Origin of the sequence: Lysinibacillus sp. NPDC092081, assembly GCF_044755845.1 — a bacterium.
In the GTDB taxonomy this organism is placed as follows: Bacteria; Bacillota; Bacilli; order Bacillales_A; family Planococcaceae; genus Lysinibacillus.
The window spans coordinates 1-57,671 of sequence record NZ_JBIVRU010000013.1; the positions used below are offsets into that span (position 1 = coordinate 1).

At 37.0% G+C, this 57,671-nt stretch carries 49 protein-coding genes, 16 tRNA genes, 3 riboswitches and 1 other annotated feature (1 of these 69 running past the window's edge); of the genes, 45 read left to right on the plus strand and 20 right to left on the minus strand.

Annotation, left to right across the window (positions count from 1 at the left end; translation table 11 throughout):
* Window positions 1–14: 14 nt before the first annotated feature.
* The 17 genes from ACIQLB_RS17210 (at window position 15) to ACIQLB_RS17290 (ending at window position 2,893) form a co-directional block, all read left to right on the plus strand.
* Window positions 15–90, plus strand: a tRNA-Asp gene (locus ACIQLB_RS17210).
* A 7-nt stretch (window positions 91–97) separates the two neighbouring features.
* A tRNA-Thr gene (locus tag ACIQLB_RS17215) sits at window positions 98–173 on the plus strand.
* Window positions 174–178: 5 nt separating this feature from the next.
* Window positions 179–262, plus strand: a tRNA-Tyr gene (locus ACIQLB_RS17220).
* 12 nt (window positions 263–274) lie between these two features.
* Window positions 275–348, plus strand: a tRNA-Trp gene (locus ACIQLB_RS17225).
* A 47-nt stretch (window positions 349–395) separates the two neighbouring features.
* Window positions 396–471, plus strand: a tRNA-His gene (locus ACIQLB_RS17230).
* A 9-nt stretch (window positions 472–480) separates the two neighbouring features.
* Window positions 481–555: transfer RNA gene (locus ACIQLB_RS17235), tRNA-Gln, on the plus strand.
* A 21-nt stretch (window positions 556–576) separates the two neighbouring features.
* A tRNA-Lys gene (locus tag ACIQLB_RS17240) sits at window positions 577–649 on the plus strand.
* Window positions 650–670: 21 nt separating this feature from the next.
* Window positions 671–747 (plus strand) — tRNA-Arg (locus ACIQLB_RS17245).
* Between the two features lie 17 nt (window positions 748–764).
* Window positions 765–841, plus strand: a tRNA-Pro gene (locus ACIQLB_RS17250).
* Window positions 842–856: 15 nt separating this feature from the next.
* Window positions 857–932 (plus strand) — tRNA-Ala (locus tag ACIQLB_RS17255).
* A 14-nt stretch (window positions 933–946) separates the two neighbouring features.
* Window positions 947–1,039, plus strand: a tRNA-Ser gene (locus ACIQLB_RS17260).
* A gap of 7 nt (window positions 1,040–1,046) precedes the next feature.
* Window positions 1,047–1,122, plus strand: a tRNA-Phe gene (locus tag ACIQLB_RS17265).
* A gap of 3 nt (window positions 1,123–1,125) precedes the next feature.
* Window positions 1,126–1,199 (plus strand) — tRNA-Gly (locus tag ACIQLB_RS17270).
* Between the two features lie 9 nt (window positions 1,200–1,208).
* Window positions 1,209–1,285: transfer RNA gene (locus ACIQLB_RS17275), tRNA-Ile, on the plus strand.
* A gap of 4 nt (window positions 1,286–1,289) precedes the next feature.
* A tRNA-Asn gene (locus ACIQLB_RS17280) sits at window positions 1,290–1,366 on the plus strand.
* A gap of 1 nt (window position 1,367) precedes the next feature.
* Window positions 1,368–1,439 (plus strand) — tRNA-Glu (locus ACIQLB_RS17285).
* A 407-nt stretch (window positions 1,440–1,846) separates the two neighbouring features.
* Window positions 1,847–2,893, plus strand: a complete 1,047-nt coding sequence (locus ACIQLB_RS17290; protein WP_400728336.1) for a nitric oxide synthase oxygenase — start codon at window positions 1,847–1,849, stop codon at window positions 2,891–2,893.
* Window positions 2,894–3,103: 210 nt separating this feature from the next.
* Here ACIQLB_RS17290 and ACIQLB_RS17295 read toward each other — a convergent pair whose 3' ends face one another.
* On the minus strand, window positions 3,104–4,336 hold the full coding sequence (locus tag ACIQLB_RS17295; RefSeq protein ID WP_400728593.1) for a CynX/NimT family MFS transporter: 1,233 nt from the start codon (window positions 4,334–4,336) through the stop codon (window positions 3,104–3,106).
* Between the two features lie 151 nt (window positions 4,337–4,487).
* Window positions 4,488–4,664, plus strand: a riboswitch (Lysine riboswitch).
* Between the two features lie 87 nt (window positions 4,665–4,751).
* Here ACIQLB_RS17295 and ACIQLB_RS17300 point away from each other — a divergent pair.
* The 5 genes from ACIQLB_RS17300 to ACIQLB_RS17320 all read left to right on the plus strand — a co-directional run bounded on the left by ACIQLB_RS17300 (window position 4,752) and on the right by ACIQLB_RS17320 (window position 9,768).
* On the plus strand, window positions 4,752–6,215 hold the full coding sequence (locus ACIQLB_RS17300) for an amino acid permease (RefSeq protein WP_400728339.1): 1,464 nt from the start codon (window positions 4,752–4,754) through the stop codon (window positions 6,213–6,215).
* A gap of 177 nt (window positions 6,216–6,392) precedes the next feature.
* Entirely contained in the window at window positions 6,393–7,085 is a 693-nt protein-coding gene (locus ACIQLB_RS17305) for a response regulator transcription factor (protein WP_400728341.1), read from the plus strand.
* Window positions 7,086–7,089: 4 nt separating this feature from the next.
* On the plus strand, window positions 7,090–8,025 hold the full coding sequence (locus tag ACIQLB_RS17310) for a sensor histidine kinase (RefSeq protein ID WP_400728344.1): 936 nt from the start codon (window positions 7,090–7,092) through the stop codon (window positions 8,023–8,025).
* A 137-nt stretch (window positions 8,026–8,162) separates the two neighbouring features.
* Complete coding sequence (locus ACIQLB_RS17315; RefSeq protein ID WP_400728347.1) at window positions 8,163–9,086, plus strand: ABC transporter ATP-binding protein; 924 nt, start codon at window positions 8,163–8,165, stop codon at window positions 9,084–9,086.
* Window positions 9,079–9,768, plus strand: coding sequence for an ABC transporter permease (locus tag ACIQLB_RS17320; protein WP_400728350.1), 690 nt, complete (start codon window positions 9,079–9,081; stop codon window positions 9,766–9,768). The genes ACIQLB_RS17315 and ACIQLB_RS17320 overlap by 8 nt, the downstream gene beginning before the upstream one ends.
* A gap of 370 nt (window positions 9,769–10,138) precedes the next feature.
* Here ACIQLB_RS17320 and ACIQLB_RS17325 read toward each other — a convergent pair whose 3' ends face one another.
* On the minus strand, window positions 10,139–11,404 hold the full coding sequence (locus tag ACIQLB_RS17325; protein WP_400728352.1) for an Nramp family divalent metal transporter: 1,266 nt from the start codon (window positions 11,402–11,404) through the stop codon (window positions 10,139–10,141).
* A 499-nt stretch (window positions 11,405–11,903) separates the two neighbouring features.
* Window positions 11,904–12,053: riboswitch (cyclic di-AMP (ydaO/yuaA leader) on the plus strand.
* A gap of 177 nt (window positions 12,054–12,230) precedes the next feature.
* On the opposite strand from ACIQLB_RS17325, the gene ACIQLB_RS17330 reads away from it, so the two are divergent.
* The 5 genes from ACIQLB_RS17330 (at window position 12,231) to ACIQLB_RS17350 (ending at window position 18,167) form a co-directional block, all read left to right on the plus strand.
* A complete protein-coding gene (locus ACIQLB_RS17330; protein ID WP_400728355.1) occupies window positions 12,231–14,054 on the plus strand; it encodes an APC family permease in 1,824 nt (607 codons plus the stop codon).
* A gap of 197 nt (window positions 14,055–14,251) precedes the next feature.
* Window positions 14,252–14,353, plus strand: a riboswitch (purine riboswitch).
* A 188-nt stretch (window positions 14,354–14,541) separates the two neighbouring features.
* The gene (locus tag ACIQLB_RS17335) at window positions 14,542–15,126 is read left to right on the plus strand and encodes a xanthine phosphoribosyltransferase (RefSeq protein ID WP_400728358.1); all 585 of its coding nucleotides are present in this window, start codon (window positions 14,542–14,544) and stop codon (window positions 15,124–15,126) included.
* On the plus strand, window positions 15,126–16,424 hold the full coding sequence (locus ACIQLB_RS17340; RefSeq protein ID WP_400728361.1) for a nucleobase:cation symporter-2 family protein: 1,299 nt from the start codon (window positions 15,126–15,128) through the stop codon (window positions 16,422–16,424). The genes ACIQLB_RS17335 and ACIQLB_RS17340 overlap by 1 nt, the downstream gene beginning before the upstream one ends.
* A 186-nt stretch (window positions 16,425–16,610) precedes the next feature.
* The gene (locus ACIQLB_RS17345) at window positions 16,611–17,132 is read left to right on the plus strand and encodes a DUF2179 domain-containing protein (RefSeq protein WP_400728364.1); all 522 of its coding nucleotides are present in this window, start codon (window positions 16,611–16,613) and stop codon (window positions 17,130–17,132) included.
* 465 nt (window positions 17,133–17,597) lie between these two features.
* Window positions 17,598–18,167 (plus strand): YitT family protein, encoded by a 570-nt coding sequence (locus ACIQLB_RS17350; RefSeq protein WP_400728367.1) that lies wholly within the window; start codon window positions 17,598–17,600, stop codon window positions 18,165–18,167.
* Window positions 18,168–18,211: 44 nt separating this feature from the next.
* Here the strand turns inward: ACIQLB_RS17350 and ACIQLB_RS17355 are convergent, their stop codons facing one another.
* The 4 genes from ACIQLB_RS17355 to ACIQLB_RS17370 all read right to left on the minus strand — a co-directional run bounded on the left by ACIQLB_RS17355 (window position 18,212) and on the right by ACIQLB_RS17370 (window position 22,203).
* Window positions 18,212–19,093: a DMT family transporter gene (locus ACIQLB_RS17355; protein ID WP_400728369.1), complete on the minus strand. Its 882-nt coding sequence runs from the start codon at window positions 19,091–19,093 to the stop codon at window positions 18,212–18,214.
* Between the two features lie 102 nt (window positions 19,094–19,195).
* The gene (locus ACIQLB_RS17360; protein ID WP_400728372.1) at window positions 19,196–20,356 is read right to left on the minus strand and encodes a PucR family transcriptional regulator ligand-binding domain-containing protein; all 1,161 of its coding nucleotides are present in this window, start codon (window positions 20,354–20,356) and stop codon (window positions 19,196–19,198) included.
* 253 nt (window positions 20,357–20,609) lie between these two features.
* Window positions 20,610–22,028 carry an amidase gene (locus ACIQLB_RS17365; protein WP_400728376.1) on the minus strand — a complete coding sequence of 473 codons (1,419 nt, stop codon included), beginning with the start codon at window positions 22,026–22,028 and terminating at the stop codon, window positions 20,610–20,612.
* Window positions 22,018–22,203, minus strand: a complete 186-nt coding sequence (locus tag ACIQLB_RS17370; RefSeq protein ID WP_400728379.1) for a hypothetical protein — start codon at window positions 22,201–22,203, stop codon at window positions 22,018–22,020. The genes ACIQLB_RS17365 and ACIQLB_RS17370 overlap by 11 nt, the downstream gene beginning before the upstream one ends.
* 496 nt (window positions 22,204–22,699) lie before the next feature.
* Here ACIQLB_RS17370 and ACIQLB_RS17375 point away from each other — a divergent pair, with 496 nt between their 5' ends.
* The 3 genes from ACIQLB_RS17375 to ACIQLB_RS17385 all read left to right on the plus strand — a co-directional run bounded on the left by ACIQLB_RS17375 (window position 22,700) and on the right by ACIQLB_RS17385 (window position 26,220).
* Window positions 22,700–23,599, plus strand: coding sequence for an EAL domain-containing protein (locus ACIQLB_RS17375; protein WP_400728382.1), 900 nt, complete (start codon window positions 22,700–22,702; stop codon window positions 23,597–23,599).
* Window positions 23,559–24,515: a GGDEF domain-containing protein gene (locus ACIQLB_RS17380; RefSeq protein ID WP_400728385.1), complete on the plus strand. Its 957-nt coding sequence runs from the start codon at window positions 23,559–23,561 to the stop codon at window positions 24,513–24,515. Before ACIQLB_RS17375 ends, ACIQLB_RS17380 begins: the two co-directional genes overlap by 41 nt.
* Window positions 24,516–24,891: 376 nt before the next feature.
* Complete coding sequence (locus ACIQLB_RS17385; RefSeq protein ID WP_400728596.1) at window positions 24,892–26,220, plus strand: L-cystine transporter; 1,329 nt, start codon at window positions 24,892–24,894, stop codon at window positions 26,218–26,220.
* Between the two features lie 101 nt (window positions 26,221–26,321).
* Here the strand turns inward: ACIQLB_RS17385 and ACIQLB_RS17390 are convergent, their stop codons facing one another.
* The 3 genes from ACIQLB_RS17390 to ACIQLB_RS17400 all read right to left on the minus strand — a co-directional run bounded on the left by ACIQLB_RS17390 (window position 26,322) and on the right by ACIQLB_RS17400 (window position 28,903).
* Window positions 26,322–26,636 (minus strand): hypothetical protein, encoded by a 315-nt coding sequence (locus tag ACIQLB_RS17390; RefSeq protein WP_400728388.1) that lies wholly within the window; start codon window positions 26,634–26,636, stop codon window positions 26,322–26,324.
* 341 nt (window positions 26,637–26,977) lie between these two features.
* Entirely contained in the window at window positions 26,978–27,532 is a 555-nt protein-coding gene (locus ACIQLB_RS17395) for an SLOG family protein (RefSeq protein WP_400728391.1), read from the minus strand.
* A gap of 204 nt (window positions 27,533–27,736) precedes the next feature.
* Entirely contained in the window at window positions 27,737–28,903 is a 1,167-nt protein-coding gene (locus tag ACIQLB_RS17400) for a DUF418 domain-containing protein (protein WP_400728394.1), read from the minus strand.
* 103 nt (window positions 28,904–29,006) lie between these two features.
* Between ACIQLB_RS17400 and ACIQLB_RS17405 the strand changes: the two genes are divergently transcribed.
* Both ACIQLB_RS17405 and ACIQLB_RS17410 read left to right on the plus strand, forming a co-directional pair.
* Entirely contained in the window at window positions 29,007–29,708 is a 702-nt protein-coding gene (locus ACIQLB_RS17405) for a response regulator transcription factor (RefSeq protein WP_400728397.1), read from the plus strand.
* A complete protein-coding gene (locus ACIQLB_RS17410) occupies window positions 29,705–31,348 on the plus strand; it encodes a sensor histidine kinase (RefSeq protein ID WP_400728400.1) in 1,644 nt (547 codons plus the stop codon). Before ACIQLB_RS17405 ends, ACIQLB_RS17410 begins: the two co-directional genes overlap by 4 nt.
* Before the next feature lie 76 nt (window positions 31,349–31,424).
* On the opposite strand, the gene ACIQLB_RS17415 is transcribed toward ACIQLB_RS17410, so the two are convergent.
* Window positions 31,425–32,330 carry a TetR/AcrR family transcriptional regulator gene (locus tag ACIQLB_RS17415; RefSeq protein WP_400728403.1) on the minus strand — a complete coding sequence of 302 codons (906 nt, stop codon included), beginning with the start codon at window positions 32,328–32,330 and terminating at the stop codon, window positions 31,425–31,427.
* A gap of 157 nt (window positions 32,331–32,487) precedes the next feature.
* On the opposite strand from ACIQLB_RS17415, the gene ACIQLB_RS17420 reads away from it, so the two are divergent.
* From ACIQLB_RS17420 to ACIQLB_RS17430, 3 genes are all read left to right on the plus strand, one after another.
* Window positions 32,488–34,002, plus strand: coding sequence for a DHA2 family efflux MFS transporter permease subunit (locus tag ACIQLB_RS17420; RefSeq protein WP_400728405.1), 1,515 nt, complete (start codon window positions 32,488–32,490; stop codon window positions 34,000–34,002).
* A gap of 594 nt (window positions 34,003–34,596) precedes the next feature.
* On the plus strand, window positions 34,597–35,025 hold the full coding sequence (locus ACIQLB_RS17425) for a helical membrane plugin domain-containing protein (protein ID WP_400728407.1): 429 nt from the start codon (window positions 34,597–34,599) through the stop codon (window positions 35,023–35,025).
* Window positions 35,026–35,075: 50 nt separating this feature from the next.
* The gene (locus ACIQLB_RS17430; RefSeq protein WP_400728410.1) at window positions 35,076–36,260 is read left to right on the plus strand and encodes an NAD(P)/FAD-dependent oxidoreductase; all 1,185 of its coding nucleotides are present in this window, start codon (window positions 35,076–35,078) and stop codon (window positions 36,258–36,260) included.
* A 505-nt stretch (window positions 36,261–36,765) separates the two neighbouring features.
* Here the strand turns inward: ACIQLB_RS17430 and ACIQLB_RS17435 are convergent.
* Together ACIQLB_RS17435 and ACIQLB_RS17440 are read right to left on the minus strand one after the other, a co-directional pair.
* A complete protein-coding gene (locus tag ACIQLB_RS17435; RefSeq protein WP_400728413.1) occupies window positions 36,766–38,013 on the minus strand; it encodes an MFS transporter in 1,248 nt (415 codons plus the stop codon).
* 67 nt (window positions 38,014–38,080) lie between these two features.
* Window positions 38,081–38,344 (minus strand) — a binding site (T-box leader).
* 110 nt (window positions 38,345–38,454) lie between these two features.
* Window positions 38,455–39,072 (minus strand): hypothetical protein, encoded by a 618-nt coding sequence (locus tag ACIQLB_RS17440; RefSeq protein ID WP_400728416.1) that lies wholly within the window; start codon window positions 39,070–39,072, stop codon window positions 38,455–38,457.
* Window positions 39,073–39,138: 66 nt separating this feature from the next.
* Here ACIQLB_RS17440 and ACIQLB_RS17445 point away from each other — a divergent pair, with 66 nt between their 5' ends.
* The 3 genes from ACIQLB_RS17445 to ACIQLB_RS17455 all read left to right on the plus strand — a co-directional run bounded on the left by ACIQLB_RS17445 (window position 39,139) and on the right by ACIQLB_RS17455 (window position 43,376).
* Window positions 39,139–40,107, plus strand: a complete 969-nt coding sequence (locus ACIQLB_RS17445) for a quinone oxidoreductase family protein (RefSeq protein ID WP_400728419.1) — start codon at window positions 39,139–39,141, stop codon at window positions 40,105–40,107.
* Window positions 40,108–40,862: 755 nt separating this feature from the next.
* A complete protein-coding gene (locus tag ACIQLB_RS17450; protein ID WP_400728422.1) occupies window positions 40,863–42,320 on the plus strand; it encodes an MBOAT family O-acyltransferase in 1,458 nt (485 codons plus the stop codon).
* A gap of 18 nt (window positions 42,321–42,338) precedes the next feature.
* Entirely contained in the window at window positions 42,339–43,376 is a 1,038-nt protein-coding gene (locus ACIQLB_RS17455) for a hypothetical protein (protein ID WP_400728425.1), read from the plus strand.
* Window positions 43,377–43,603: 227 nt separating this feature from the next.
* Here the strand turns inward: ACIQLB_RS17455 and pdxR are convergent, their stop codons facing one another.
* The gene (gene pdxR / locus ACIQLB_RS17460; protein WP_400728428.1) at window positions 43,604–44,992 is read right to left on the minus strand and encodes a MocR-like pyridoxine biosynthesis transcription factor PdxR; all 1,389 of its coding nucleotides are present in this window, start codon (window positions 44,990–44,992) and stop codon (window positions 43,604–43,606) included.
* Window positions 44,993–45,087: 95 nt separating this feature from the next.
* On the opposite strand from pdxR, the gene ACIQLB_RS17465 reads away from it, so the two are divergent.
* From ACIQLB_RS17465 to ACIQLB_RS17475, 3 genes are all read left to right on the plus strand, one after another.
* Entirely contained in the window at window positions 45,088–45,684 is a 597-nt protein-coding gene (locus tag ACIQLB_RS17465) for a GNAT family N-acetyltransferase (protein ID WP_400728431.1), read from the plus strand.
* Between the two features lie 557 nt (window positions 45,685–46,241).
* Entirely contained in the window at window positions 46,242–46,829 is a 588-nt protein-coding gene (locus ACIQLB_RS17470; protein ID WP_400728434.1) for a UDP-N-acetylmuramyl pentapeptide phosphotransferase, read from the plus strand.
* Between the two features lie 251 nt (window positions 46,830–47,080).
* Window positions 47,081–47,446, plus strand: a complete 366-nt coding sequence (locus ACIQLB_RS17475) for a hypothetical protein (RefSeq protein ID WP_400728436.1) — start codon at window positions 47,081–47,083, stop codon at window positions 47,444–47,446.
* 267 nt (window positions 47,447–47,713) lie between these two features.
* Here the strand turns inward: ACIQLB_RS17475 and ACIQLB_RS17480 are convergent, their stop codons facing one another.
* From ACIQLB_RS17480 to ACIQLB_RS17500, 5 genes are all read right to left on the minus strand, one after another.
* The gene (locus ACIQLB_RS17480) at window positions 47,714–48,421 is read right to left on the minus strand and encodes an ABC transporter permease (protein ID WP_400728438.1); all 708 of its coding nucleotides are present in this window, start codon (window positions 48,419–48,421) and stop codon (window positions 47,714–47,716) included.
* Window positions 48,418–49,266 (minus strand): ABC transporter ATP-binding protein, encoded by an 849-nt coding sequence (locus tag ACIQLB_RS17485; RefSeq protein ID WP_400728440.1) that lies wholly within the window; start codon window positions 49,264–49,266, stop codon window positions 48,418–48,420. Before ACIQLB_RS17485 ends, ACIQLB_RS17480 begins: the two co-directional genes overlap by 4 nt.
* A 148-nt stretch (window positions 49,267–49,414) precedes the next feature.
* Window positions 49,415–50,371 carry a LytTR family transcriptional regulator DNA-binding domain-containing protein gene (locus ACIQLB_RS17490; protein WP_400728443.1) on the minus strand — a complete coding sequence of 319 codons (957 nt, stop codon included), beginning with the start codon at window positions 50,369–50,371 and terminating at the stop codon, window positions 49,415–49,417.
* Complete coding sequence (locus tag ACIQLB_RS17495) at window positions 50,358–50,963, minus strand: dienelactone hydrolase family protein (RefSeq protein WP_400728446.1); 606 nt, start codon at window positions 50,961–50,963, stop codon at window positions 50,358–50,360. The genes ACIQLB_RS17490 and ACIQLB_RS17495 overlap by 14 nt, the downstream gene beginning before the upstream one ends.
* 423 nt (window positions 50,964–51,386) lie before the next feature.
* A complete protein-coding gene (locus tag ACIQLB_RS17500) occupies window positions 51,387–52,223 on the minus strand; it encodes a methyl-accepting chemotaxis protein (RefSeq protein ID WP_400728449.1) in 837 nt (278 codons plus the stop codon).
* A 544-nt stretch (window positions 52,224–52,767) separates the two neighbouring features.
* On the opposite strand from ACIQLB_RS17500, the gene ACIQLB_RS17505 reads away from it, so the two are divergent.
* Complete coding sequence (locus tag ACIQLB_RS17505; RefSeq protein WP_400728451.1) at window positions 52,768–54,282, plus strand: DEAD/DEAH box helicase; 1,515 nt, start codon at window positions 52,768–52,770, stop codon at window positions 54,280–54,282.
* Between the two features lie 17 nt (window positions 54,283–54,299).
* On the plus strand, window positions 54,300–55,079 hold the full coding sequence (locus tag ACIQLB_RS17510; protein WP_400728453.1) for a YqhG family protein: 780 nt from the start codon (window positions 54,300–54,302) through the stop codon (window positions 55,077–55,079).
* 167 nt (window positions 55,080–55,246) lie between these two features.
* Here the strand turns inward: ACIQLB_RS17510 and ACIQLB_RS17515 are convergent, their stop codons facing one another.
* Together ACIQLB_RS17515 and ACIQLB_RS17520 are read right to left on the minus strand one after the other, a co-directional pair.
* The gene (locus ACIQLB_RS17515) at window positions 55,247–55,564 is read right to left on the minus strand and encodes an ArsR/SmtB family transcription factor (protein ID WP_370048989.1); all 318 of its coding nucleotides are present in this window, start codon (window positions 55,562–55,564) and stop codon (window positions 55,247–55,249) included.
* Window positions 55,561–55,986: an SRPBCC family protein gene (locus tag ACIQLB_RS17520; protein WP_400728457.1), complete on the minus strand. Its 426-nt coding sequence runs from the start codon at window positions 55,984–55,986 to the stop codon at window positions 55,561–55,563. Before ACIQLB_RS17520 ends, ACIQLB_RS17515 begins: the two co-directional genes overlap by 4 nt.
* 178 nt (window positions 55,987–56,164) lie before the next feature.
* Here ACIQLB_RS17520 and ACIQLB_RS17525 point away from each other — a divergent pair, with 178 nt between their 5' ends.
* Together ACIQLB_RS17525 and ACIQLB_RS17530 are read left to right on the plus strand one after the other, a co-directional pair.
* Entirely contained in the window at window positions 56,165–56,803 is a 639-nt protein-coding gene (locus ACIQLB_RS17525; protein WP_400728460.1) for a LysE family translocator, read from the plus strand.
* Window positions 56,804–57,186: 383 nt separating this feature from the next.
* Window positions 57,187–57,671, plus strand: the 5' portion of a protein-coding gene (locus ACIQLB_RS17530; protein WP_400728463.1) for an SMI1/KNR4 family protein. Its footprint extends 106 nt past the window's final position; 485 of the gene's 591 nt are visible here — the first part of the coding sequence; it begins with the start codon at window positions 57,187–57,189; the stop codon falls past the right edge of the window.

The window sequence follows — 57,671 nt, forward strand, 5'->3', positions numbered from 1 at the left end:
CCCGCAACCAAAATGGTCCCGTGGTGTAGCGGTTAACATGCCTGCCTGTCACGCAGGAGATCGCCGGTTCGATCCCGGTCGGGACCGCCATTTTTATGCCGGTGTAGCTCAGTTGGTAGAGCAACTGACTTGTAATCAGTAGGTCGTGGGTTCGACTCCTATCGCCGGCACCATTCATGGAGGGGTAGCGAAGTGGCTAAACGCGGCGGACTGTAAATCCGCTCCTTAGGGTTCGGCGGTTCGAATCCGTCCCCCTCCACCAGTTTTATTTAATAGGGGCATAGTTCAACGGTAGAATAGAGGTCTCCAAAACCTTTGGTGTGGGTTCGATTCCTACTGCCCCTGCCAGGTTTCGAGGTACTCGTTATCAAACACTGCTGTGATTACATATAGTGGCGATTGTGGCGAAGTGGTTAACGCACCGGATTGTGGTTCCGGCATTCGTGGGTTCGATTCCCATCAGTCGCCCCATTTAATAATTGGGGTATAGCCAAGCGGTAAGGCAACGGATTTTGATTCCGTCATGCCTAGGTTCGAATCCTAGTACCCCAGCCATTTATTTCTTAATATTAATATGAGCCATTAGCTCAGTTGGTAGAGCATCTGACTTTTAATCAGAGGGTCGAAGGTTCGAGTCCTTCATGGCTCATCATGTTTTTATAAAAATTATGCGCCCGTAGCTCAATTGGATAGAGCGTCTGACTACGGATCAGAAGGTTATGGGTTCGACTCCTGTCGGGCGCGCCAAAAAAGCCTAATAGTATCGGAATGTAGCTCAGCTTGGTAGAGCACTTGGTTTGGGACCAAGGGGTCGTAGGTTCGAATCCTGTCATTCCGACCATCTTTCCTGATTGTTGGGGCCTTAGCTCAGCTGGGAGAGCGCCTGCCTTGCACGCAGGAGGTCAGCGGTTCGATCCCGCTAGGCTCCACCATTTATATATTTTCCGGAGGTATACCCAAGTCTGGCTGAAGGGATCGGTCTTGAAAACCGACAGGCGGGTAACACCGCGCGGGGGTTCGAATCCCTCTACCTCCTCCATTTTTCCGGGTCAGTAGCTCAGTTGGTAGAGCATTAGATTGAAGCTCTAAGTGTCGGCGGTTCGATTCCGTCCTGACCCACCATCTGCGGGTGTAGTTTAATGGTAAAACCTCAGCCTTCCAAGCTGATGTCGTGAGTTCGATTCTCATCACCCGCTCCAAAAAATAATGGGCCTATAGCTCAGCTGGTTAGAGCGCACGCCTGATAAGCGTGAGGTCGATGGTTCGAGTCCATTTAGGCCCACCATTATTCCGAAGTAGCTCAGTTGGTAGTAGCACCTGACTGTTAATCAGGTTGTCGCAGGTTCGAGTCCTGCCTTCGGAGCCAAGGCCCGTTGGTCAAGTGGTTAAGACACCGCCCTTTCACGGCGGTAACACGGGTTCGAATCCCGTACGGGTCATCAAGCATGTTGCACATTCGTGCAACATGCTTTTTTTTATGCCAACTATACTGACAAACAAAGATCACCATTCGTTAAATACTGCGAAGGTAGTGACAATGATAAACAAAATTGTAAATGTGACTGATAACGTCTCGTGTATTACCTACTTTGGAATAAAAAAACGTTATAATAGCAAATCTATACTCTATAGTTTTTTCCTCTATAATTTCCCCTGATTTTTATAATGTCTACTCAAAATAGGAACACTAATCCATAAATAATTTTAGTTTTAGAAACATGGAAGAAAGGATATAAAATATTGAACAAAGTATTTCATATATAAAATATGTATGTTTTCTAGCAGATTTTTTCGTGGTGATTATAGTTTCATTCCTCTAATATGAGGGTAGATGGAGGAATTCGATATGAATTTACATGAAGTACAGCGTTTTTTAGAACTTTATCAAGTAGAGCAAAATGAGTCTAAAACATGGCTAGAAAATAAATTACAGCAAATTAAAACAGCAGGCGAATATATACCGACAACGGAAGAATTAATCTTTGGTGCACGAGTAGCATGGCGCAATAGTAATAAGTGTATTGGTCGATTGTTTTGGCAATCGCTGCATGTTGTTGATGCCCGAGATATTTCAAAAGAAGAGGATATTTTCAACGCATTGCTTGAGCATATTCAATATGCAACGAATGATGGGAAAATTCGTCCAACAATAACGATTTTTGCACCGGGGCGAGTTCGTGTTTGGAATCATCAGCTAATCCGTTATGCTGGTTATGAAACGGAATCTGGAATCGTTGGTGATCCACATTCTGTTGAGTTTACAAAAGTATGTGAGTCATTTGGCTGGCAAGGTAAGGGAACAGCATTTGACGTGCTGCCGCTCGTTGTACAGGTGGATGGAAGGGAACCACAAGTGTTTACTATCCCTGGCGAATATGTACTAGAGGTACCGATTCGTCATCCTGAATCTCCTCAAGTAGAGAAGCTAGGATTAAAATGGTATGCAGTGCCGATTATTTCGAGCATGCGCTTCCAAATGGCAGGTATCGATTTTGAGACAGCCCCATTCAATGGTTGGTATATGGGTACAGAAATTGGGGCACGTAATTTAGCAGATCATGAGCGTTATAATATGCTGCCTGCTATAGCAGAAATTTTCAACCTTGATACAACCAAACAGGCTTCTCTATGGCGTGATCGAGCATTAGTTGAGCTGAATATTGCAGTTCTACATTCCTTTAAAGACGATGGTGTGAGCATTGTAGATCATCATACAGCTGCACAGCAATTTAAATTGTTTGAAGAAACAGAAGCAGCAGTGGATCGTGAGGTTACAGGCAATTGGACGTGGCTGATTCCACCTCTTTCACCAGCTACAACTCATATTTACCATAAACCTTATGTTAATGTTTACAATACACCGAACTATTTTTATCAGAAACCACCTTATTAGTAGAGAAAGGCAGCTCACTTTAACTTCTTACAGCGGGTGTCCAAACATCCGCTGTAAGAAGTTAAAGCCTCCGGCGGATGTCACGGAATCGGAAAGGAGTTCTTTGTGCAAGCACAAAGCCGATTCCAGACGCAATTATGCCGAGGCATAATTGATCTATTTCAGCGGGTGTCCAAACATCCGCTGGAAGAAGATCATGAGCTGCCTTTTTTAATTTACATATTCATTTTTAGAAGCCCTGAATGAACATAAGAAAAGTATCAATACTACGATAATAAATAACCAACCAGTGATATTCCAGCCACCGAGTAAATCATGCAAATAACCAAATAAAATTGGACCGATTGCGGCTAATAAATATCCTAATGATTGTGCAAAACCTGATAAATCAGCTGCCTCAAAAGCTGTACGGGTACGTAGTGTAAAGAACATCATCGCTAATGAGAATGAAGCTCCTCCTGCTAAGCCTAGTAGCACCATCCACAGTACAGCGAGGCTTGTCCATTCCATCACTACTCCGATAAAGCCAACTAAGTAAAATACCGTAAACATTAATACGAGAGGCCGTTGAGATGTCATTTTACTTGCAATAATAGGCACAGCTAAAGCCATTGGGACTTGTGAAAATTGCATGATGGAAAACATCCAACCCGCACGATCTGCTGCTAAGCCTTGTGCTATGTATATTTCAGGAATCCAAGCGGCAGTTGTGTAGAATAATAATGACTGAAATCCCATAGCTCCCGCCACTGCCCAAGAAACAGGTGATTTCCATAATGCTGTACGTTCTTTCGTAGTCTCAACAGTCGGTTCAGGCTTATTAAATTTCAACTGTGGAATCCAAATTAAAATGGTTAATACCACAAGAACAAATGCGATTGCTAAAGCTCCTTGCCAGCCAAATGATGAATTGGCAATAGGATAACTAATACCAGCACCGAGTCCAGCTGTCAAATTCATCGACATTGTGAAAAATGCCATAAGTAAACCTACGTGATAGGGAAATTTCAATTTAAGTAATCCCGGAATTAGTACGTTACCGAATGAAATGGCTATACCAATTAGCATAGTACCAAATACGAGTAAACTAGTTGTACCAAGGGAGCGTAGGACAATTCCTACCGCTAAAAGAATAGTTGATAAAAATAATGTTAATTCTAGTCCAAATTTACGTGCGACAATTGGTGCGAATGGTGAAATGATTGCAAATGCTAGCAAAGGGATCGTTGTTAGAAAGCCCGCTAGTACATTGGATATGCCGAGGTCTTCACGGATAAAGGAAATAATAGGTCCAACAACTGTTAGCGGCATCCGTAATGTCGAGGCAATACAAATTACTCCGATAACTAGTAATAAGGTTGTACCTTTCCAGCTAATTTTCCTGCTAGGATAAGTATCGGTTTGTTCATGAGTAGTCAAATAAATCCCCCTTGTTAGAACAATTATAATTGAATCACTATACCACTTTATCACAACGATAAAAATAATGGAAAATTCGAAAAAAACAGAACATTAATTAGGTTATTGAAATGTCATAGGTCGTATGTTACACTAATATCCATCATAAATTTAATAATTATATGCCTCATGTTTATATTGAGGTAGAGGTCGCGGTATTTAAGAGTATGCTAATGGAAATGACAAGCATTAGAGATATTAGTTGAAAGGAAATACTGCCGAAGTGTGAGGGGACTTGAAAACCTCATGCTGGGGCTGTCTCCGAAAGGAACAGAACTGTCACGTTTGAACAACGTGTTGAGCTATCATTTTGAAGGAACAGAGGATTTACTTAGCCATCACAGCAACGTTCATGTGATGGCATTTTTTTCGCCTCTTAAAAAAGGAAGGAAGCTATATCGTGAGTGAAATAAAAGTCAATCAGCTCGGCCATAAAGCACCGAAGCTGAAAAAAGAATTAAAAAGCCGTCATATTACAATGATTTCATTAGGCGGTACAATCGGTACAGGATTGTTTTTAGCTAGTGGTGGTGCCATTGCACAAGCAGGTCCTGGCGGTGCACTACTCGCCTATGCATTAATCGGTATCATGGTGTATTTTTTAATGACGAGCTTAGGTGAAATGGCAGCTTATATGCCATCATCGGGATCATTTAGTACGTATGCTACAAAATTTGTAGACCCAGCTTTAGGCTTTGCACTTGGTTGGAACTACTGGTACAACTGGGCAATTACAATTGCAGCGGAAATTTCTGCTGTCTCATTAATTATGAAATATTGGTTCCCAGATAGCTCATCAGCACTTTGGACTGTTTTATTTATTGCTGTAGTTTTAACGTTCAATCTATTATCGGTAAAAAGCTATGGTGAAAGTGAATATTGGTTTGCAATGATAAAGGTTGTAACTGTAATCATTTTTATTATCATCAGTTTTTTAATGATTTTTGGTATTTTAGGAGGACACGCTCCGGTAGGCTTTACGAATTTCTTTATCGGTGATGGACCATTCCATGGTGGGCTCCTTGCTACATTTGGTATTTTCTTAGCTGCGGGATTCTCATTCCAAGGGACAGAGCTACTTGGAATAACAGCAGGTGAAACGGATGACCCTGGTAAAAACATTCCGAAAGCCGTTAAGTCTGTTTTCTGGCGAATTCTTTTATTTTATATTTTAGCGATTGCTGCAATTGGGATGTTGATTCCATTTACAGACGCACGATTGCTATCTGAAGATATCGCTGTTTCACCATTTACGCTAGTATTCGACCGTTTAGGAATTGCCTTTGCTGCATCATTGATGAATGCTATCATTCTAACGGCAATGCTATCAGCAGGGAATTCAGGGCTTTACGCATCGTCACGTATGCTTTGGCAATTAGCGATAGATGGACATGCACCGAAAATTTTCACTAAACTAAGCCGTCGAGGTATTCCGATTTACGCATTAATGGCAACTTTAGCAGTAGGCTGTCTAGCATTTTTAGCTTCATTCTTTGGTGATGGTGTGGTCTATATGTGGCTGCTAAATGCCTCTGGGATGTCTGGCTTCATTGCATGGTTAGGAATTGCATTTAGCCATTACCGTTTCCGTCGAGCGTTCGAGGTACAGGGACTAGATCCGAAATTGTTGCCGTATAAAGCAAGGCTATTCCCATTCGGCCCGCTATTTGCCTTTACGGTTTGTATGATTGTTGTTATTGGACAAAACTACAGTGCCTTTATGGGTGATACAATAGATTGGTACGGTGTCCTTGTCTCATATATCGGTATTCCACTGTTCTTATTCTTATGGCTTGGCTATAAAATCAAGCATAAAACAAAAATGCTTCCATTAGAGCAATGTGATTTAAAAGTCGAACAATAATAAATAAAACTGTCCTGTGAGTCATAGAAAATGACTTGCAGGGCAGTTTTTTTAGTTAAAAAATATTAATAAATTTCCCGAATTTATCACCTACTTTTGGCGTGCAGCCTTAATATGGTAGACTGTTATATAAATGGCAAATCAAAAAGGTTTTATGTTGGGGAGAGGTGCGTGTAAGTGCAAAAGCATATTTTACTTGTAGAAGATGACGAAGCCATTCGTGAAATGGTAGAAAACTATTTAACGATGGAGGGGTTCATTGTCGCTACTGCAGTAAATGGAGAAGAAGCATTACAAAATTGTTTAAACAATCCCTTTGATTTAGTGATCTTGGATATTATGATACCGAAGCTTAATGGATTAGAGGTTTTAAAGATCATACGAGAGCAAGCATCACTTCCGATTATCATCATGTCAGCCAAGGATAGTGATGTTGATAAAGCGTTAGGATTAGGATTAGGGGCAGATGATTATATCGCCAAGCCGTTTTCGATGCTGGAATTTTCGGCACGTGTTAAAGCAGCCATTAGAAGAGCTACAAAATACTCCACTCAAATAGAGGATAAGAAAGATATAGTAGAGATAGATAACTTATCGATTGACCTTGTTAATTTTTCAGTTGAGAAGAATGGACAACAAGTAAAGCTCACTTCAAAGGAATTTGGTATCTTAAAATTATTCGTGACAAATCGTAATCGAGTTTTTACAAAGCAGCAAATTTATCAATTGATTTGGAATGATGCTTACTATGGAGATGAAAATATTATTAATGTACATATAAGAAGATTACGTGAAAAAGTGGAAGACGATCCATCCAATCCTAGGTATATTAAAACGCTTTGGGGAATTGGCTATAAATTTGAAGGATAAACAGATGATTATATTTCTATTACTGATGATTGTGTTACTCGTAGGTATTATTATTTTTCAGGTGAGAGCAAAAAAACAACAGAACGCTACTATTCAATACATGCATCAAAAACTGCAAGCAATCATTAACGAACAATCAAGCGAAAAGATTTTAGCATCGACAACAAATCAAGAATTACAGCAGTTACTGATTGCGATGAATGCGTTGCTAGACCACAATCAAAAAGTACTGGCGACACATCGAAAAATGGAAGGCTCCATGAAAAAGATGTTAGCCAATATTTCACATGATCTTAAAACGCCTTTAACAGTTGTACTAGGTTATACGGAAATGCTGAAGCTTCATCACTCACTTAGTGAAGAGGAGCAGAAACGATTGCTCACTGGCGTTCACTCGAAAACATTGGAAGTATTAAAAATAATCCATACATTTTTTGACCTGGCAAAATTGGAGGCTGGAGATACAGATTATCCAATGACGAAAATTAATGTAAGTGAAATTTGCCGGAAAAACATTTTATCATTTTACGATATGATCACTTCGATGGGGCTAGAGATTGATATAGCAATACCAGAGATATCCTTGTATGCACTTGGCAATGAAGAAGCATTAGATAGGGTTCTGAATAATTTATTGTCAAATGCTATTGCCTATGGGGCGGCAGGAAACATTATTGGGCTTACAGTAAGAAATGATGATACGAATATTTTTATTGATGTATGGGATTGTGGTAAGGGGATTGACGAATATCATATTGATAATGTTTTTGAAAGAATGTATACACTTGAGGATTCAAGAAATAAATCCTTCCAGGGGAGTGGCCTTGGCTTAACGATTACAAAACGTCTTGTAGAATTAATGGATGGCTCCATCCAGCTTTCTAGTATCCCATATGAGAAGACTATTTTTACGGTTTCTTTAAAACGAATGATGTACTGAACAGTCATGCTTGTAGAGCATTTTAATTGCTTTACAAGCTTTTCTTCTGCGCTTAAGAAATTTGTAAGAATCAAGTAATAAATTAGAGAGTTTCATTTTTTATAATAAGGATAGCTAAATTTAAAGGAGAGATCTACATGACCTATATTGTGAAAACAAATCAGCTTACGAAGGTATTTGAGGGAAAAGAAGTCGTTTCTGCTGTGTCTATGCATGTGAAAAAGGGAGAGATCTACGGTTTTTTAGGTCCTAATGGTGCCGGGAAAACGACAGTCATGAAAATGCTAACAAACCTTACGAAGCCAACGAGTGGAGATATTGAAATCTTTGGTGAAAAATTAATGGACCGCTCATACGACGTGCTGAAAAGGATGGGAACGATTATTGAATACCCGATTTTTTATGAAGATTTAACAGCAAAGGAAACGTTAGAATTACATTGCGAATATATGGGCTATTATGACAAGAAAGAGATTGCGCATGTTCTAGGTTTAGTAAAACTAACAAATACGGAGAATAAGCGTGTGAAAGACTTTTCCCTTGGGATGAAACAACGATTGGGTATTGCACGTGCAATTATTACGAAGCCAGAATTGCTTATTTTAGACGAGCCGATTAATGGACTAGATCCAGTTGGCATTAAAGAGCTTCGAGAGCTATTCAAGATGCTTTGTAAAGAGTATGGCATTACGATTATTATCTCTAGTCATATTTTGGGTGAAATTGAACAATTGGCAGATACAGTTGGAGTTATTAAAGATGGAAGATTAATTAAGGAAGTATCAATGGACGCTGTCAATCGTAGTCAAACAGATTATATTGAAGTAACTGTCAATGATGGGGAAAAGGCTGTCTTTATTATAGAAAGTAAATTAAATATTACTAATTTCAAACTAATGGATGACAATTGTATTCGAATTTATGATTCGACAGTTTCACAAAAGGTGCTATCTAAAACATTGATTGAGCATGATATTGAAATTGAGGGCATTAGCAAAAAAACAAGTTCATTAGAGGATTATTTCTTGAAGCTAATCAATGGAGGTGTCGCTAGTGCTTAATTTAATGCGGCTAGAAATGAAAAAATATCATATTGGTTCATATATAAAAAGAGCTATTTTTGCAAATTTTATAATACTAGGTGTTATATTTATGCTTATATTTATTACTAAAATAGAAGGGGATCAAGATTTTAGAACTTATCAGAGGGCATTTGGCATTATAGATTCAGGTGTAAGAGCAGTATTTATTATTTTTGCTAGTGTGTTAATCGCCAAGTTTATTATTGGAGAATTTAAATTTAAAACTATTACCGTAGCATTTATGTACCCGATCAATAGAAAAAAACTAATTGCTTCAAAGCTAGCCATTGTTGTTCTTTTTACCTTTAGTGCAATTATTTTATCGACTATTTTTGTCACAGCGATTTTTTGTACTGTTAGTGAGGGTTTTCAATTGCTCCCGGATACATTAACGTTCTCTTTCATAATACAACGAATTCCTGCTATGATCATGAATGCAGTTTCAGCATCATGCATCGCATTAATACCATTGTATTTTGGTATGAGAAAATACTCCGTTCCGGCAACGATTATATCATCTATAATAATTGTATCGGCCGTATCATCAAATTCAGGCAACTTCACCTTGTATGATATTATTTTCATACCAATTACTTTAGCTATTATCGGTATAAGCGTGGCCTATTTATCGTTCCGAAACATTGAGAAGATAGATATTTAAGGATAAAAAAATAGCGCATTGTAGTAGGGGATGACAATTGTTAAAACGTATGACATATATATAAGTTGATTGGAGTGGAGACTGGGTGACTCCTTGGGGATTAGCAATAGAGGAACGAAGGCTAAAACCATCACATCCTGTGATAACGCCTTCGTGACCAACATCGTGTTGGCCCGAGACCCTGGAGCGAGCAACGCGAGTGAAGCGGCTCATCGGACGCCCCCAGGAAGCTCTGCTCTGTGCGAAAGCGAAGCGACAGCAACAAAGCGCCCAGTCGGAGCGGAAATCAACCCGCGTTATGAAAAAAGCCCCTTATATGTAGAAATGCCAGACACAAAACCAAATGATGGTCTTTGTGCCTGGCATTTCTTTAACCAAATACCGTTTGCCATAATAAATAAAGATTTAAAGCAACTACAATCGCCACGACAATCCATCCTAATATCGTTGTAATACGATGGTTGACAAGGCTTCCCATGATGTCGCGCTTACTTGTAAACATAACAAGCGGTACAAGAGCAAATGCAATACCAAACGATAAAACAACTTGACTTAGGACAAGTGCATAAGTTGCATTAACACCGGATGCAATGATAATCAAAGGAGGTAGCATTGTAATAGCACGGCGTAAATAGAGTGGAATTTTCATTCTTATAAAGCCTTGCATTACAACGTCACCTGCAAGTGTACCAACTGAAGAGCTAGCAAGACCTGCAATGAGAAGGCCAAGGCCAAAGGACACCGCCGCCATCGGGCCAAGCGCCTCTTTTAATCCGGTATAAGCGATATCTAAATCTTCAACTACTACACCTTGTGTATGGAATACGGCTGCAGCAATAACAAGCATACTCATATTGATAGCGCCAGCGATAATCATTGCGATAATAATATCAATAAACTCAAAACGGAATATACGTTTTTTTTCAGCATCATTTCGACCAACGACCCGATTTTGGGTTAATGAAGAATGCAAGTAAATAGCGTGTGGCATAACAGTTGCCCCTAAAATACCCGTTGCGAGTAAAATAGAATCTACTCCATCGAAGCGTGGTGTGAACATGCCTATTGTTACTTCGCCCCAATTCGGCTGTGCTAAAAATGTCTGGAATGCAAATGCTAATACGACAATAAGCACCATGCCAGAAATACCCGCTTCAAACGCTCTAAAGCCTCTGCGTTGTAATTCTAAAATAGCAAATGAGCCGACTGCTGTAATAAGCGCTGCAGGTAACATTGGAATATTGAATAACAAGTACAGCCCTAGTGCAGCTCCAATAAATTCTGCTAGGTCTGTTGCAATAATGACCAATTCAGCCTGTATCCATAAAAAAATAGAAGTTTTTTTAGAAAAATGTTCACGTGCTACTTCGGGTAAATTTTTACCTGTCGCAATACCAAGCTTTGCCGACAAAGATTGAATTAACACCGCCATTAAATTAGAAAAGGCGATTACCCAAAGCAGTAAATATCCATATTGTGAACCTGCTGTAATATTTGTTGCAAAGTTACCTGGATCAATATAGGCAACTGCTGCGATGAATGCTGGGCCGAGAAACGGTAAGATTCGTCGCCAGCCTTTTATATCTCCATCTAAAACCGCCTCAGCAGGCGATTTATTCATTTGTTTGTAAACCATGTTGTTCCCTCATTTCAAAGAGTATCGCAAGCGAAATAAAGTTTCCTAGAGGAAAATGTATAGTACTATTTTATAGCTAGAACCTAAAAATGTGAAGAAGTTTGTTTAATTTTTTACTTAATTCGAAATGTTTTTGATATAGTAAACCAATTGTAATTGAAGAATGCAGCTTTTGTATCAATGTATGGAAGCATCCTAGCGGAATATTCGATTCATTTGAAAATGATCAAGGATTAATGTACTTATCCATTTTAAAAGAGGGAATATACTTATAAAGTATCTTTTTAATTGATTTCCAATTCAGGTATTCACATATTTTCTACCAATATTAAAATGTTATTCTTTAAAGAATAATCCATTTCCAAAATTCGGGGTGTTGTTTTGGGGCCATAATAAAACTGTTCGAAATATCAAGTGAAAAAAATTTTTTGTAACCGTTCTTTTCATCTTTACTTTTTTTAAATACAGGCGTAATATGACATCATTATAAAAGTTTCAAATTTCTAAATCGCTGAAGCAATGACGCGGGGGACCCGATTTTTACGGATTACATAGGTAATCCTTGGGGTGAATCTCTTCATTTATTGAGGGGTAGGGCTACTCAGGCCCGAATCCGACAGCTAACCTCGTAAGCGTTAAGAGCAGAAAAGTGGAGCTTGGCAGACGAATGAGCGTCTACAAGTCTTATTTAGTGATGGCTTGTAGATTTTTTTTATCTTCATTTAATGAAACAAGGCCCCGGTGAATGGACAGAAAACCGATTATGCAAAAGTGTAATCGATTTAGAAATGTGAAACACATTCTATGAAACTAGAAGGTGTAGAAAATGAAATCCTCATTAAAACGTTTTATTATCGGTAAACCATTGAGATCTGATGTGTTAGGGGAACAAAAGCTTAGTAAAACAAAAGCACTTGCCATACTATCGTCTGATGCTTTGTCATCAGTAGCGTATGGACCTGAGCAAATTTTAATTGTACTCATGACAGTAAGTACGGTTGCCTTTTGGTATTCTCTACCGATTGCTGCTGGGGTAGTTGTGTTACTGACAGCACTTATTTTCTCGTACCGTCAGGTTATTTATGCGTATCCACATGGTGGTGGAGCATATGTAGTTTCTCGGGAAAATTTAGGTGTCAATGCAGGTCTAGTCGCAGGTGGATCATTGCTTGTCGATTATATTTTAACAGTTGCTGTAAGTGTATCGGCTGGAACAGATGCCATTACATCGGCATTTCCAAGTCTGCATTCATATAACGTTGTAATCGCTGTGTTTTTTGTTATATGTTTAACGATTTTAAACCTACGTGGTGTCACAGAATCTGCATCCATTTTAGCGTATCCCGTTTATTTGTTTGTGATCGTGATTCTGATGTTAATCGGGGTAGGGGCTTATAACGTAGTAACAGGGCAAGTTCCAGCAGATTTGCATCCAAAGGTTGGTACACCAGTTGCGGGTATTAGTCTATTTATCTTATTAAAAGCATTTGCATCGGGAAGCTCAGCTTTGACTGGTGTTGAAGCCATTTCAAATGCTATTCCTAATTTTAGAGATCCAGCGCCGAAAAATGCGTCTAAAACATTACTGGCTATGGGCGGTATTTTAGCAGTGCTATTTATCGGTATTGTGAGTTTAGCATATTTTTATGGTGTTGCTCCAAATGCGAAAGAAACGGTTGTCTCACAAATTGCGGAGGCAAGTGTAGGTCGTAATATTTTTTATTATATAGTACAAGGAACAACAGCGATGATATTAGTACTTGCTGCAAATACAGGTTATTCGGCCTTTCCTTTACTGGCTGTCAATTTATCGAAGGACGGTTTTATCCCAAGAATATTCCAAATTCGTGGGGATCGACTTGGTTATTCAAATGGCATTATGATGCTTGGTTTAGCTGCCATTGTTTTAATCTTTTTATTTGGTGGAACAACAGAGCATTTGATTCCACTTTATGCAGTTGGTGTGTTTATTCCGTTTACTTTAGCGCAGGCTGGCATGATGCGAAAATGGTGGCGTGAAAAGCCAAAAGGTTGGGTGGCTAAATTTGCAATTAATACGATTGGAGCGGTCATTTCCTTTATTGTAGCCATGATGTTTTTTGTGACAAAATTACCTCAGGTATGGCCAGTGTTTATCTTTTTACCAATTATTATTTGGACGTTCCACCGTATTAAACAGCATTACAAAACAGTTGGTGAACAGCTAAGATTAGATAATGTGGAATTACCGAATGTTGAGGGTAATATTTTCATTGTCCCTGTTGCTGGTATTACGAAAGTAGTCGAAAACACATTGCATTACGCGCAGACATTAAACGTTGATAAAATTATTGCCTTTTATGTGGCATTCGATCAAGAGGATGCAAAAGTGTTTGAGGAGAAATGGAAAGCTTGGCAGCCAGATATACGGCTTGTAACATACTATTCTCCATATCGAAGTATTACACAGCCGCTGATGAAGTTTATTGATAAGGTTGAACATCAATGTACGAAATCAGGCTATCAAGTAACAGTTATCATCCCACAGTTTTTACCGAAAAAAGGTTGGCATCATATGTTACACAATCAATCGAGTCTATTAATTCGCGCTTCGCTGTTATTTCACAGAAATATCGTCATTATGACAGTGCCCTTCCATTTATCAAAATAATGACTAGCAAGCTCGAAAATAGTCTGATATAATCATTACGTTGACTGTGAAACACGAACGTTTACAATTGAAATTCACTAGAATGATAGTAAATTCCGAAAATACAGACTTTATTCAGTGTGAGATATATGCACATACCGAATAAAGTGCCATTTTTGGAAATGACGCTAAGGCGTAATGAAGATAAGGAAGTTCTTACAACTTAATACTATTTCACTCATATAATAGCGAGAATATGGCTCGCAAGTTTCTACCGATTTACCGTAAATAAATCGACTATGGGTAGCAATGCTTTAGAAGACGTCATATAAGATGTTTTCTATTCGTTTCGACGTTTTTACGCTGAATGCTTTGCTCCACTCGTAGATGATTGGAATCAAAGTATTCAGCGTTTTTTATTACTTGCATTGCTTCCGGCGCTCGCCTGTAACGGAATGTAAGCCGCTCATAAAGAGTTATTACTATAAGAAAGAAGGCTATCAAGGAAATGAAGTTATTACACGACAAGATTACACAAGAGGGTAAAGTTTTATCTTCATCTGTATTAAAAGTAGATTCATTTTTAAATCATCAAATTGACCCAATGCTTATGAAGGAAATTGGTCATGAGTTTGCAAATCGATTCTCTGATCAAGTCATTACAAAAATATTAACGATCGAATCTTCAGGTATCGCACCATCTGTTATGCTAGGGCTTGAAATCGGTGCTCCTGTAGTGTTTGCACGTAAACGTAAATCATTAACACTTTCAGATAATCTTTATTCTTCAAAAGTACATTCTTTCACAAAAAATGAAACAAATGATATTTCAGTATCACGTAATTTCTTAAATGAAGATGATAACATTCTAATTGTAGACGATTTCTTAGCTAATGGGGAAGCTGTCAAAGGTTTGCTTGATATCGCAGCACAAGCTGGTGCAAATGTTGTGGGTGTTGGCATTGTTATTGAAAAAGGCTTCCAAGACGGTGGGAAATTATTACGCCAGCAAGGGGTTCGCGTGGAATCATTAGCAATTGTAGATTCTCTTGAGGATGGTAAAGTAACATTTGTTGCGGAGGCTAATGCGTAATGAATACCGTTAAATCGACGACGCTAGCTATTCAACATTTACTTGCGATGTATGCAGGAGCCATTTTAGTGCCACTGATTATCGGTGGGGCAATTGGCTTTGATTCAGCACAAATGACGTATTTAGTAGCGATTGACATTATGATGTGTGGGATCGCAACGCTTTTACAAGTGTATTCAGGTAAATTTATCGGTATTGGTTTGCCAGTAGTACTAGGCTGTACATTTACAGCAGTTAGTCCAATTATTGCAATCGGTACAAATCCCGAACAAGGTATTACTGATATTTATGGATCTATTATTGCATCAGGTATAATCATTATGATTATTGCAGGCTTTTTCGGTAAGTTAGTAAAATTCTTCCCGCCGGTTGTTACAGGCTCGGTCGTGTCGATTATCGGTATTTCTTTATTACCAGTAGCTTTAAATAATATGGCAGGTGGACAAGGCGCAGAAGACTTTGCATCCGGTTCGAATGTAGCTTTAGCGTTTATTACATTGGTCATTATTTTAGTCGTTTATCGTTTTTCTACAGGCTTCATTCGTGCAATTTCCATTTTAACTGGATTAGTTGCTGGGACAATCCTAGGAGTATTTATGGGGAAGGTTGATTTTAGCCCAGTTTCAGATGCTGCCGTATTACACATGGTTCAGCCATTTTACTTCGGGATGCCAACATTTAATGCATCTGCGATTATTACAATGACGCTTGTAGGAATGGTTTCTTTAGTAGAATCAACAGGGGTTTATTTTGCGCTAAGTGATATTTGTAAGAAAAAATTAGATTCAAAAGATTTATCACGTGGGTACCGTTCTGAAGGTCTTGCCTCTGTTATCGGCGGTATTTTCAACGCTTTCCCATATACAACATTCTCACAAAACGTGGGACTTACGCGTATGTCGGGCGTAAAAGACCGTAAAGTCATTTACATTACAGGTGGTTTCCTAGTAGCACTTGGCTTCCTACCAAAAATCGCAGCATTAACAACGATTATTCCAACATCAGTACTTGGTGCGGCAATGCTTGCGATGTTCGGTATGGTTATTACACAAGGTATGGGCATGCTAGTACCTGTTATGAATGAATCAGCAGAAAACGCCATGATAGCTGCGATTGCAGTCAGCCTTGGTGTCGGTGTATCAGTTGTACCAGGGGTTTTCGATGCCCTGCCGGAGAAGGTATCTCTTCTAACATCTAACGGTATCGTCTGTGGTTCTGTCACAGCGATTATTCTTAATATTTTATTCAACATGATTGGGCCTAAGCATAAGGAAGACCCTATGCATGGGGAAGTTTAAAGGATTTCTATAATCAACAAAATGCCATCTACTTTTATAGTAGGTGGCATTTTTTTTATGGGATCAAAGGTTTAAATTTTAATTGGTAGGGAATCTAGGGAATAAATACATTTTAATAGAATGTAAGTCAATGTCTCTACATACATTTATAGTATATAAAACTACTTTTTGAAAGGTCTCTTACAAATGCAAAGTATATTTCTGATTTTAATACTTCAATTAATTTATGTTCCTTTTTTAACGCTACGTACAATACTTTTAGTGAAGAACGTTACTTTCCTTGCCGCCATATTCGGTATGCTGGAGATGTTAGTGTATGTATTTGGCCTTTCACTTGTTTTTAGTGGGAAACAAAGTATGTTAGCTATGGTCTTTTATGCAGTTGGCTTTGGGTTAGGAATATTTTTAGGGGCAACAATTGAACGTAAACTAGCGATAGGCTATGTTTATACGACCATTAATACGCAAAATAAGAATGAGGAACTTGTGAAATTTCTTCGTAATGAAGGGTTTGCAGTTACGATTTACATTGGTGAGGGGCGAGATAGTAATCGCTACAAATATGAAATATTAACAAAGAGAAATCGCGAGACAGAATTGTTCCAAATTGTTGAGCATTATGAACCGAATGCCTTTATTATTTCTTACGAGCCCAAATCATTTAAAGGTGGATTTTTGTTGGATCGCATGAAGGTAAAACGCAAATAGTTTTTTCTAACATTGCCCTTTTGTTTATATGCAGAAGGGCATTTTTTGGTTCATCGCCAAAAGTTGTGGATGACTTTGTTAAAACGTCTACTATGTAAATAAGTTGATTGGAGTGGAGGCTGGGCGACTCCTTGGGGATTAGCGATAGAGGAACGAAGGCTAAAACCATCACGTCCTGTGATAACGCCTTCGTGACCAACATCATGTTGGCCCGAGACCCTGGAGCGAGCATCACAAGTGAATCGGCTCATCGGACGCCCCCAGGAAAGCGCCCAGTCGGAACGGAAATCAACCACACGTTTTGGTGATGATCCATTTTTTTGTATTCACACAATTTATAGAGAAATTTAGCGACCGAGCTCGATAAAAAATATTAATACTATTACACCGACAGACGTGAACAATAACATGTTCAAATCGATTTTTTCATACTATAAAAACATGCAAGTCTCGGAGGGGTGTTGTATGTATTTTTTTACGAAAGGCTTGGTCATTCTCATAGGAAGTGCCGCGGTATCATTAGGAATTAATTTATTCTTAACACCCTATCAAATTTTAGATGGGGGCGTTGTAGGAATAGCGCTTATTTTACACTATATATATAAGCTTAAAATAGGTTTAATGATCATTGTTATCAGCATTCCAATTTTTGTTATTTCTTGGTATAAATACAGAGCGTATTTTTACAATAGTATACATGGATTATTCGCATATTCTCTTAGTATCGATTTACTAAAGCCCGTCCGGAATCTTATTCATGTAGATGCCATCTATAGCGCCATATTTGGAGGGGTACTTATGGGTTTTGGTGTTGGTTTGATGCTTAGATTTCAGACAAGCACTGGTGGTACAGATTTGATTGCACAATTTTTTAGTGATAAAACCGGAATTAATGTCGGGATACTTATTTTTATGATAGATTCAGTCGTCATCGTCATAGGGGGACTGCTTTTATCTTCTAGTACTTTATTGCTTTCTATTATTACAATTTTGGTAGCAGGGATTACAACAAGTATCATGACTAGCCGCTTTTAATAAAAAATAGCTTCAGTATAGGACTGAAACTATTTTGACATTCGTTATCGAGAGCTTTTCATCATTCTTTTTTTAGGGTGTGCAGGCTTTACTTCTGCAATTAATATGGCGAGTAAAATCAGTACGGCCCCTACAACCATCCGACTTGTTAATACTTCATGTAAGAATATAACGGATAGTACCATGCCGAAGAAGGATTCCATAGATAGGATAATAGCTGCCTTTGTAGCAGACGTATATTGATTCGCAATATTTTGAAAAAGATAGGCGAGAGTAGTTGAAAAAATGGCTAAATAAATGATTGAATAGATGGCTTCTTTTTCAAGACTAGTTGGGATATCGCCTTGACTGATTACGACCAAGACACTTAAAAAAGATGCTGTCATAAATTGAACAATCGTAAGAGCAATGGCATCTTCCTTTTGGACAAATAGGTTCGTACAAAAAATATCAAAAGCAAAGGCGACAGCACAAGCTAGGGAAAGCGCATCTCCGATATTCATCGTCAGTGAGCCCTGTAATGATAAAAAACCGATGCCGACAATAGCTATAATCGAACCGATCATCTCATAGCCATCTATCCGACGCTTGTAAACCGCAAACGCAATTAATGGAACAATAATGACATTTACAGCAGTTAAAAAAGCATTTTTAGATGGTGTTGTATATTGTAACCCAACTGTTTGAAGGGCAAAGGCAATATACAAAATGCTTCCTAACAAAATACCTTTCCAGATAACTGATTTTGAAGCTTTTTTTAATTTATATCCAAATAAGACTGTCAATATAATTGAAGCTAATAAGAATCTACCTGCCATTACTTGATAAGCTGTTAAATATTCCAATGCAATAGCCGTTATTACAAATCCGCTACCCCAAACGATTGCAGTGACTAATAGCATACCATCAGCTATGTATTGTTTCATCATTCGTCCTCCTAACTTCAATAGAATAGCATGAGATGGGAGAAAATAGTTTGATTGTAATTCTAAAAATTCAGGCGTTTTTTTGTACTTATTCCAAAGCTGTCATTCACCATTCATTTTGCTATGTAATAAGTATAATTTAACGGCTGCAGCTATACGCTCATAAAAAACATAATCATTTTCTAAAGGTGCTACTAGCTGACGTATTTTTGACATACGATAACGGATGGTGTTTGGATGGCAGAAATGAGCCACTGCTACTTCCTTAATGTTGCCTTGTTTTACGACATAGGTGATTGCTGTGCTCATTAAATCCGGATCAACCTTTTCCTCAAGTAGGGGACCAAGATAGCTATTTACATAGTCCATAGCAAATGTAGCGTCCTTACGATGCAATTCTATTAACAACCAATCAGAAGCGAGGTTCTCATAACGACATATAGGAGCCGTTTCTATTTCAGCCATGATACGTGCATAAAAGGCTTCACGAACTGCAATAGGGAATTCTGTTTGTGTTACGTGACAACGACTATAGCCAAAGGTCATTGATTCTGTTGAGATTGCATACATCGTCAACCATTCATTAAGAAATTTTTCAAATTGAAATTGTTGTGATGAATGGGTCATTAAAATAAAGAGACTCTTTTTATAGGTACATATCATACCGGATTTCAATAGAGGCTCTAATTGAAAGAGAGATTGCATCCATTTACTATTTGCATGATCTTGCGTTTGAATATTAGCGACAAATACATATTTTTCAAAGGGCTTATTGATTTGCTGTAATATCGACTTTATTTGTTCATCAGTTACTTCTTCCTCCATAAGTCGTCGCATAATCGTTTCTAAAAAGAATGAATAATCCTGTGTTTTTGCATAGGCCATCGTTTCTAAAATAATCTTTTCAAAAAATTCGTCTCCGCCAAATCGCAATATCGGGAAATTTTGTTCATCTGCATAGACTAGCACTTCCTCTGGTAAATCCTCATAGATGACAGGCTTATAAGCTAAAGCACTTGCCCCTAGCTCAAAAAGGCTTTTCACGGCATTCCATAAATATTCTGGCTTTTGCTTTGCGAATAATAAACTGCTTAAAACAACACTATTCGGTGTGAAAATCGTTTCTCTCACAGTTTGAATATCAGGCGAAAATTCAAAGTCTAGAATTTCCACATTTTGAACGGGTTTATGTAAACCATTGCGACCAGCAACGACTGTAAAATCTTTTGTAATTGGCAGTTGTAAAAAGTTCTCTACGTTCATTGAGATATCAAGCGCCCTTTCTTGTGTTTGAGCTTCTATTTCTTATTATAAAAGTACTTGTCAGTAAAATACTATAAGTATCGCTGATAAACCGGTCAACATCGCTGATAAAACACTTCGAATCGCTGATAAACTGGCCAACATCGCTGATAAAGTTCCTCGAATCGCTGATAAACCAACCAATTAAAAAGAATCTGCTGAAGTTCTACAGACAAAGTCCGTAAAGCAAGCAGATTCTTCTACATTATCAAAATTAGATGTTAGCGAAAATATTTGGTTTTCTATTTTTCATTGGATTCGTTTGTTCAATGGCGTAACCAACGTTAAGAATACGACCTTCTTTAAAGGCTGGTCCAATGATTTGGAGGCCAACTGGTAAATTACCTTTAAAGCCACAAGGAACGGAAAGGGCAGGTAACCCTGTTAAGTTACTTGGGCCTGTAAATCGAATGATATTATCAATTAAATCAACTTTTTCACCATTTAAATATGCAAAGTCATCACCAACAGTACTTGCCACTACAGGTAATGTAGGGGTAATAAGCACATCAACCTGATTGAAAATTTTTGTGAACTCTTGTTTTATTTGTCGTCGTACCTGTTGAGCCTGTAGATAATCAACTGCAGACGGTAATTCACCGAGTTCAAATAACAGACGAATATCATCTCCGAAATCCTGTGGTCTTTTCTGTAAATCGGAATGATGGATTGCAGCTGCCTCCGAAAGGGAAGTAACGAGCTCTGCCCATTCTGCATATTGCAAGGATGGGATACGAACGATTTCAACCTTTGCCCCTTGATTCACTAAGCTTTGAATACTTGCTCGAACAGCCTTTTCTACATCTGAATCTACGCGGTTAAAGAAATATTCTTCGTTGATGCCGATGACTAAATCCTTCACATTACCCGAGATTTGCTGTACATAATTCTCTGTTGGAACGTCTGTACAAGTAGGGTCTCTGTGGTCAAATCCAGAAATAATCTCAAGTAAGCCAGCTGCGTCTTTTACTGTCTTTGTCATTGGACCAATATGGTCTAAGCTCCAAGCAAGAGGGTAGCAGCCATATTTACTTACGCGACCATGAGTAGGCTTTAAGCCGACAATCCCACAGGCTGATGAAGGGATTCGAATAGAGCCGGCAGTATCTGTACCTAATGATGCAACGCTTGCCCCTGCTGCAACTGCTGCGCCAGAGCCGCCACTAGAACCGCCAGGGATCTTATCTAAATCCCATGGATTGCGAACGGGTCCGTAATGAGGGTTATTATTCGTGATGCCCCATGCGTACTCATGCATGCTTAATTTACCCGTGAAAATAACACCGGCATTACGAAGCTTTTCTACAACCGTCGCATCATAATTTGAAACGAAGTCCTTATGAATCTTTGATGACATCGTTGTTATCTTATCTTTAAAGTACAAATTATCTTTTAATGCGATAGGAATCCCATGATACATTCCTCGATACTGTCCATTCAAAATTTCTTTTTCTACCACTTGCGCTTGTGCTAGGGCTTCTTCACGATAAAAAGCCATGTATGAATTAATTTTAGGCTGACTTTCTTCAGCAAAATCTAAAATTGCTTTCGTCAACTCGACAGGAGAGAGTTTTTTAGTTTCAAGTAAAGGTGCTAACTCTTCAACAGATTTTAAGTGTAAATCAGTTGTCAATGTGGTCACCTCCAGGAATGCTGCGGATAGCGATATCAGCATCATCAATAGCGATGCCTTCTAAATTACCACGAAGGGATTGCATACCTTCCCACCGTGCTTTTAGAAGTTCAAGGTGTTCAGATTTTGGTGTAATTCCTTGGTTCTCCAATAATTGTTGAATCGACAAACTCATTAACAGGATCCTCCCTTGAAAATAGTTTTTATCTAAATAGGTTTCCCTATAAAGAACAGATCTTTTATTATAAAGAATCATCGCCATAACGTGAGGGTGATTTCTGTTCCGGTTGGGCGCTTTCTTGGAGTCCGATGAGACTTGCGCACCGGGTTATCTGTGACGCTATGAGTGTTTATACAAAATGTCATCCTTATTGTATGGAGATGAGTTATTATTTCACTATAAAAATAACAAATTTCTATAAAAGGTAATAAAATACTATTATTACAAGCATACACTATTTACGATATATAGCAATAAATTGAATGAATATATAGTATATTGTGAAAAATATACTACTCTATCAAGTAATTAAGATTACTTTTAAAAGAGCAATGTCAACTGTTGAAAAGGAAATCTAGTGCTAGAGACACCTCTTTTTACATGAAATTCACAGTGCATTTACAATGAAAGCGTACAATAGATCCTAATAAGCGATTTAAGAGGTGCGAGAATGGAGTCTGTTGTGAGACAAAGCATAAAAACAAGTAATTTATTTTCTTATTTAAAGTTTTTATATGGGCAGCATCAAAACAATACGCTCTATATAAAACGTTTAAAAGCATTGAAGCAAATTATTCAGGACAAGAATTTACATACTTATTTTCAGCCTATCGTCGATTTACAGACGAGGCAAACGGTTGGTTTTGAGGCACTGAATCGTCCAGAGCCTTCAGAATTGTTTAATAGTGTCGATCAGTTTTATGAATTTGTTGGGCAAACAGACTGCGTATTTTTATTTGAATGCTTTTGTCGCAATCTTTCATTACAGCGTTTCAAAGAACGTCTGCACGGAGAATGGGTAAACAGAGATTTTTTAGTATTTGTCAATATACATCCTAATGTGTTACTAGATAAGAACTATCATAGTGGTGAAACCTTGCAGTTATTAAAGGAGCTTGGCATAAAACCACAGCAGGTAGTGTTTGAGCTAACTGAACGTAGTGCAGTAGTAGATTTTGTAGAGTTTGAACGTGTATTATCGCATTATCGATCACAGGGCTATCGAATTGCAGTGGATGATGTGGGGTCAGGCTATAATAGCTTGAAAACGCTAATTTACTTAAAGCCAGAATTTATTAAACTAGACCGTTCCTTAATACAATTTATTGATAAAAACAGCGAGCAGCAGCAGCTTGTTACATTGCTGATGCGATACGCAGAGCAGGCTGAGACGAAAATTATTGCAGAGGGTATTGAACGCCAGGAAGAGCTACATTATTTACATAATATTGGTATCCACTATGCGCAAGGTTATGCGATAGGGAAACCCGCAAAGGAAATACATTTGGGGAAAATAAGGATGGATGACCATGATGATAGGGGAAGTCATAGAGAATGTTCCTTGTATTGATGAATTTGTGAAAAATCAAGAGGTGGATTTACTTTTTACAAGTAATCTGTCATTACGTAGTGTGGTTGTTGTTCGAGATGACAAACCAATTGGGCATATTACACGTACACATTTCTATCAAAAAATTGGTACACGTTATGGCTATAATTTATTTATGGGACGGCATAATCAACTTATTATTAAAGAAAATCCTTTAATGGTAGATCGCAATATACCTATAACAGAAGTCAGTACGTTAGCAATGTCTAGACCTCCAGAGGACTTATATGATGATGTGATTGTAACAAGAAATGACTTATATTATGGTGTAGTAAGTATTCGGGAGCTACTATTAAAGCTCGTAGACACACAAGTAGCTATTGCTAGTTTTTTAAATCCATTAAGTAGTCTTCCTGGCAATAAATTAATTGATGATAAGCTAGAGGAAGCATTACAGCTATCGCAATATAGTGTAATGTATTTTGATTTAGACCATTTTAAATCTTACAATGATACGTACGGTTTTAATAAAGGGGATAAAATTTTACTGTATTTAACAGATATTTTGAAAAGAAATATAGTCTGTACAGAAGATTTTTTAGGGCATATTGGTGGAGATGATTTCGTTGCAATTCTTCCGCATTATGAGGCTGCGCCAATCTGTCAAAGGATTATTGATGAGTTTGATGCATGTATTTTAAGCTTTTATAATGTAGGGGATTTAACAAACTTACAAGTACAAAATAGGGCTGGTAAACTAGAGCCTTTATCTTGTACTACGCTATCCATTGCGGTTATTACTAGTCAATATCAGCAATTTGAATCGGTTGATCAATTGTCAGATGCGGTGACACGTGTGAAAAAACAATGTAAAAGAATCTCGGGAAGCTGTTACCTTATTAATGACCATGAAAAAGAAACTTACCTCGTTCATTAAACGAAGTAAGTCAGACTGTGGGCAAGCTCGTAATAATTTGAGCTTGTTCATAGTCTTTTTTGATTACGAACGCTTTTCACGACTGAGAGATGGGTGTACTTATATGATGGCGCCATTTGTTGTCGTTAAATTTCAATAACAGTTGTGCTACATGCAATTTTTATTAATTTTGGTTTTTAGGGCATAATCAAGAGAAATAAGCCGCTTTACTTTAGGAAATTACTAATCTTAATAAAACTTACTTGAATTATCGGGATTATCGGTATATAATTCGATTTACATTATAATTAACTTCTTAGGAGGCTTTCCATTGTCTACATTACAAATTATTCTTAACGTTGCCGTTTTACTCGTGTTCGTTGGAATTTTATATTTCATGAATAAAAAGCACGTTAAGTTTTCAAATCGGGTTTTTACTGCTCTAGGCTTAGGTATTGTACTTGGTCTTGGATTGCATTTAATATATGGTATTGATTCTGATGTGTTAGCTAAAACAACAAGTTGGTACAATATTATTGGTACTGGCTATGTTAAATTGCTACAAATGGTTGCGATGCCATTGATCTTTATTTCCATCTTAATAGCCTTTACGAAAATGAAGGTTGGTAAAAACTTCGGAAGAATGGCAGCTCTTATTTTAGCCATTTTAATCGGTACAACTGCTGTTTCAGCGGCTGTTGGTATTTTTTCAGCAACAGTATTCGATTTAGATGCTTCTCATATTATGCAAGGTGCTGCAGAAACTGAGCGTGGAGCATATTTAGAGGAAAAAACTTCTGGATTAACGGCACCGGATTTACCAACTCAAATTATTGAGTTATTCCCAGCAAACCCATTCTTAGATTTAACAGGTGCTCGTTCTACATCAACAATTGCTGTTGTAATTTTTTCAGCGTTCTTAGGTTTTGCTTACTTACGTGTAGCACGTAAGGATGAAGGCACTGCAGCTACTATTAAAAAGGGCTTGGATGCCATCTATGCATTAGTAATGGGCGTTGTAACAATTGTCTTACGTTTAACACCATATGGTATTTTAGCGATTATGGCACGTACAGTTGCAACATCTGATTTCGGGGCAATCTATAACTTAGGTAAGTTTGTTGTAGCGTCTTATGTAGCGTTATTTATCGTGTTTATAGTACACTTATTAATTCTTACTTTAAGCGGTTTAAATCCATTTACGTACTTAAAGAAAACTGCGGAAACATTATTATTTGCCTTCACTTCACGTTCAAGTGCAGGTGCTTTACCAATGAACATTAAAACACAAACAGGTCGTCTTGGTGTACCTGAGGGTATTGCAAACTTCTCGGGCTCATTTGGTCTATCTATTGGCCAAAATGGCTGTGCTGGTGTTTATCCTGCAATGCTAGCGATTATGATTGCACCGACAGTTGGGATTAATCCACTCGATCCAGTGTTTATCATTACTGTTATTGCAGTGGTAGCAGTCAGCTCATTTGGTGTAGCTGGTGTCGGTGGTGGTGCGACATTCGCAGCGATTCTTGTATTATCAGCACTTGATTTACCGATTGCACTTGCGGGTGTATTAATCTCAGTTGAGCCATTAATCGACATGGGCCGTACTGCGCTTAATGTCAGTGGTTCAATGACTGCTGGTGTGACAACAGCACGTATTACAAAAGAATTGGACACTGAAATGTACAATGATAAAGAATTAGGTGCTCAAGTATCAGATCTATAATAAAGTCGGAGCTACTCTCATTTTGAGGGTAGCTCTTTTTGAATATAAAAAGTGAGTTGTTATGTAAGAAACAACCCACTTAATGAAATCAATTCATCCCTTTATATTATTTTTACATAAAAATCTTTACCGTTTATAATCTCGGTCAGTGCAATGTTGTGATTTGTTTTATAGTAATTATAAATATTACGCGCTAACCCAGAGTGTCCATTTAAATATGTTCCTTTTTTAATCTCCCTACGAGGATTATGGAAATCAAAATACAAGCGAGAATCGTGACACATTGCATCCAAAATTGCTTTAAACTCTTGTTCTTCAATATGAATCCCTCGTGTATATTTACACTCTCTACGGTACGTATCATGAGAAACATTCACCGGCGACGACTCAAGAACCATTTCTATTTTTTTGCTCAAATGTTAGCAACTCCTTTTTAGAAATTAGCACTAAAGGGTAGAAAAAAAGACGTGAAAAAGGAATATCATTTTTATATAAGTTGATCTTCGTTTCGACTGGGCGACTCCTTGGGGATCAGCAATAGAGGAACGAAGGCTAAAAGCATCACATCCTGTGATAACGCCTTCGTGACCAACATCGTGTTTGCCCGAGACCCTGGAGCGAGCAGCGCGAGTGAAGCGGCTCATCGGACGCCCCCAGGAAAGCGCCCAGTCGGAACGGAGATCAACCACACGCTATTGTGATGATTCATAATATAGTTCTAGTATATAATTATCAGAAAATTATATCAATATTTTACCTACCAATCCTGTTGCTGTATTTCTTCTGCTACTACTTGTAAATCATAAGCGTTAATCATTAAAAGTGTATATTCGTGTGTTTCCATATATTTTTCTGCTAGACGTTTCATATACTTCGGGGAACCTTCATTTTCTTCATCATAAATTAGCAGCAGACCATCTGTGTTTTGTATAATGAATTTGTCTTTTTCGATAAATTGCCACGGAGCTTCGTATGGCTTTTTCGTCACACTCGTTACAAAGTCTGCTCGAGCTACTAAAGTTTGATATTTTTCTTTCTTCTGTTCTTGCCAATTTTTCTCCTGCTCTAAAAAAGGAGTGATCACAGCATATTTTAAATGAGGAAATTCATTTCTTAGCGTTAGAATAACCTCAGCACCCCATGTTTCTACACCTTGCTGACCACTAATAATCACCCATTCCAAACCTTCATCAATCAATATACGTAGACGGTTTTCGAGTGCTTTTTTTATGATGGCAATGCCGGGGTGCTTGTCATTAAAAATGCCCAATTCATGTGGTCTATAGCCAGTAATAATAATTCGCTGTAGCAAAAAAACGCCCCCTAAGCTGTATAGTATGTGTAGTCATAGTATACAGTAGGGGGCGAATGAAAACGAATTCCAAGATATTGTTGTATAGTTGTTCCCAAGTAAAGTTGATTGTTATATTAAAAAGCAAATAGTGTTAAAACGGCAGCTACAGCAGTACAGATTCCTAAGAACCACCATGTATCTGTAAAGTCCTCTTTGGAGTCACTATTCATGTAAAGTACTTCCTTTCTGCTTTATTTTAACCTGTCCGTTCCAAGACCAATTCGTCCATACACGCAGTGCGGTTTCAAATGGTCCGCGTTTAAATTTCTTGAAATAGGCAAGGCTGAAAACACATTGCAGGCTATACACGACGATTCCGAATAAAATACCGCCAAATACGCCGAGTTTGCCGTATAAGCCTAGACCATATCCATAAAATACTGTTGTACAAATAATGGTTTGCATTAGATAATTGGTTAATGATAGTTTACCGACACTCTCAAAGGCGGGAGCGAGACGTTGTACTGGGCGAGTTTTATATAATAAAGCTGCCAGGCAGACATAGCCAATTGAAAGTAGTTGTGAACCACCCATCATCAACATTCCGGAAAAATAGCTATCTATAAAACTTAAACTTTTACAAGCTAGACCTACAGGAACGAGTATGGATCCTATCCAATACCATTTCTTTTCACTTTCCATATTTACAAAGGCTTGCATTTTAGCGAGACCCATACCAAAAAGGAATAATGGTGCATACATGATAGGTGCTAAAATTAAAAGAACGAATATAATGGCAGGATCGTCCATTCCAGGAGGTATGGCATTTGAACGGAAATCCTGTATTTCTAAATAACTTCCATTTGCATACACATCATCGGCTTTCTCTATATAGGTTGCTATTTCTTTCTGTTCTTTTTTTGTTTCTTCTAAGGAAGCAAACGATAAGGCTGTAGTAAGTAAAAATAAGATACCTGCCCAAATAAATATTGTTTTTGGTTTTCGATTAATAAATGGGATTAAATATAAAGTCATACAGCCGTATGAAAATAAAATATCGCCCTCCCATAAAAATGAATGGAGCCAACCTAAAGCAATTAGTCCCGTTGCTCGGCGTAAAATGGACCATCGACTCTTATTTTTTTTTCTACGAATAGACTCTATAAGTTTAATAAGAGAGAAGCCAAATAAAATGGTGAAGATCGGCATAAATGATCCCTCTATAAAGATTTTTACAAAATACAAGGCTCCTTGATCGAGGGCGGAAAGATCTTTTAGTTCATCTTTGCCATACATACCAAACTGGAAAATCAACAGATTCGCCATTAAGATGCCGAATAAGCTAAACCCACGCATTGTATCTATGAAGGTAACACGGTTAGTTGTCATTGCGTTTTATCTCCTTAATTGGTTATCTTATACATAGTGTAGTTCGTAAAGCTTATGGTTAAATAATGACTATCTTAAAGTAATCTTAAAAGAAGGTGATAGCATGCAAGACGCGTCAATTTTAGTATTAGAGGACGAACGTGCAATTGCAGAAATGATTGAAATTATCTTAAGAAAAGAAGGATTTTCAAACATTACTCTCTGCGAATCCGTTCAAGAAGCAAAAAAGAAAATTGAAATGAAGGTTTTTGATTTTTATCTATTAGATATTATGCTCCCGGATGGTAGTGGACTTGATATGGCGAATATGATTCGAGAGCAAAGTGAAGCGCCAATATTCTTTTTAACGGCAAAAGGTAGTGATGCAGATAAGCTTCGTGGTTTTATGAACGGGGCAGACGATTATATTACGAAGCCATTTAATCCACTTGAGCTTGTTGCTAGGGTGAAGGTCCAGCTTTCGAGATATATCAAGAAAAAAGATGTTTCGGGAAGTCATTTATTTTCATGCAGTCGATTTACATTCGATATCGATGCAGCGGAGGTGACTGTAAATGGTACAAAGGAAATTATTAGCGGTAGGTTATTTTATTTATTGAAATATTTATGTGAAAATGCAGGGCAAGTATTATCGAAGGAGCAAATTTACGAGCGCGTATGGGGTGACTGTTTGTTTGATGATAATACCGTGATGGTGCATATTCGAAAACTGCGAGAAAAAATAGAAAAAAATCCAGGTAAACCAACCTGCATTATTACAGTGAGAGGGATTGGGTATAAACTTGTTGGAGATGTTCATTCATGAAGCCAGCTAGAAGATTAACGCTTCGTTTTGTATCTTATTTCATTATTTTTTATTTACTATTCATTGCAGGCTTTATTATAAGCTTGGTGTTGTTTGCAATCTTTATCAATAGTCATGTCGGTGACGATATTCACATAATGAGTTCCTCTGAAATTAAAGATGATGCTGTTGTGGAAAAAGGAGAATCTATTAAGATTGCTGATTATTTAGTGAGGCGAGCTAAGGAGAACTTAGGGCAATTATATTTGTTTGATAATTCGATGGACATTGTTGATTACACGGGAGATACATGTGAACTATGTAGTATGACAGATAACGAAATAATGTCTCTTAAACGGGCAGGAATGCACACGTGGGAGATTCCTAAATACCATTTGTTATTCCTCCCGTCCTTACCTGTCCAACCGCTTTTTGAGGAAGTAGTTCGGGATTGGAAGGAAAAAGGAGAGGTTTCTTCAGAACTGCTCCAGCGTTTACAGGATAAGAAGGCCTCAGTTGAAATCTATAATGAGCAGTGGGATCGTGTAGAAGTCATTGGTGAGCGCTATAAAAAGCTCCATAAGCCTCAATTGCTGGAAGAGAATTACGATATTTTTGAGTATAAAGAGCTTTCGCGAAATGTTGCTTTAGAGGATGGCTCGACACTAGTTGTACGTATGCCCAACCCATCATATAAGCCATTTGACGAGCCTTTTAATAAAGCGATGGTTTTATTTGTTTCCATCTTCTTTGGTGGACATATTATATTGTTAATAGGGATCATCTTTTTATCGATTAGCATTTCCCGTCAATTTGTTCGTCCGCTTATTTATGTAATATCTCGTATCGAGCGACTAACCCAGTTTGACTACAGTAAAGTAAGAGATAAAAGTATCCATCATCGGGAGACAGGGAAGTTAAAGAGGAAATTTAAATTATTTCAGCCAGTTGATGAATCGATTAATAATTTATCAAAACGCCTCTCTTCCAATGAAAGGCAAATTAAGCATGCAGAGCGATTACGTGAGGAATGGATAACAGGCTTATCCCATGATTTAAAGACACCGTTAAGCTCTATTTATGGTTATTCAACAATGCTAGCTTCCGAGGATTATGAGTGGACAAAGGAAGAAATGCGCGTCTTTGCAACTACGATGCAGGAGAAGGCGACGTATATGGATGCTCTTATACGAGACTTAACATATACGTATCAATTAAAAAATAAAGCGATACAGCTTGAAAAAGTGTTGTTACCACTCAACGTATGGTTACCACAATTTGCAGATGAGCAAGTGTCTGTAAAGGTGTATGGGGATGTCATGCTTGAAGCGGACGAGCTTTTATTAAAGCGCATTTTAGATAATCTAATAACCAATGCTAAAAAATATACGCCTGACGGTACAAAGGTGAACGTAGAAGCGCAGCATATAGGCAAGGAGATTATGCTGACAATTGCTGACCGAGGTCCGGGAATTCCTCAGGAGGAGCTCGATAACCTCTTTGAGCGATATTATCGAGGTACGAATACTACTGATGATACGGCAGGTACAGGGCTAGGATTGGCTATTACGAAGCAGTTAATTGATTTACACGATGGTACCATTAGTGTCCAATCAGGAGCGGAAGGTACAGTATTTGTATTGATGTTTGAATGTAAGTAAATACGAAAAAGGGGCTATATGAAAAGCGTAATACTACACTTTCCATATAGTCCCTTTATGTGTGTGAAGATAAGTTTTACTTGGTACAGCGTTCTGATGGTCGCTCAATCTTTACATAGCGCCATAAGCTATTAGCGATGTCACGTGCCTCTTCTGCGTGTTCGGTCCCAACGAATGCTTTACGGAAAGGTGTAAGAAGTGATTCAATGATAAAGAGTTTTGGTTTCTCACGCTGCAGTTCCTCTAATAAGAATTCTACGTACTCTAACCCTTCCACTGTTTCATTCTTAGATAATCCTTTTTTAAAGCCTGTTAATTGCTCGATGACTATTTCCTTATTAACTGGTCTATAGTTCACGACGTTTTGTATCGTGTTGATCATTTCCGTACTAATGAGGATTTCTTTTGATTCAAGCATAACAGGTATAATTACGCTAATATTGCGTAATGCTACACGTACAATGGCTTCGCGATTTATATATTTATAATCAGCAATTAAGACAGCACGTATTGAAAGGTTAATCATACCAAGTGTCTGCACAGCACATTCGTAGCTAATTGGACTAATTTCTTCTCCAAAAACTTGTACAAGTCGATTGGCAAGCCACTCTAGCTCTTGCAAATGATAGTTTAAAATAATTTTTTTCAGTTCATTATCACGAGAATGGAAAACCGATTCAAAAATTTGAATTAAATTATGTTCTCGATTGACATACATGAGTACCGCAACTTGCTGTGTTAATACTTCCAAATCAGTAGGATCTTTGCCGTAAAGCAGTTCGTGACGGCGATTACTTGCCTCCTCACGCCCTTCGTCTAATATAGCGATTAAGCATTCATTTTTAGAAGATAAATGATTATAAAATGTGCCCTTTGAGATTTTGGCTTCGCTAATGATGTCGTTTATCGATGTATCCACGAATCCCTTTTCAATAAATAGAGCACGAGCAGCAGTAATAATTTGTCTTTTTCTTTTGTTCATAACCTCACCTTTTTTAAAATATTATACTCTTATTCTATATTGAAAACGCCTATATATCAATGTTTTTAAAAATTTTAATCTTAATTCTTGAAAAAAGTAGACTACGAGTATAAAATAAGTTTTATCGAAAAAAACAAGAAAGAATTGAGGGGTATAAATGAATAGTGGGCAAACATTGCAAAAGCCTCCCTATGGTATGATTGGTATTTTATTTGTGGGTGCTTTTGTTGCTTTTCTTAATAACACATTGTTAAACGTTGCGTTACCAACAATCATGAAAGATTTTGACATAACGTATTCAAAGGTACAATGGTTAGCAACAGGTTATATGCTTGTAAGTGGTATTTTAGTACCTGCTTCAGCATTCTTCGTAACACGCTTTAAAAATAGACATTTATTTATTGCAGCGATGTCAGTCTTTACAATCGGTACAATTATGGCTGGCTTTGCACCTAACTTCGGTATGTTACTTGCAGGTCGTATGGTGCAAGCAGCGGGTGCTTCAAGTATGTCACCACTTTTAATGAATGTAATGTTAATTAGCTTCCCTAAAGAAAAACGTGGGTCGGCAATGGGGATCTTTGGTTTAGTTATGATTACAGCACCAGCGATAGGCCCAACGTTATCAGGATATATTGTTGAGCATCATGATTGGCGTATGCTATTCCAAATGATTATTCCGTTTGCTGTAATTAGTTTATTGTTTGGTATTTGGAAATTAGAAAACGTGATGGAGACACGTAAAATTCATTTAGATTTCCCATCAGTACTATTATCAACAGTTGCATTCGGTGGTATTCTATATGGTTTCAGTACTGCAGGGGATAAGGGCTGGTCAAGTCCTTGGGTATATGGCACAATTTCAGCTGGTCTTCTTGCTTTAATCATCTTCATATTTAAACAACTACGTATGGATCAGCCTTTGCTAGAATTACGTATTTATAAATACCCAATGTTTGCGTTGGGGTCAGCTATCTCGGTTATCGTGTCAATGGCTATGTTCTCTGGGATGATTTTAACTCCTGCTTATGTACAATCGATTCGAGGAATTGATCCATTTAAAGCGGGCTTAATGATGCTTCCAGGGGCAGTTGTAATGGGGATTATGTCGCCAATTACAGGAAAGCTGTTTGATAAATTCGGACCGCGTATACTAGCAATCATCGGTTTAACGATTACAACAATTGCGTCATTCGGTTTAACAAAGTTAGAAATAGACTCAAGTTATACATTTATTGTATCTTTGTACACAATTCGTATGTTTGGTTTGTCAATGGTTATGATGCCGATTATGACAAACGGTTTAAACCAATTACCACAAAAGATGAACCCGCATGGTACAGCTATTAACAATACTGTACAGCAAGTAGCAGGGGCAATTGGTAGTGCTGTGATGGTAACGTTCATGAATAACCGTACAAAAGCTAAAGCCGAAGAATTAATTGCAGAAGCTAAAGTGAATGCAGCACAATCAGGTGTTGCACCAACGCCGGAGCAAATGCAACAAATGCAGGATCACATTATGCAAAATGCTTTATTAGATGGTATAACACACTCATTCTTCATAGCAGCTTGTATTACAGTCCTTGCGCTAGTGCTTGCGTTCTTCCTAAAACGTGTAAAAATTGAAAGCTCAGCGGCTTCTATGGACTTGAAAAAACCAACTAAATAATTGTGATGTTGAGACCTGTTAGAGGAATTTTTCTTCTAACAGGTTTTTTGATAAACGAAATGAGGCAATTTGGGTGATGAATCGTAATTAGTTATCGATAAATTAAAAAATGTAGGCGATAAATTTTTTTATTAGTATTACATGAACAATTGAGGGGAAGTTTAAATAGACCAAATACTATTGAAAATCAAATGTTTTACAGAGATATTTTTAAAATTTGAGATTGAAAATATTGTATTTTTTAACAGTGGAGACAAAAAGCAAACTTAAATACGATGTATAGTTGATAAAATCAATGAATTTTGAAAAGATTGTCGAAATTGTGATTTAGCTCATTGAAATAATGTGCAAACAGTCTTATAATGGAGGTTGTAATGTCACCAAGACGAGATAAGGATGGAATTATGATGCACTTTTTGCAAAATAAAGTTAACATTGTAATAACAAATTATACGAATTGCTATCCAGCTCTTGAGACTGGTGATTTGTAAGATATACGCGCTGTAACGACTGTTAAGAAGTGCCTTAATGGTCTTTTTTACATGGAAGCAATAAAATTAAAATAGTGATAGTGATGGCAAAGGAGAGTTCAAAATGTCAGAAACGAATAACCAAACACAGTCTGAACAATTAACTGTGAGTAAAGAACAACTGGATGTGCTAGATCAATTATTAAAGCCTGAGGTTCAGGAATCACTTACAACTTTAGTTGAACAATTACCTAAGTTAACTGAAATGATGACGCTATTAACAAAATCATATGAGTTTGCTCAAGCTGTTGCAACTGACGAAGTACTGAAAAATGATACTGTTGGTGCGGTAACAGAAATGGCAGGCCCAGTAGTAGGCTCAGCTAAAAACCTTGCAGCTACTGCAATTGAAGCGAAAGACCGTGCGTCTGAAAGCCAAGAAGTAATTGGTTTATTCGGACTTATGAAAATGTTAAAAGACCCACAAGTTCAAGGTGTTTTCCGTTTTGTTAATGCTTTCTTACAAGTAAGCGCTGAACGTAAAGCTAAATAAGACTCGACTTGAGATATAGTCAAAACGTAAGGACGGAGGATTAATTAATCATGTCAAAAGAAATCGTCATCTTAGGTGCTGGTTACGCTGGCGTTTTAACTGCATTAACTGCACGCAAGTATCTATCAGCTGATGAAGCTAAAATTACTGTAGTAAACCAATTCCCAACACACCAAATCATCACTGAACTTCACCGTTTAGCTGGTGGTACTATTGCTGAAGGTGCTGTTGCTTTACCACTTAAAAAAATCTTTAAAGGTTTGGATATTGATTTACAAATTGCTAAAGTAACAAAATTCAATGTAGACACTAAAAAAGTGGACCTAGATAATGGTTATACTTTAAATTACGATACTTTAGTAGTATCTTTAGGTAGCCAAACTGGATTCTTCGGTATCCCTGGATTAGAAGAAAACTCAATGGTACTTAAATCAGTGAACGAAGCAAACAAAATTAACAAACACATCGAAGACCGTATTAAAGCATATGCACAAACAAAAGACGAAGCAGATGCAACAATCGTTATCGGTGGTGGCGGTTTAACAGGTGTAGAGCTTGTTGGTGAAATCGTGGACAACTTCCCGAAAATCGCAGCAAAACACGGTGTTAACTTTGCTGACCTTAAAATCAAACTTGTTGAAGCTGGTCCAAAAATCTTACCAGTACTTCCAGATGTACTTATCCAACGTGCTACTGAAAGCTTAACAAAACGTGGCGTTGAATTCATTACTGGTACTCCTGTAACAGGTGTTGATGGTAACGTCATCGCTCTTAAAGATCGTGAGCCAATCGTTGCCAATACACTTATTTGGACAGGTGGGGTAGCTCCACTTCCAATCGTTGGCGAGTCTGGTCTTGCAGCAGACCGCGGTAAAGCTACGATTAACGAGTTCTTACAATCTACATCTCATAATGATGTTTTCGTAATCGGTGATGCATCAGTAGCGTTACCTGCTGATGGCGGACGTCCGCTATACGCACCAACTGCTCAAGTTGCATGGCAAATGGGTGAGTGCGCTGGTTACAACCTATTCGCACAATACAAAAACCAAGAGATGAAACCTTTCTCTGCAATTAACTCGGGTACACTTGCAAGCTTAGGCCGTAAAGACGCTGTTGCGACTATCGGTGCTAGCAACACAGAACTTAAAGGTCTTCCTGCAACACTTATGAAAGAAGCGTCTAACATTCGCTATCTTACACACATTAAAGCGCTATTCGGCTTAGCGTACTAATATTTTGAGGGCGTGAATCAATAGTAATATTGAATTCATGCCCTTTTTTGTTTTATTTAGGGTATACATACAATTTAAGAGAAGTGAATGCTCGACATTGCAGCCGTAAAAATGGATAGAAGAGCCGGAGCGACGGAAAGAACGATCAAAGCGACGGATAGCAGAGCCAGAGCGATGGAAAGAAATCAGGGCGACGGATAGAAGAGTCGGAGTGACGGAAAGAACAGTCAAAGCGACGGAAAGAAATCAGAACGGCGGATAGAAGAGTCGGAGTGACGGAAAGAACAGTCAAAGCGACGGAAAGCAGAGCCAGAGCGACGGAAAGAAATCAGAGCGACGGATAGAACGGTCAAAGCAACAAATAGAGCTATCGATACAACGGTAAAAAAACCATTATGTCTTATCCGAACGTTTTATGTAGCACCTCTTATATAGGAGGTGCTACTAATTTTATATCGCGATTGCTTCCGTATGCGAAAGCGAAGCGACAGCATCAAAATTTCTTCTACTCATTGAGTTCAGAAACATTTCTATAAAATCTGGCCTTTGAAGGTTGAACATTAAAAATTAGCAGTATAGTTGCTACTACAAACATGGTGATGGCTGCAGATACAACAACATATCGAATAGATATAATTTCAGCTGCAACGCCAAAGATGGCAGTTATGATAATAATGAACAAGGCTTCTACAAAGCCGTAAATACTTCCTATTCTCCCCATACTATCGACAGGAATATTGTTTTGATAAAAAGTATAGAAGCCCGTATTAGCAAATGCTGTTGCGAAGGATATAATAAAAAATCCTAAAGAAGCTATAAGAAATGTATAAGAGGATGTAGAAATTATATAGCCTAAAGCTGTTATTAGTGATCCCAAACCTATAAGCCAAGCAGTTGGTATTTTTTCAACGATTGCTGTATTCATTAAAGAGCCAGCTAATATTCCAGCGCCTGCTATACTCACTAACACACCGTATTCACCTTCGGATAATGAAAGTACTTGAGTAGCAAAGGCAGCCTCTAAAGAATCCGTCGCGGTCATCATGACAAGCATCGCACTAAATAAAAAATAGATCATCATAATGTACGGATTTTTAAGGCTAAATCTTATAACAAGCTTCCAATCATTGAAAAATACCTTGTAGGAAATTTTCTCATCTGCTTTACTAGCCAGCTGTTGGTTAGCTTCAACATTAGGCATACCTAATGTAATACAGGCTGATAAAAATAAAGCAATGGCATTCAAGTAAATTGCCATAGTAGGCGTTCCAATCGTAAACAGCAGTCCTGCAATGGCTGGACCGGTTATGAATGCACCAGAATCAAGTAAGCTACGAAGCGAGTTAAAACGTTTTCTTTGTTCAATTGGTATCAATTTCGTAATGTAGGTCATGGAAGTCGGATGATACATAGAACTAGCTATTGTGATCACAAAGACCATGAAATATATCCAAGTCAACGTAGAGAAGAAAGGTAGTATGACAATTAGTAAAGATTCGAAAAGATTGAGAACAATCATGAGATATTTTTTATTTAAACGATCTATCAAACTACCTGACCAAAGATTAGCAAAAAGTGTAGATGACGCTCTAACGATATACAATCCGGACACAGCTATAGCTGACCCTGTAAGGTTTAAGACAATAAGATTTAAAGCTATAAAATATATCCAGCTTCCAACGCTGGATACACCAATACTAAACAATAATATTGCCGGATAACGCCACGCTTCTAATAATTTATTCATGCTCATATAAATTCCTCCTTGTAGTTATGACAAATAACTAAAACAAAAAAATCCCACCCCCAAGACGATTTGTCTTAGGGACGAGATTGTAGAATTTATACTCACGTGGTGCCACCCTAGTTTGCTATTATGTCACCATAATAGCCTTTTCAGTACGGCATAAATACTTATGCTTATACTGTTGCTCTGTAACGGGAGTTCCCGTCGCACCATCATTCAAACAAAATCCAATGCGCTACTCCGAGACTTGTTTCAATAATTCGTTCTTACTCGTTTTCAGCAACCCGAGCTCTCTGGGAAGAACAGCCTTATTTACTCTTCTCTTCAATGTATTTTTGCTAGTGTAGCATATATTTATAATTTTGGTAAAGTGTTCCGAAAAATTTTGAAAACATTCCGATAAATTCAGAAATTATACCGATAAATCCTGAAAAGGTTCCGATATTTTTATTGAAGATAAGCTTTAAGCTTCGTTAATAATGACTGACAAATGATGATGGACTCAACTGTACGATTTGCTATTTCAAGAGAATGGTCAGCATTTTCTACAATAGCAAGTTCATGTGAAGAAAGTTGTTCTAAACTTTCTTTAGAGTAGTGAGGGTCAGCTGTACCGATTGCTAGAAACGCCTGCTTTCCAAGCAAATTTTTCATAACATGATCAAGTGACAGTAGGGGTGTTAATAGCATATAACGAGAAGGAACAGGTGAAGCTTGCTGCATATAAAAATCTGTGATAGGTAATGTTCCGAGTGATTTTCCTATGTAAACAGCTTCTGTATAAGATTTTGTATTTAAAATATATCCCACAATAGGGTTTACGGCTGTATAAACCATTGCTGAAATAGCTTCTGGCCCCTGTTCAAATTGCTGCGAATTAAATGCATAGCATACTTGTACTACATCATAACCAAGCTCTAGCATCAGCTCAGTGGAATAATAAAGAAGTGGTTTTTCATACGTATAGCCTGTGCCAGAGAACATAAAACACACCTTGTCACTTTCTATATCAAAGTAATTGTATGTAACATCGTTGTATTGTTCTTTTTTAGGTTTGATTTTCATGGAAAAACCCCCATTAATTTCTTTTTTTATTTTATAATCTTAACTATAACAAGGAGGGGGAAATTTATGAAGGCTGTGATCATTAATGAGTTTGGTAGTTCTGATGTTTTAAAGTACGTGGAATGTCCAAAGCCCACTATTTCAGCAGGAGAAATATTAATACGTACGACATACACGAGTGTGAATTTTGCTGATATTAAAAACAGAACAGGAAATAAAGCAAAAGCAAGTTTTCCGATGGTACTTGGTTTAGATGTAGCTGGTGTAGTTGAAGAGGTTTTTGATGAAAGTAGTGCTTTTAAAGCTGGAGATGTCGTTCTTGCATTCCCGAAAAAGGGAGCCTATGCAGAATATGTGGTGGCGAAAGAGCAGCTCGTCTTTAAAATTCCGAGTGATGTCTCTTTGGAAAAGGCAGCCGCGGTGCCAACGGTTTTGTTTCTATCCTATCTTTTGACACATCAAATTGCGCCGATTAGTACAAACGATAGCGTATTAATTCATGCTGCATCTGGTGGTGCAGGGACAATGCTTATTCAAATGGCGAAAAAGCTAGGCGCCAAGAAGATTATTGGCACGGTTGGTGATATGAAGAAAGCGCAAATTGCCCTTGAACTAGGTGCACATCATGTACTGACATACGAAAATTTTAGTGCGCAAGTCAATGAATATATGGATGGTCATGGTGTTAACATTATTTTTGACTCTATTGCAGGAAATATTACGGAAGAGAGCTTTAACTGTTTAGCTCCGTATGGTACGTTGGTGCAATTTGGGAATAGCGGTGGCAAAGCCGGAAATATAAAAACATCTGATTTACATAGTAGCTGCCGCAATGTGAAAGGCTTTAGCCTAGGAAAGACTCGAGCTGCCAAGCCAGAAATGCTACAACAAATTGCACAGGAGATGTTTGCAATATTGAAGGATGAAAGCTTCCAAGTACCAATTGCTAAGATCTTTACATTAGAAGACATGCAGAAAGCACATGATTTGATGGAAAGTCGCCAGCATCAAGGGAAGATTTTAATTAAAATATAAAATGAACAACCTCTGTATAGTGATCAACTCGCTATACAGAGGTTGCTTTTATTTTAGTGTCTGTAGTTCAAAACGGTATTGTTGTGAGTGGAAGGTACAGAATCAAGTTCATCAGTCAATAGAATTTTAAGAGCAAAAAAACAGAGTAGATAAAACTAGGAAAAATCCTATTATTTTTTTCAAGAATTACCACATTATTTGTAGGTATTATCCTAACTAAAACCACCTTTCATTTTTCGACAACAAATAGGGGTTTCCTTTAAATATTTTTTAAAATGAGGTATTATTATATGGATTTTTGTCTTTCTTTACCTTATTTTTATATTGTTATTTGTTTTAGGTTAATTTTTTATTATAATGTTATATTTGGTCTCTTATAAATACATAATATGGTATTTATTTCATTTAGATTTTACTAGTGTGCCAATGTTAAAGTGTTATATGGCTAATTTGAAATTGATGTAAATATAATACTAAAACATTAAATATGATAGGCTCTTCACCAACATTTGTTAAACGTATGCCAAGTTTTTAGGTTGATTGGGGTAGAGGCTGGGCGCTCCTTTTGATCAGCAATAGAGGAACGAAGGCTAAAAACATCACGTCCTGTGATAACGCCTTCGTGACCAACATCGTGTTGGCCCAAGCGGCTCATCTGTCACGCCTAGTTGGAACGGAAATCTACTCCAAGTTGTGGTGAGGAGTCTATTATTTTGTATTGAATATAAAGGAATGGCTATTAGGGGAGTGGTGCAATGCTTTTTAATTCCTTTGAATTTATTTTTCTATTTTTACCAATAACATTTATTATCTATTTTTCATTAAATCGTTTCAGCAACCAGCAATATGCAATTTATTGGTTGGTACTGAGCTCTTTATTTTTTTACGGCTATTTTAAGTTAACTTATTTAGCAATCATCACAATCTCAATAGTTGTGAACTTTGCTTTAAGTCGGGTGATTAGTAATACCAATAGTCGTTCGAGAAAAACTTATATGATTTTTGGCATAATCTTCAATATTTTAATTCTCTGTTACTATAAATATACTGATTTCTTTATTGATAATATAAATAGTCTATTTGGTACAAATCTTGCACTGTTGCACTTATTGCTACCATTAGGACTTAGTTTTATTACATTCCAACAGATTGCTTTTATTGTTGATAGTTATCGTGATGGGACAGCTCATTATAAATTTGGTCATTATGCGCTGTTCATTTTGTTTTTCCCGCAGTTAATTGCAGGACCAATTGTTCAGCATGATGAAATGCTTCCACAGTATGAAACTAAGGAAAATCGTAAAATTATTCATGAACATGTAGCACGAGGCTTATTTATTTTTGCAATTGGTTTAGTCAAGAAGATTGTTATTGCTGATACGGTTGGCATATGGGCAAATGAAGGATTTACTAATTATAGTAACTTAAGTTTTATAGAAGCTTGGATTACCTCATTATCATATACAGTGCAACTTTATTATGATTTTAGTGGATATTCTGATATGGCGATTGGTTTGGCATTATTATTTAATATTAAACTGCCTGTAAATTTCTACTCTCCTTATAAAGCACGTAATATTCAGGAGTTTTGGAAAAAATGGCATATGACGTTGAACAGATTTTTAACTACATATGTATATTTTCCGTTAGGTGGTAGTCGTAAAGGGGCTTTTAGAACCTATTTAAATATATTAATTATTTTCTTCATCAGTGGATTTTGGCATGGAGCTGGGTGGAATTTTATTTTGTGGGGACTTCTACATGGCTTTGCGTCTGTTGTTGTGAGACTTATTAGTAAAACAGGTATTAAGCTTCCGTATATACTTTCGTGGTTTATGACTTTCCAATTTGTTAATATCGCTTGGATATATTTCCGTGCAACAAGTCTTGAGCAAGCGAATACTATTATAGCCAAAATGTTTACGCCAAACATGGCATCTATAAATAGTTTCTTTACGGAGCCGCTTACTAATTTTGCGCAAGCGGAGGCATTTAATATTTGGGGACTAACATTAAGTGATCCAATAGTGATTGTTGTAGGACTCTTAATCACACTTGTTATTGCTTTTACGGCCTTAAATTCTATTCAATTAATGGATAAGATGAAATTTAATTGGGGAGCAATCATTTATACGCAATTTATGATAGCACTAGTGCTAGTATCGATTTACTATATGCAAAAAAATAGTATATTCTTATATTTTAATTTCTAAATAAAGGTGTGAATTAACTTGGATCCGAAAAAATGGTTAGTAAAATTGTTTGCCACATCTTTCATAGTAATAGGATTACCTGTTTTCGGAATTATGGGTTTCAATTATTATATTGACCCTCTTTGGAATTACACACATGCGAATGACTTTAACGACTATCAGCTTGGCTTTGATGAAAGACAATTAAAAACAAATTATATGAATAGCCATGATTTTAACTATGATAGTTTGTTAATAGGAACGAGCAGGATTACGTATCTTGATGAGAGGGCCTTTAAAAAAGAAAAGGTTTATAACTATTCATTGAGTGGGCTGCATATAAAAGAATATTTGCCTTACATGCAATATGCTGAGAAGAAAAATGGTAAGCCATTTAAGAGAATTTTTATTGAGTTATATTTTGATTCAGCGAATGCTGGCAAACCTAGTACATTGAATCCGCCGCAAACTTATATTGAGACGTCGGAGGCACCTTTTTATGCAATAAAGTCTTTATTTTCGGCAAGCACGATGCACTATGCACTTTTTAATTATGATATTTCAAAAGCAAATCATTACGACGGTGCGCGCAGTTACACGCGTAATAATATTGCACAAACTACGTATCCAAATGATGATATGGAGCAGGAATGGCAAGAATTTAAGAAAAGTTTTACAGCAGAGACAGCCAAACCTTTTATGTATGATACCGACTATCGAAAAAGGCTTCAAGCTATAAAAGATGCATTCCCCAATACAGAACTAGTGGTCTTTACAGAGTTAATGCCTGCCAAAAGGCTTCAAACAATTTTGCATAACGATAATCGTTACGAGGCTTATAGTAGATGGATGAACGATATGGTAAATGTGTTTGGTACAGTTTATAGCTTCCATAGTGTGAATGAAGTAACGACAAATGAGAACAACTTTTTCGATTGGTTGCATTACTATCCAAACGTTGGAGATTTAATCATTAAATCTTTAGAGAACAGGGAAGAACGATCAACTATTATGCAGGCTGTAGATAAAGGGAATCTTGATGAGTACCTTAAAAATGTTGTGGTAGATGTAAAGTGAAACTTTAATCAGTGGGGATTTTCTTTATCCCCACTGATTATTAGTCTTCACCAATCGGGCGTTTACGGGCAGTTAATCTCCCACCTAACTTGTTTACTAATGCTGAGTATTGAATTGGAAGCCTTGTACCTGTCGTTTTGCTTACTGCCCGTTAATGCGGGGTTAATATTGATTAAACGATGAAAAGATGACTCCGATATGTACTGTCGGAGTCATTCTTTTTTGTTCTATAAAAGGCTTTCAACTGGAATAGATGTTTGCCAAACAGTAGCAAGTATCGCGATGCCTTCATTGATTTGCTCAAGGGTTAGCCCACCGTAACCCATAAGGACCATAGCATGCTTGGAGCCTTGTTGATAGGAGATTGAACATGGATAAACTTCGATTCCTACCTCCTGGGCAAGCCTAATTGCATCCTGTTCAGCAAGCCTTTTTGGTAACTTCATAACAATATGTAGCCCAGATTTTTCACCAATTACTTCGAATTCCTTAGAAAAATGGGTGTTAATAGCTGCTAGTAATGTCTGTTGCTTTTTGCGATAAATAGTACGCATTTTAGCTAAATGCTTATCGAAAAAACCTTGAGCAATAAAATCGGCTAACACAAGCTGATCTATTTTTGAGACAACGGATTTTTGCTCCTTATTAAATAGCATAAATTCTTCGACTAACGATTTAGGCAAAATCATATAACTAATACGCAACGATGGGATAAGTGTTTTAGAAAAGGTTCCGAAATAAATAACCCGTTGCAGCTGATCCATTTTTGCTAAAGAGGGAATAGGGAGCCCTTTATAACGAAATTCTGAGTCATAGTCATCTTCAATAATATATGCCTTCTTAGAAGTAGCCCATTGCAGAAGTGCTGCACGGCGTTCAACCGGCATGACCATCCCAAGTGGAAACTGGTGTGCGGGTGTTGTGTATAACATGTGGATTGATTTTTCTGGCATTGTAACCCCGGAGTTATCAACAGGAATAGCATGAGTTGTTAATCCACATTGTTGCAATGTTGCATGTACTCTTTTAAAGCCAGGTTCTTCTAAGCCAACGTGTGTTTTTGGGCCAAAAAAGTGACATAGAGCTTGAAGTTGATTTTGTGTACCACTATAAACAAATACCTGTGATGCTTCACAAGTAACTCCTCTTGATCGTTCTACATAGCGAGCGATTTCCGTCCGTAATATAGCTTCTCCTTGCCAAGGACTTGTCGTTAAATTATCCACATTGAAGTGTTTTTTCAACAACTTCTGCCAGGTCGAGAATGGAAAAGCTTCTTTATCCACATGTCCGTTATTAAAATCAAAATTTATATTGTATGTAGGTGATGTTATAGCTGTGGATATGTGATGTTTTTGCTGCTGTCCCCATTCAAATTCAAAGGGTGCTATAAAATAGCCAGAGCGTTCCTTACTATAGATATAGCCTTCAGCTTGTAATTGCTCGTAAGCTTCCTTAATCGTATGGACACTTACATCAAGCGTTTTAGCAAGTGTTCGTTTAGAAGGTAATTGCTCATGGGCCAATAGTTTCTTGCTTAAAATTGCTTGTTTTAATTCCTCGTAGATTTGCACGTATTTCGATGTATCTTCAGTAAATGAGATCGATAACTCCAAAACATTGCACCTCCTGGTACGGTGTATTTTTTGAAAATTGGTTCTATCTATCATATCAAAAATACCGTTAAATATTAAAAAAGGAGTGAAGCAAAATGGATTTTTTAGCGTTAGAAAATGAGGTCGTATTACTGAAGCCATTACAACAAGAGGACACGCAAGGATTATTGGAGGCTGGTAGTTATCCAGAGATTTGGCCACATATGTCCACAACAGTGGAGAAAATGGTCGATGTGAATAACTTTGTGGACAAGGCATTAGAGAAAAAACATGAGAAATCGGAGTTCCCATTTGTAATTGTGGATAAAAAATCCGGACAAATCATTGGTTCAACTCGGTTTATGGATGTTGATGAAACACATAAACGGCTTGAAATAGGTACTACATGGATTACACCTGCTTTTTGGCGTACAGCCATTAATACGAATTGCAAATATTTATTATTACAATACTGTTTTGAGGTATTAAATATACAGCGTGTACAAATTAAAACAGATCATGAAAATGTGCGTTCTCAAAAGGCAATCGAACGTCTAGGTGCAAAAAAGGAGGGGGTCTTACGTAATCATATGGTGCGTAAGGATGGCACAACCCGTAATACTGTGATGTACAGTATTACTTTGCAAGAATGGCCACAAGTGAAAAACCATTTACAACAGTTGCTAATTGATGTTACAGAGAAATTGGGGTAAAGAAACAAGGACGAGTTTTGGAACAAATAATAACTACAAATAAATTAGAGTCTTATTTTGCCCTTCACACAGGAATTTCTAACTGCAGGTAACCTTGACTCTTTCCTCAATAAAAGGGCGCTATTCCGAAGTAATGATAAAAGTCCAATTTCTTAGTTTTAATGTTGAGAAATTGGACTCTTTATATTTATTTATAGTGCAAAATAGCGCTTAAAATAGATGCGAAATAACTCTCAAAGGGACACGTTCCGGAATAATCAATCTTTAATATAAAGGCTGTTTTCGAAAAGATTGTTGTTATTCACAAACGGGGCAGTTTAGTTCAATAAGCATCACTATTGTATTTAGTTATTCTTCCATATACTGTATAATTTTAGGTAGTAATATTTAACTTTGTACATTTCTAATGAATTATTTCGGGAGGGAAAACATGTTATATTTAGCTTTATTAATTGGCATCATTTCAATTGTAATTACGGATAAGCTTACGCAAAGCTTTTAAATTATCAAGCATTTGGGGGCTGATTGGTCAAATTTGTGCATCACTTGTAATAATAATGGTCGGCAAACTTGAGGTTAGTCATATTAATCTAGGTAATTACATTGAATTAGGATATTTGACGATTCCGTTTACTTTATTATTTCTTGTAGGTTTTACAAATGTAATGAATATAGAAAAAGCGCAAAATCCTTCAATATTACTGTTGCCATTCGTTTCTTTAGTTTGTTTCTCAATGTCTGCTTTCATCATAGGCAATTCATTTGTTTTAATAACGGGGATTTGTGCCAGTTTAACGATTATGTTTATTCGGCTATACGGCTATTTTTCAGGTAAAGCATTTGTAGGAAGAACTCTTACTACTTCAATATGCTTCGTAATAGCAGTACTTTCAATATCCCTTATTAAAATGTCTATTATAACAATTTATATTCCGATATTTACTTTAGCACTACCATTCACTTTATATTTTTTTATAAAAGATAAATTTACGAGTATACAATCAATTGCAGTTAGCACTTTAACAGCTATTTTATTTGGTGTATTAATGTTCATGGTTCCTTCTCATATAATGTGGTATCTCGTTGTAGGATTATCGATTATTTTGGTTATCACGCAATTTTCACGTAAATATAGCTTTATTTAGAAACTAAAGTTCTTTTTCAACTCCCATGAAAGAACTTAATCATCTTTCATTTTCTGTGGTGAAGTGCAGAATTTTGCGCTTCATGGATGGCTAACGGGGTGCTTTACTTAAAGATGGAATTCTATAAAAATCCCATCTTTTTCTAATTTAACTAACGGCGCAGTTTACTTAAAGAATTTAATAAGTTTAATAGGGGGAGATTTGTTATTATAAAAAATAATTTGCTATTACTATCCCTGTTGGTTTTATTCTTGGGAGGATGTTCAAACAGTATTTTTGAAGATGTTACTACAATTACAAGTATTGAGATTTTGAAATTCTCAAGTGCTTCACCAAGTCCTGAAGAATATAGAGAGCAAGAAGGTGAAGTTATTTCAGTCATTAAATCGAAAGAAGAAATAAAGCGACTTATTAATTCAATTGAAAGAGCAGAACAAGAAAGTACCGAAAGCACGAATATTGCATTGCCTAATCATTTAATTATATTTAAAGAAAATGAAAAAGTAATCTTAACACTTGGCTATTATCCCAATATTAGTAATGCGAAGGATGAATTCCTTGATTTAGACAATGATAAAATTTATATAACCAACATACTGAATTTAATTCAAAAATGATAAGTATTAATACCATCTTGTTCAACTCCCATGAAAGAACTTAATCATCTTTCATTTTCTGTGGTGAAGAGCTGATTTTTGCGCTTCATGGATGGCTAACGGAGTGCTTTAGTTGAATAAGATAGATAAATCAGAAGCAACAATCTTTGAGAAAACAGCCAATATAAAAATGAATAGCGATAAACAGATAAAACCTCGTATTTTGATCAAACTTTGTTCAAAATACGAGGTTTAATTTAATCAGGAAACTGAGGTTTTGACTTTTAATTAGTCGACCATTCTTTTTTTATAAATAAATCCTACTACAATCCAAGTAACTAGTGACCAAACGATAATTGTAGCCATTGGAATAATGACGTCCATTGTTGTGTATGTGCCTTCTAGAGCCTCTGCTAATAGCACCAATTGAGAACTTGGTAACCACTCAGCGATTTTTAAAATAGGGAAGGCAGACGATAATGCTAGGGCAAAAGAACCAAACCCGAAAATAAGGATAACAGGTAAAATGATAAGAGATCCTTCCATAACTGTTTTGGCGAATAATCCACATAATGTTCCTATTGCAATATAGAACACAGTTGAAAGTATTAAAGCAATAGCTAAGATGAAAAGATTAGCTGGGCTATAGCCAACAATGAAAATAGTCAATGCTACAATTACCATTGTAAGGATAAAGACGAACAAGCTTTTACCAATTAATATATCACCAAGTGAAGCAGGGGAAAGCATTAGACTACGAAGCGTGTTTTTTTCTTTCTCCTCTGCAATTAGACAGCATTGTACATAGGCAGTCACCATAGAAAATGCCATATTTATTGTAAGGAAATAGGTGTTGATATTATTTCCACCTGTTTTATTAAATAAAAATGCCATAATAAGTGGCATAAGTACCATAACGGATACCGCATAGTTACGTGAAAATTCCTTATAATCCTTCATTAAAATAGCCTGAATACGTGTCATTGATATGTTCATACTAAATCACTCCCTGTTATTTGCATAAAAATATTCCCTAGTGTTGGCTCGTTCGTATAAATGCGAGAAACTTCGTTAGATTGCATCCAATGAAACAGTTTTTCTGCATCTTGTTCTCCAGTTTGAATGACTTCACTGGCACCATTTTTAAGTTCAACTGTAATAGACTCATCCCCAAACTCTTTTTTCAAATCCTTTGGGGAACCAATTGCTCGAATCTTCCCTTTATGTAAGAAGGCTACACGATCACAAAGTATTTCGGCTTCACTCATATCATGTGTTGTTAAAAATATTGTCGTACCCATCTCATTTAATTTACGTAATCCATTATAAATGTGCTGTGTATTAACAGGATCGAGAGCAGAAGTTGGTTCATCTAAAAATAATAGCTCTGGTTTATGCATGATGGCGCGTGCTAGCGTAACACGTTGCATCATTCCTTTAGAAAGCTGACTAATTTTCTTTTTACGATCAGCGTATAAGTTAACAAAATTCAACGCCTCTTTTACGGCTGATTTAGGTAATTGATATAAGTTACTAAAGAGTAATAAATTCTCCTCGATTGATAGTCGTGTATATAGTCCGCTATTATCTGTTAAAATACCGAAGCGTTTACGATTGTTGCTTTGTTTCATCTCATTTGCTGGGCGGCCAAACAATAAAACATCGCCAGCAGTTTCTTCAGTTTGTGCCGTTAATATTTTAATAGTAGTCGTTTTTCCGGAGCCGCTTGGTCCAAGGAAGCCGAATATTTCTCCTTTTTGAATGGTAAATGAAACATCCTGTAATGCTGCTTCCTTATTAAATGTTTTTTTCAAATGCTGAACATCGATCACTGCGTTCATTTGAAAACCTCCCTGTGTTGTTGTTGATATCTACACTATAAGGGACAATAAGGGTCGCAACATTAAATTACAGGTGAAAGGCAGTAAAATGACCTTTAGTGGAGAAATATTTCAGCTGACAGGAGTCGTTTATTTCCTGGGAAATCTACTAAATTCCGAGTATTTCTTTTAAATCTGCGAGCTTATTTTTCGACAAAGGTACTATGGTCTTTTCATTGCTATTTAAGGCCAGGCTGTAGCTATTACGAGTCCACGTAATGATTTCCCGTACCTTTTGTAAGTTAACGATATATGAGCGATGGCTTCTAAAAAAGCCAAATGGTGTCAATTTTTGCTCAAGCTCATTTAGTGATAATGTACATGGATAGGATTCACCCGCAACATATAGTGAAACAACACCCTCAATACTTTCGATATAATCGATTTCAGGGGGATTAAATAAAATGATCTTATCATTTTTCTTTGTAGGGATTTTATCAAGTCGAATCGGTACGTTTTCTTGAGAGGGGGAAACCGGTTCTGTTTCATCCTCTTTAACATCTAATGTGTGTAAGCCCATTGTATCCAGTCTATGTATTTCTGTACTTGAAATAATTAAATCCTCAAAATTGTTGGATAGTAAAACGACCGTTTTATTCTGTTTTTGAAGGGTATCCAGTAACTGAATGACTTTTTGCTTGGAAAACTCATCTAGGTTTTGGAATGGTTCTTCTAAAACATGTATCTGTGCCTGATTGAGATATGTATGAATCAGTTTTAAACGTTGCCTTTCGCCATTTGAAAGCTTGCTGATTTTATTGTTCTTTTGCTCCGTTAAAGCGAATAATTTTAATAAATCCTCCATCTTTTCGGAAGAAGCATGGAAAAGCTTTAAGCAAAATTTGATGTATTCTCGAACCGTCAGTCGCTCATACAAGGCACTTTCACGAATATGTGTATACGTATTGCTTTGCTTCGTAAACCACTGTATTAATGTATGTATTTTTGACACATCTGTATAGATGCCAATAATAATGCCAGGCTGCATAGATAGGTGGAAGTTTGGATAAATTACATTGCCTCCTTCTATATAGGGGTCAATAATTATGCTTTCATTTTGGTCCATTGTGTAGTCCTCCGTGACTTTGTTTAATTTCGAAAAATTGCGAGATTTCAGCCTGTGCTTGTAAATCACTTTCATAACAATAGTTTGAATTATTGCAGTCCATAAAACCATGCTGACCTAGATATTGTCTCGTGTGAACAGCTGGTAATGTATCGAGTGTTTCCTTTAATTCATGGACATCAAAGCTTTTCTCATGACTTGGTAAAATAATGAGTGCCGGACAAGAGGGGATTACATCTAAGTATTGGCGAATGCGTGAACCATAAACGCAAACGATTCCTTGTAATGGCAGTGTTGATAGTCTCCAAGCTAATGTTGCACCTACACTAAATCCGATTAACAGCACTTCATTATAATGTGACCTAGCTCCCAATATTTTTTCAGTTAGTCTTTCGAGGGGAGCATCAAAGCCAACTTCATTTATGAAATACTCATAGGCTTCCTGCTCTTGTTCATATGGAAATATTCTATTGTCTGAGTATAATGAAATGCACTCAACGGTAGTGTTGGCGTTGCTGTATGCTTCAGCTTGCTTTTTTATAAAATCATTGACACCATAAATCTCATGTAAAATAAATATCTTTCTTGTCATGTTGACCTCATTTTTGCTTTTTTCAATAGTGTACCAAAAAGTGACCATATCGTATATTTTGTAAATTTTTAGGGTGAATTCCGTTGTTTCAGTAATTAAAAAAGTGCCTAAAAGTAAAAAATCCGCGCAGACTTATGTGGTTCTTGATTTGACCACAAAAAGCGGGGCGAATTTTTCCATTGATATAAGCCTTTATTTTAACTTCTTTCAGACATTCGCTGAAAGAAGTTAAAGCCTCCGGCGGATGTCACGGAATAGGAAATGAGTTCAATATAGGATGTTAGCCTAAAATCATCGCATCCATGCGATAACGGCTAACTGACCTGCATCGGTAAAAACGCCACGTCCTGTGGCATTACCGAAATGACCGACATCGTGTCGGCCCTCGTGCAGGCCTAAGCACAAAGCCGATTCCGGACGCAATTATGCCGAGGCATAAGTGATTACGTTAGACATAAAACCCTTCATATCCATACTAAGCGTATTAAGCTCATCGATAATTTCACTAAAGTCCTGAACAAGTTGTGCCTGTTCGTTTGTGGCACCATTTATTTGAGTCATGTTTTGCTTTAAATTTTCAAGATTATGATTGATGCTTCGAAGCGAAGATTCAATGTTATCAGTAGCAGTAGCTGTTTCAGTAGAAAGCTTGCGAACTTCTTGTGCGACTATATTAAATCCGGCACCATGCTGGCCTGCTCGTGCTGCCTCAATCGATGCATTTAATCCGAGTAGATTTGTTTGACGAGAAATACTTTTTATTAAATCGGTAATACCATTTGTTTTTTCAGCATCCTCTAAAGCGAACTGGGTCTGTTTATTAATTTCCTCACTAGTTGCAGCTAGCTCCTCCGAATGAGAGGCAATTGTATGTACTTTATCCTGTAGGTTTTGAATAATATCATTCATAGTAAAAATATATTTCTCCATTTGGAGAGCATGATCAATAGGTAATCCAAAGGCTAGCGCGCCTACGATATGCCCATTTTCACGAACAGGAAAAGAAAATGCGTTAAAATCTACACCATAAACCTCTTTTGGTACAGGTTCATCAGTACTTTTGCCTTTAAGTGGGAGATGTAAAATAGCATCATCTGGGTGGATTTTTTGTCCATTTTTATAACCAGCATCTAACCGTTTCCCAGGTAAATAAGTAATAATGCTCTCACTCTCTTTTTCTACTACTGCCATCATGGCCTCGCCCTTCATAGCTAAATGAATGTAAGGCATTGACATTGATAATGCTTCAATAATATTCATAGCAACCTCCTCGGTGTATGTAAGCTCTGTTAAATTGGGGCATAATCTAGTTCTTCTAAAAACGTAATTTTTTGGAAAGTAATACTTCTTTAATTGTATGAAAAAAGAAAGAGAATAAAAAGACTATCTTAATACCATTATCCTTTTAAATTGTACGAAATTAAGGTTCTATATGTTTAATTCGTTTGAAAAGTTAGATTTGCATAGCAATGAATATTGCAGACAAGGTAATCATGGCGTATATGCAATAGAACTTTGCAGAAAATAGTACGGTATTAGATAGTGTTAAGGTATATGGATTTTTTTCTTTGGCCGTATTTAAAGAAGAGACAGGATTTATCAACGAAAGGTTAAAGTGTCATTTTGAAAAGCTATGTAATGTGAATAAGTTGATTGGAGTGGAGGCTGGGTGACTCCTCGGGGATCAGCGCAGGAAAGCGCCCAGCTGGAACATAGTTTGCTTTTTAGTTATTCTTTCGCAAAACCCTAACATAGCTTTCTCTTTTTTGGACAACCTAAACATTAGAAATAATGGCATGAGGTGATGATCATGAAAATAGAAAGGTCGTCCGAATGGGAAGAAGGCTTTATCAATAAACTAAATCCACTTGAAAAATGGGATAGTTGGACATTGTACAAGATGAATTATGACATTGTGAAAATGAAGTTAATTCCCGATTTCACAGGTTTACAGGCGACAAAGTATTTACCAAATTTAAAACCGCTTAAGCACCAGTTGGAAGCAGCAGAAACAGTGATTCAACGTATGAATGGTAAAGCGATTTTAGCTGATGAGGTAGGTCTTGGTAAAACAATTGAAGCAGGTTTAATTTTAAAGGAATACCTGATCCGAGGACTCGTAAAAAGAGCGTTAATATTAGCTCCAGCATCTCTTATTAATCAGTGGGTTGAAGAATTAAATATAAAGTTTCACATTCCGGCAATTGCTTATAAGAAAAATGTTCCGATAGAGCGCTACGATGTCCTTATTATGAGTCTGGATACGGCAAAGAAGAGTCCTCATAAAGAGCGCATTTATGAGCAGGATTACGACATGATTATTATCGATGAGGCTCATAAATTAAAAAATCATAAAACTCAAATTTATGAATTCGTACAAGGTTTAAAGAAAAAGTTTTGTTTATTACTAACGGCAACGCCGATTCAAAACGATGTCTTTGAATTATTTTATCTTATTTCTTTACTTAAGCCTGGTCATCTTGGTAATTATGATACATTTCAATCTGCATTCTCGGCAAGTAAGCATGATTTAGAGCATGATGATTATTTAAAGGAATTAGTGAACCAGGTGATGGTGAGGAATAGGAGAGAGGACACGGGTATTGAATGGACAAATCGCCGTGTTCAAATTGTTCCTATCCAATTTACGAAGGAAGAAGAGGAAGTTTATAATCTGCTCGGAACGCTGCAAAATACAGGCTCTTTTTCAATGATTACATTGCAGAAGGAAATGTGTAGTAGCAAAGAAGCAACAGCTTTAACATTATCTAAAATGATTGAAGACAATGCACAATCACAAGAGATTGAAGAAATACTAGCAAAATTAATGGCCTTAGAAGTGAATTCAAAGGCGAAAAAGACACTTGAAATAATCGAACTGGCCAAGGATAAAGTGATTATTTTTACAGAGTATAGAGCTACTCAAATTTATTTGCAATGGTATTTACATGCTAACGGTATAACGAGTGTCCTGTTCAACGGTAAATTCAATAAAAGCAAACGTGATTATATGAAGCATCTTTTTAAGGAAAGGGCACAGGTTCTAATCGCAACAGAGGCAGGTGGGGAGGGGATTAACCTTCAATTTTGTCATCATGTCATTAACTATGATTTGCCCTGGAATCCTATGAAGCTAGAGCAACGGATTGGTCGTGTACATCGATTAGGGCAAGAGCATGATGTTCATATTTATAATCTGGCTATTGCCAATACGATTGAAGAGAACATATTAGCATTACTTCATACGAAAATTGATGTTTTCGAAAAGGTAGTAGGCGACTTAGATGCGATTCTATCTAACTTTAAAGAATCTGTATAGTGTAAGGGAGAAGGACCATGTATCCACAGCAAGTTCATAGTTATTTACGGCAATTTTTTATTGAAAATGATTGCGGTATTTTAGGAGAAGACCATCATTATCTTACAGTACAATTAACCGTTGATATCGATAAAAGAATAATGAATCGACCTTTTTATTGGCAATACGTAGAAGCTACAAATAGTGAGGCAAATCCAGCCCAAGTAACTTTCATTACAAATCAAACAGTATCATCTGGGAGCCTTTATGGCGAAGTTATTCATTTCGGTTCGCCGAGAATGAATCAGCTTTTTCAAGCAACAAGGGAGCTAGGAGCTTATGTTCAGCTTTTTGAAAAGGTGGATAACGAAATAGGGCAAGTTATCCTTACTCCTTGGCTTGGTGTTAATTTTAAAGTGTCGTATTGCTGCGACCGAACGAAAGAAATGCTTTATTCATTTGGCATAAACTTGCTAACTGGGATAATAAAAGAGGATTTTCACGAGACGATATGTACATCTGAATTTGACCCTGTTCTAGCAGACAATGCTTTTCATGTACAATATATCATTAAGCCTCTTAGAGCACTTGAAAGATTAAATGCTACTGTTGAAAAGATCATTGAACGAGATGACCATTCATGGGCTACTGAAGCAAAAAAACGATGGCAACGTGATCAGCGAGTACTCGATTATTTTTATGAAGAGGAAGAAGACAAGCTAGAATGCTATGACATCGAAAAGAAGGCATTAGAGGAACAATACGATACGAAAATTAAAATAGAAATTATTAATGGTGGATTATTTTATCTTTATTAAACGAGGAGCTGTCCTAATAGTAGGGACAGCTCCTTGCCATTTTTACTTCTTTCAGCGGGTGTCAAAACACCCGCTGAAAGAAGTAAAGCCTCCGGCGGATGTCACAGAATCGGCTTTGTGCAAGCACAAAGCCGATTCGGGACGCAATAATGCCGGGGCATTATTGATTATTCTTCAAAAATACTTTGAAGTTGTGCCAATTTATTATCCCAAAATAAATCAAAGTACTGTAACCAGTCTTCAATTTCTTTTAGTTTGTCAGCATGTAATGTGTATATTTTTTCTCTTCCTTTTTTCTGAGCAGAAACTAGCTCAGCCTGTTCTAAAATTTTCAAATGCTTCACGACAGCAGTTCGACTTATAGAAAAATTTTCAGAAATAAGTGAGATAGGTTTATCACTTGAGGCAAGTAGCTGTAGGACATGACGTCTGGTCGGATCAGCGATTGCTTGAAAAACATCATACTTTACAGCAAGCTGTGTCATTGTGATTCCACAACTTCTTTCAATTTTTTGCCAACAAGCATTGTCCAGCCGCCATCCATTGTTGTACGAATAGCTTCAGCAGGCATGTTAGCTTTAGGAATGATATGCGAAGCTTCTTTCCAGCCACCATGAGTTAACGTAAATTCTGTTTGCTCACCAATTTCTTTCAGTTCAAAAGTGACAAACCATCCATCTGTATCCCATGCAAAACGAACGAAATGTGGAGCATCTACTTGTTCTACTCGACATGGTGAAGGGCCAAACGGTGATTGTATTGTAAATTCATGCCCTTCAACTGGCTTAAAATTATTTGGCATAAGCCAAGAAGCAATCTTTTCAGCGTCTGTTACTGTTTCCCATACTTTTTCAATTGGTGCATTGAGTGTAACGATTTTAACAATATTCTCTAGTTTTTTAGTCATTTAAAATGAACTCCTTTGCAAAAATATAACCTTAAGGTGTTATGAATATATAACACCTTAAGGTTATATGTCAATTATAAATACCTTGGATACATTTTTATATCACATCTTTTTGTGTAGCTTTACATATGTTAAAATTATTTTTATAATTTTCTGACTAAAAAAAGGGGGCATTAAAATGGTGAATGTATCTGTCTTTTTATTAATGTGCATGTTATTAATTATTTTGCCTGGCCCGGATACGGCGATCGCAACAAAAAATACACTTACCGTAAGCAGAAAGGGAGGCTTACAGACTTTACTAGGCTCGTGCTGTGGATTATTGATCCATACTTTTGCAGCAGTTGTTGGACTTTCTGCGATTATTGTAAAGTCAGCATATGTATTTGCCATTTTAAAATACGTCGGAGCGGTCTATTTATGCTATTTAGGTGTTAAAACTTTATGGACTTTACGAGCAATACGTTCGCAGTCTCCTGTTGTGCAAGATGAAACCCAAATTGATCACAAATATTCGAACCAATCTTGCTTTAAGCAAGGCTTCTTAACGAACGTTACCAATCCGAAGGTGGCTGTATTTTTCCTCACATTTTTACCTCAGTTTGTAGATGGCAAGAGCGGCACATTTATGCCGTTTCTAATAATGGGGCTTATTTATACTGCGTTAACAGGACTTTGGTTTGTATTCTATGTTTACTTGTTGGATAAAATCAGCACATTTATGAAAAAGCCAACGACGAAGGCTGTCATCGAAGGATTGACAGGTACAGTGTTAATTGGCTTTGGGATTAAGCTAGCATTAGAGAAAGCCCACTAAGGTTTAATTAAAAGTAAAAAAGATGTAATAAAGTTTGATGTAAATCACCTCTTTAGTTATTCCTTGAGGTGATTTTTTAATGGATACTTATGTTAAAATTGACGTTTATCTTGTGAAAAATTTTACTTAAACTGACGGAGCGGGTTAGTTCTATATAGAATTTTAAGAGTGAAAATGATCTGATTTTGATATGTACGGACATATTGAAAGAGGGGAATATGCAAAAATTATCCTATCAATAATTACATTGGGTTTATCTCTTACAGTTGCTTGAATAAAAGGCTGCAATAAGGCTTTCGAGAAAAGTGAAATAATCTTCTGTACTACTAGGGATATTGCCTATCAAATAAATTTTTATATTTTATTATTGGGAGGATGAAATAATGGATCTGGTAAACAAATTTTTAAACGGCTTGAGAGCAGCATTATCAACAGATGAGCTCGAGGAACTAAATACAGCTTGTGGTGCTACAAAAGAGGATATTGATACACTAAGGTCAGAATATCCAAATTGTCCAGAATCACTAATCTGTCTACTTGAAAATATTGATGGTACATATTGGCGGAAATATGGAGAAAACAAAATTGCGGTTTGTATTTTAGGATCAGATGTTGAAGAAGGTAAATATCCATATTATTTACTGTCTACACAGCAGATGCTCGAAAGTTCAAAAGAAGAAGAAGACATCTCCTATCTTTTAGAATACCAAGATGACGAGGAGGCTGTTGACCCTAAGATAAATTCGGAGGGATTTCTTCTAGGTACGTATATTCGTTTTTCAGACTGTATGAACAATGGTGGGTCATCGAGACTCTATATTGATTTTAACCCTTCTGATGAAGGTGAATACGGTCAAATAATTCGCTT

Bases quoted from the DNA above. Each gene is read 5' to 3' on its own strand.
- ACIQLB_RS17470 (WP_400728434.1), top strand. From the start codon at position 46,242: ATGGTCGGCAAACTTGAGGTTAGTCATATTAATCTAGGTAATTACATT.
- ACIQLB_RS17440 (WP_400728416.1), bottom strand. From the start codon at position 39,072: ATGAAAATCAAACCTAAAAAAGAACAATACAACGATGTTACATACAAT.
- ACIQLB_RS17425 (WP_400728407.1), top strand. From the start codon at position 34,597: ATGTCAGAAACGAATAACCAAACACAGTCTGAACAATTAACTGTGAGT.
- ACIQLB_RS17340 (WP_400728361.1), top strand. From the start codon at position 15,126: ATGAATACCGTTAAATCGACGACGCTAGCTATTCAACATTTACTTGCG.
- ACIQLB_RS17500 (WP_400728449.1), bottom strand. From the start codon at position 52,223: ATGAATATTATTGAAGCATTATCAATGTCAATGCCTTACATTCATTTA.
- ACIQLB_RS17310 (WP_400728344.1), top strand. From the start codon at position 7,090: ATGATTATATTTCTATTACTGATGATTGTGTTACTCGTAGGTATTATT.
- ACIQLB_RS17315 (WP_400728347.1), top strand. From the start codon at position 8,163: ATGACCTATATTGTGAAAACAAATCAGCTTACGAAGGTATTTGAGGGA.
- ACIQLB_RS17495 (WP_400728446.1), bottom strand. From the start codon at position 50,963: ATGACAAGAAAGATATTTATTTTACATGAGATTTATGGTGTCAATGAT.
- ACIQLB_RS17450 (WP_400728422.1), top strand. From the start codon at position 40,863: ATGCTTTTTAATTCCTTTGAATTTATTTTTCTATTTTTACCAATAACA.
- ACIQLB_RS17400 (WP_400728394.1), bottom strand. From the start codon at position 28,903: ATGACAACTAACCGTGTTACCTTCATAGATACAATGCGTGGGTTTAGC.
- ACIQLB_RS17480 (WP_400728438.1), bottom strand. From the start codon at position 48,421: ATGAACATATCAATGACACGTATTCAGGCTATTTTAATGAAGGATTAT.
- ACIQLB_RS17415 (WP_400728403.1), bottom strand. From the start codon at position 32,330: ATGAACAAAAGAAAAAGACAAATTATTACTGCTGCTCGTGCTCTATTT.
- ACIQLB_RS17410 (WP_400728400.1), top strand. From the start codon at position 29,705: ATGAAGCCAGCTAGAAGATTAACGCTTCGTTTTGTATCTTATTTCATT.
- ACIQLB_RS17465 (WP_400728431.1), top strand. From the start codon at position 45,088: ATGGATTTTTTAGCGTTAGAAAATGAGGTCGTATTACTGAAGCCATTA.
- ACIQLB_RS17360 (WP_400728372.1), bottom strand. From the start codon at position 20,356: ATGAACGTAGAGAACTTTTTACAACTGCCAATTACAAAAGATTTTACA.
- ACIQLB_RS17435 (WP_400728413.1), bottom strand. From the start codon at position 38,013: ATGAGCATGAATAAATTATTAGAAGCGTGGCGTTATCCGGCAATATTA.
- ACIQLB_RS17485 (WP_400728440.1), bottom strand. From the start codon at position 49,266: ATGAACGCAGTGATCGATGTTCAGCATTTGAAAAAAACATTTAATAAG.
- ACIQLB_RS17335 (WP_400728358.1), top strand. From the start codon at position 14,542: ATGAAGTTATTACACGACAAGATTACACAAGAGGGTAAAGTTTTATCT.
- ACIQLB_RS17430 (WP_400728410.1), top strand. From the start codon at position 35,076: ATGTCAAAAGAAATCGTCATCTTAGGTGCTGGTTACGCTGGCGTTTTA.
- ACIQLB_RS17290 (WP_400728336.1), top strand. From the start codon at position 1,847: ATGAATTTACATGAAGTACAGCGTTTTTTAGAACTTTATCAAGTAGAG.
- ACIQLB_RS17490 (WP_400728443.1), bottom strand. From the start codon at position 50,371: ATGGACCAAAATGAAAGCATAATTATTGACCCCTATATAGAAGGAGGC.
- ACIQLB_RS17515 (WP_370048989.1), bottom strand. From the start codon at position 55,564: ATGACACAGCTTGCTGTAAAGTATGATGTTTTTCAAGCAATCGCTGAT.
- ACIQLB_RS17525 (WP_400728460.1), top strand. From the start codon at position 56,165: ATGGTGAATGTATCTGTCTTTTTATTAATGTGCATGTTATTAATTATT.
- ACIQLB_RS17380 (WP_400728385.1), top strand. From the start codon at position 23,559: ATGATGATAGGGGAAGTCATAGAGAATGTTCCTTGTATTGATGAATTT.
- ACIQLB_RS17345 (WP_400728364.1), top strand. From the start codon at position 16,611: ATGCAAAGTATATTTCTGATTTTAATACTTCAATTAATTTATGTTCCT.
- ACIQLB_RS17405 (WP_400728397.1), top strand. From the start codon at position 29,007: ATGCAAGACGCGTCAATTTTAGTATTAGAGGACGAACGTGCAATTGCA.
- ACIQLB_RS17520 (WP_400728457.1), bottom strand. From the start codon at position 55,986: ATGACTAAAAAACTAGAGAATATTGTTAAAATCGTTACACTCAATGCA.
- ACIQLB_RS17375 (WP_400728382.1), top strand. From the start codon at position 22,700: ATGGAGTCTGTTGTGAGACAAAGCATAAAAACAAGTAATTTATTTTCT.
- ACIQLB_RS17325 (WP_400728352.1), bottom strand. From the start codon at position 11,404: ATGGTTTACAAACAAATGAATAAATCGCCTGCTGAGGCGGTTTTAGAT.
- ACIQLB_RS17385 (WP_400728596.1), top strand. From the start codon at position 24,892: ATGAATAAAAAGCACGTTAAGTTTTCAAATCGGGTTTTTACTGCTCTA.
- ACIQLB_RS17355 (WP_400728369.1), bottom strand. From the start codon at position 19,093: ATGAAACAATACATAGCTGATGGTATGCTATTAGTCACTGCAATCGTT.
- ACIQLB_RS17350 (WP_400728367.1), top strand. From the start codon at position 17,598: ATGTATTTTTTTACGAAAGGCTTGGTCATTCTCATAGGAAGTGCCGCG.
- ACIQLB_RS17510 (WP_400728453.1), top strand. From the start codon at position 54,300: ATGTATCCACAGCAAGTTCATAGTTATTTACGGCAATTTTTTATTGAA.
- ACIQLB_RS17330 (WP_400728355.1), top strand. From the start codon at position 12,231: ATGAAATCCTCATTAAAACGTTTTATTATCGGTAAACCATTGAGATCT.
- ACIQLB_RS17420 (WP_400728405.1), top strand. From the start codon at position 32,488: ATGAATAGTGGGCAAACATTGCAAAAGCCTCCCTATGGTATGATTGGT.
- ACIQLB_RS17370 (WP_400728379.1), bottom strand. From the start codon at position 22,203: ATGAGTTTGTCGATTCAACAATTATTGGAGAACCAAGGAATTACACCA.
- ACIQLB_RS17445 (WP_400728419.1), top strand. From the start codon at position 39,139: ATGAAGGCTGTGATCATTAATGAGTTTGGTAGTTCTGATGTTTTAAAG.
- ACIQLB_RS17505 (WP_400728451.1), top strand. From the start codon at position 52,768: ATGATCATGAAAATAGAAAGGTCGTCCGAATGGGAAGAAGGCTTTATC.